This is a genomic window from Pseudomonas sp. LAMO17WK12:I5 (genome assembly GCF_900215165.1).
GTDB classification, from domain to species: domain Bacteria; phylum Pseudomonadota; class Gammaproteobacteria; order Pseudomonadales; family Pseudomonadaceae; genus Aquipseudomonas; species Aquipseudomonas putida_A.
In genome coordinates this window covers 57672-115342 of record NZ_OBDS01000005.1, presented here as the reverse complement: position 1 = coordinate 115342, position 57671 = coordinate 57672, and the positions used below count along the sequence as shown (strand labels likewise).

Here is a 57671-nt window from a genome sequence, read left to right as displayed (position 1 = left end):
CTGCACCTGATCGAGCAATGGATCGAGGGTGTAGAGCAGGCCATTCGACGCCGCGACGAAGGTCGGGTCATAACTGCCGACGATCAATTGCGCCCGCCGGGCCAGCGCGGTCTGGCTCTGCTCATAGCCATCGAGCACCGGTTTCGGCGCCTGATTCTGCCGTTCGCCCTCATACACCTCGCCGATCATTTGCCCGTCGAGCACGGCGTTGGCCGTGGCGATCACCAGTTGTCCGGCATCGCGGCCCACGGTGTAACCCGACTCGAAACGCGAGCGCGGGGCAATCAGCGGGCTGTAGTAATAACTGGTCTGGCCCCAGCGTTGGCTGCTGTCTTCATAGCCTTTGTACAGGCCGCTGTAGAGCAGGTCCCCCGGCGCGCGCGACACTTCATACAACTTGCCGTCGGCGCCACGCAGCCAGCTCTGGCGGATCTCGCCGCTCTGCACATCCAGAGTGCCGCCGGACAGGTTGATCAACGAACCTTTTTCCGTGACCACGTCGTTGCCGGCAAAACTCACCGTGCCGCCCTGAGCCATCCATTCGCCGACGCTGTGGCCCTGAGTGCCGAGATAACCACCGACTTCCAACAGGCCACCGGCGGTGTACCAGCGATCCGTGGCGTAGCCGTTGGTGCCGGCCGGTACATACACCAGATCGCGCACATCGACCCAGATGTCATTGCTGTTGAGCGCGCCCTTCTCGCGGTTGACCGAGGCATCGCGCTGCTCGTTGCCTTGCACGTTGATCTTGATGCTGTTGTTTTCCATTGCCACTTTGACGCCGAGGGCACCGGATACATCGATCATCGCGCCGTCGCGCACCAGGCTGCGGCGTTGTGCGCTGACCGCGACCTGGCCGCCGGTGGCCAGGGTGATCGAGCCGTTCTGGAACTCGACACTGCCGCCGCTCTGAATCTCGACGCGTGACTGATCGCCACGGATCCGGTTGTTGGCCGTGACGCCCGTCAGCGCGGCCTGATGCTGGCTGTCGAGGGCGGTCAGGTCACTGCTGTCGAGCATGATGGCCGTGGCACTGCCCTGTCCCAGCGTCACGCTGTCGTTAGCATCGGTGCTCGGGTTGGAGAGGTGAATCGTGCCCCGCGTCGCCACTGACGTGCTGGCGAGCAATACGCCGTTTTGCACTACTTCGTGACCAGTCAGAGTGATGTCGCCGGTGGCAGACTGGATCAGTCCGTTGTTAGTGACTTTGCCCGCAACGGCACCGGCCTTGAAGCCCGGAATGACTTCGCTGCCGAATGTGGTGGACAGCGCATTGCCTTCGGTGCCCGAGCCTTTGCGGATGTAGAAACGGTCGCCGGCGGCCAATACGGTCTGGCCCTTGGCGGAGTTGATGCTGCCGTCGTTCTGCACTTCGCTGCCGAGCAGCAAGGCATAACCACCGGCAGCGGTAGACGATGCCGGCTTGTGGGTGTCGATGGAGGCACCGCGTTCCACCAACACCTTGCCGGCGGCATCGGTGAAGGTCGGCTGGGTGCCGGTGCTGTCGAAATACAGACCCCGATCACGGAACTGGATATCGGTGATGTTGGCGGCAGCGGCCACCAGGTTGCGCACGTTGACCTGACTGCTGCCGCTGAACACGATGCCGTTGCGGTTGATCAGCATCACCGTGCCGTCGGCCTTGACCTGGCCCTGGATCTGGCTGGCCCGGGCATTCGGGTCGTTGACCCGGTTGAGCACTGCCCAGTTCGACTGCTGGGCGAATTCAACGGTGGTGTTGCGGCCGACGTTGAAGGTTTCCCAGTTGAGGATCGCCTTGTCGGCGGTCTGCTCGATCTTCACCGTGGTCTTGCCGTCGACTTGAGTCTGTTGCGGGCCCTTGGCGTTCTGCCAACCCTGGGTCAGGCTGTTATCGACTTTCAAAGCGCCCTCGCCCAGACCGTCCGGCACAACCTGCACCGTGCCCAACGCGGCAGCGCGTCCGGCCGCCTGCGCCGCTTGTTGTGCGGCAATCGCGGCAACCGTGTTGTTCAGGGTCTGAATCGAGCGCTGCAACTGCGCATTGGCTTTTTGCTGCTGGGCCAGCGGTGGTGTCATCCCCGGCAAGCCACCCACGCTCGGACGCGCCGCCGCGGCCTGTTGGGCTGCGCCCTTTGCCGCAAACCATCCCGAACTGAACGCCGTCTGCGCCTGCGCACTGCCCGCCACCAGACACAACGCCACCGCGTGCGCCAATGGCTTGAGCAGCCACAGCGCCGGCTCCACGGCATCACGCTGGAAGGACTGAACGTGGGTACGACGACGGGATGGGCGAGCGAGCATCACTACGAGATCCTTTTTTGATTGCCACACTTTGGTAGCCAAAGATGCCGCAGGCCTGCAAAAACCTGCTGTTACGACATAGGCCGTTGGCGAGAGGCGCGACCGAACGGATGTCACACAAACTTCATGTTCGGCGTGTATCCGAGCCAAAAAAAATGACGGCAACCCGAAGGTTGCCGTCATCGGCGTTACGACCGCGCGAGCTTACAAAGGACGACCGATAGCGTTGCAGACGCTGGCGTTGTTGATGTCCAGGTTGTTGCCCGAGGTGTTGGTGATGAAGTTGGCGGTCACAGCGGTTTTCCAGGCATTAGGCACGGCGACGAACTTGTGGGCCTGGGTCGCAGTGTTGTTGCCCGGGTTGCTGTAGTGCTGGGTCAGGAAGGCTTTGACGTCCGCGGCCACGGCTGCATCCTTGTAGCACTGACCGAAGATGAAGTTGGTGTAGGCAGCCAGTTTGTAACCCGAAGCCGGATTAGCAACCACTGGCGACCACTTGGACGGATCGGCAGCATCGATAGCATTCGCCGGAGGATTGACCGACGATAGCGCCAGCGTCACGTTGAGCGCAGTCGGCTGAACACCGTTGACGCGAGCAACAACAGCGTTGCTGGTGGCATCGACGCCGTCCGGACCTACATAACCGATGGAACCGTCAACCGCGTTCACGGCAGTGGCAACTTCGGAAGTGTTGGCGACGCCAACCCAGTTCGAAGGCAGAGCGATGCCGCCGATACGAGCGCTGGTGAAGGTGGAGTTGGTCGCAAACTGAGTCGGGCAGACCGAGTTCAGGTGACGAGTCAGGATTTCCGAAGTGCCGCTGGAAACGTTGCGATAAACAACGCGGATCGTGGTCGCGTCGGAAGTACCCAGCAGAGCACCCCAGGTGGTTTTCTGGCCCGAGAACACTTCGCACAGCTGAGCGCTGGTCAGGTTCAGCGCGGTCTGGCCGGCTTTTTTGTACGGGATGGCAACCGAAGTGGCCACCGACGGCAGTTGAATCAACGGGCCGTACGAAGCGTTGTAAGTGTTCTTGTAGGTGCTGAGTTCCGAAGCGCTGAGGATCGAGTCGCTACCGGCGAAATGCACGGTGCCGGTGGTGCTGAAACCGGCCGGATTGTTGGTCAGGAAAGCGGTCTTGCCGGCCCCGCTACCCACGGCGGCGTAGCTGAAGCTGGCAGGCAGGATGCTGTCGGCAGAACCTTTGTACAGAGCGGCTGGCAGAGTGGCGCCACCACCGGTAACGGCCATGGCTTGAGCGGAAGCCAGAGCGGCGACGGTCAGGGAAGCGGCGATCAGAGTGCGCTTGAACATGAAGAATCTCCTTTTCAACGATGGTTGTGAACACAGGTTTTCAGGGGTCTTGCATGACACTGGGAAGACTCACCGCTGACCTTCGCAAGCGGGGTCCGTGGTTAAGTCGCACTGAGAAATTCGCAGTTTCCGGTGACAGATAAAGGAAAAAACCTCGGGAGCTGCGCGCTGATTTTCCGACGGTTTTCTCGGGTGTTTGCGGGGGATTGCGAGGTGTCTGGATCGTGGGTTTGGCTGAAACTGGCTGCAGCCGTTGCGGGGTGGTTGCAGATGACAGAAAGGAGAACCCGAGGATGGGGGGAATCAGGGTCGGGTGAGTATCAGGCTGAAGGGAAAATATTTGAATTTTTTGCTGTTTCGGCCGGCGTCATCGCGAGCAGGCTCACTCCTACAAATTGAAATGCATTACACCTGTAGGAGTGAGCCTGCTCGCGATGACGCCAGACCAGACACCCGAAAAATCAGCTACTGCACCAACTGATTGATCTCAATGATCGGCAACAACACCGCCATCACGATCACCAGCACCACCCCTCCCATCACCACGATCATCAGCGGTTCGAGCAACGCGGTCATGCCCATCGCCCGCCGTTCGATATCGCGGGACAGGGTCTGCGCCGCCCGCTCAAGCATCGGCGGCAGTGCGCCGGTTTTCTCGCCGCTGGCGATCAGGTGAATCAGCACCGGCGGAAACACGTTTTCCACCCGCAGCGCCGCCGCGAGGTTGACCCCTTCGCGAACCTTGGCCGTGGCGTCGCTGACACTCAGGCTGAGCCGATCATTGGATAGCGTCTGCCGCGCCGCCTCCAGCGCCCGTAGCAACGGCACCCCGGCACCGCCGAGAATCGCCAGGGTCGAGGCGAAACGTGCGGTGTTCAGGCCCAAGACGAACCGCCCGATCAGCGGCAACTTCAGCACCCGATGATGCCAACTCAAACGTGCCGCCGGATTGCGCAGATACAGGCGCCAGCTCCAGAAAACACCGGCGATCAGCGCCGCACACAACCAGCCCCACGCCCGAATGAAATCACTGGCGGTGAGCATCGCCAAGGTCAGCCCCGGCAGATCCTGCCGCGCCTGGGAAAACGCACTGACCACCTGCGGCACCACGTAACTCAGCAGAAAAATCACAATGCCGATCGACACCAGCCCGACCACACCCGGATAGATAAACGCGGTAAGGATCTTGCCGCGCAGGTTATTGCGCTCCTCGATGTAATCCGCCAGCCGCTCCATCACCTGCGCCAGATCGCCGGACTCCTCGCCCGCAGCGATCAACGCGCGGTAGATCTCCGGAAAATCCCGTGGTCGCGCGGCCAATGACTCGGCCAGACGCATACCACTACGCACATCGGCGCGCACCGCACTGAGGGTGTGGGCGATGTGTTTTTTCTCGGCCTGCTCCACCGTCGCGCTGAGCGCCGCTTCCAACGGCAGGCTGGCACCGAGCAGGCTCGCCAGTTGCCGGGTGGCCCAAGCCAGATCGTTATCCGACATACGCGCACTGAACAGACCGCCGCCGCCATGCTGGGCGACGTTGCTCTCCTTGTGCACCGACAACGCGGTCAACCCACGGCTGCGCAACACGCCGAACGCCGCGCCCTGACTGTCTGCTTCCAGATGCCCGGACTCGATCTTGCCGGTAGCGTCGGCGGCTTCAAAACGATAGCGATTCATCAGGCGTCCCGGGTCACACGGAGGATTTCTTCAGGCGCGGTGGCGCCGCTGCGAATCCAGCGCTCGCCGTCCTCGCGCAGGCTGAACATACCGGCCTTGGCCGCCGCCGCACGCAAGGCCTGCTCCCCTGCCCCCTGGTGAATCAGGGTGCGGATGTCGTCGTCGATGCAGAACAATTCGTGGATGCCGGTGCGACCGCTGTAGCCGGTGTGGTTGCATGCGGCGCAGCCCACTGGTCGCCAGGTGCCCGGCGCTGCCGGGTCTTGCTGTTTGCACTGATTGCACAGGCGTCGCACCAAGCGTTGCGCCAGAACGCCGAGCATCGACGACGCGAGCAAGAACGGCTCGACGCCCATGTCGATCAAGCGGTTGACCGCCGACACCGCGTCGTTGGTGTGCAGCGTCGCCAGCACCAGGTGCCCGGTGAGCGAAGCCTGCACGGCGATTTGGGCGGTTTCCAGGTCGCGGATTTCGCCGATCATGATGATGTCCGGGTCTTGCCGCAGGATCGCCCGCAATGCCAGGGCGAAGGTCATGTCGATCTTGGCGTTGACCTGAATCTGGCTGATCCCCGGCAGGTCGTATTCCACCGGGTCTTCGACGGTGAGGATGTTGCTGGTGCTGGCATCGAGGCGTGCCAGCGCGGCGTAGAGGCTGGTGGTCTTGCCGCTGCCGGTCGGGCCGGTGACCAACACGATGCCGTGGGGCTGGCGGATCAGGTGATCGAGTTTGGCCAGCACCTGCGCGTCCATGCCCAAGGTTTCCAGATGCAGGCGCCCGGCCTGTTTGTCGAGCAAGCGCATCACCACGCGCTCGCCATGCCCGGTGGGCACGGTCGACACGCGAATATCGATCGGCCGCCCGGCTACACGCAAGGCGATGCGGCCGTCCTGCGGCAGGCGTTTTTCGGCGATATCGAGCTGTGCCATGATCTTGATCCGCGACACCAGCGCACCGTGCAGCGCCTTGCGCGGCGAAACCACGTCGCGCAGGGTGCCGTCGACCCGGTAGCGCACCACCGAATGGGTTTCGAACGGTTCGATGTGAATGTCGCTGGCCTCATCGCGTGCGGCCTGGGTGAGCAAGGCGTTGATCATGCGGATTACCGGCGCACCGTCCTGGGTGTCGAGCAGGTCGGTGATTTCCGGCATGTCCTGCATCAGCCGGTCGAGGTCGACTTCGTTTTCTGCCGCACCGACCACAGCGGCGGCGCTGCCGGTGTCGGCGTAGGCCGTGGCGAGCAGGCCGTCGAGTTCATCGTCGCGCACGCGCTTGAGCGACGTCTCACCGAACTGCCGCCGCACCTCGCTGATCGACCAGCCGGGAGTCGATGGGCACACGGTCAGCACGCCGTCGCACAGCAGAATGCGCTGGGCCTTGGCCCAGGCGTAGGGAAGTGAACTCATCTCAAAACCTTCCCAACTCTCGGGTCTGAACATGTTTTTGTGGTGAGGGGATTTATCCCCGATGGGCTGCGCAGCAGCCCCGAAACCTGATAACCGAATACATCTGACTGACCGCGTGCATAGGTTTTGGGGCCGCTTCGCTGCTCATCGGGGATAAATCCCCTCACCACAGGTTTACTTCTCAGATTGAGGGTCGGATTCAAAAGCGTGTACTCCTTTCGATCGGCACCGCTTTTATAGTCGCGCGGGGGCCCGAAGCAGGAACTGGGCTCGGCACACCCTGCGCCGCCGTCGGCAACTGCGGCGCCTGCATGTCCGGCATTGCCCAGCTGCGTTCCGGTTGCAGGCCGCCCTGGGCGCGGCGCATGAAGTCGTAGCGGTTGAGGGTGATGCTCCGCCCCGCTTCGCTGTCACGGATGATGTACGGGCGCAGGAACACCATCAGGTTGGTCTTGGTGATCGCCCGGCGTTCGTTGCGAAACAGCGCGCCGATCCCCGGCAAGGTGCCCAACCATGGCACCGCTTCGTTGCTCTGGCTGTAGCCGTCCTGCAGCAAGCCGCCGAGGACCATGATCTGGCCATCGTCGAGCAGGATGCTGGTGTCGATCGCGCGTTTGTTGGTGACGATCCCCGCCGACGTCGCGCTGGCCGACGCGCGTTCGTCGATGCTGCTGACTTCCTGATAGATATCGAGCTTGACCGTGCCACCCTCGGAAATCTGCGGCCGCACGTTGAGCTTCAAGCCCACCTCTTCCCGGGTCACGGTCTGGAACGGGTTGTTGCTGGTCCCACCGCCGCCAGTCACGTAGCTACCGCTGACAAACGGAATGGTCTGGCCGACAAAAATACTCGCCGCTTCGTTGTCGAGGGTCAGCAGGTTCGGCGTCGACAGCACGTTGGTGCCGCCCTTGCTCTTCAGCGCCCGGGCCAGCACTTTCAGGTCGAGGATCTTGCCGATGCCGGGGATGTCCACCGTGCCGTTGACGTAACCGAGGTTCAAGCCCTGCGGCAGCACATCGAGACTGGTCTTGCCGTTGAGATTGATCCCCGAACCGCCAAGATTCGCCCCGCCGATCACACCTTTACCGCCGAGATTGCCGGTCTGCCACTGCACACCGAATTCGCTGGCATCGTCCTCGCCGACCTCAACAATCAGGCTCTCGATCACCACTTGCGCGCGGCGCTGGTCGAGCAGGTCGATCACCTCGCGCAGGTTGCGATACAACGGCTCCGGCGCGGAAATCAGCAAGGTGTTGGTGGTGGCGTCAGCCTGAATCGTCACCCCGCCCGCGCTGAACGCGACGTTCTGCTCACTGGCCTGACTGCCGCCGCTGCCGGTCGAACTGCTGCCCTGCGCGTAACTGCCGCCGGTGCTGCCGGTGCTCGACGTGGTCGAGGTGTTGCCGCTGGTTTGCGTGCCGCTCTGCGCGCTCGAACCGCCATTGTTGTTGCCATTGCTGCCCATGGCACTGAGCACCGAGCGCGCACTGTCGCTGGTGCCACTGTCGCTCTCGCCAGTCAGCAGCCCCCGCAGGGCCTGCGCCAGTTTCGCCGCTTGCGCGTTACGCAGATAAACCACGTGCAGGTTGCTTGGATTGCTCTGCGCGTTGTCGAGTTTGTAGATCAGGTTGCGCGCCAGCTCGGTGCGCTCGGGGCTGCCGGCGCGGATGATGATGGTGTTGGAGCGCGGGTCGCCGATCACCGCGATTTTCTGCGTCGGATCGTTGCCCGGCGCGTCGAGCAGATCGGCGACCATCGGCGCGATGTCGGCGGCGATGCCGTTCTGAATCTGCACCACGTCGGTGTCGATCGCGCTCGGGGTGTCGATGGTCTGGATCAACTGGGCGACGCGGGTCAGGTTCTCGGCGTAATCGGTGACGACGATGGTGTTGTTGCCGGGGTAGGCATTGATCGGGTTGTTCGGCGAGACGATCGGGCGCAACACCGGAATCAGGTTCACCGCGTTCTCGTATTGCAGGCGAAAGGTGCGGGTGAGCATGCCATTGCCGGCCGGTTTGTCCGGGCTGTAGATCGGCCCGCCGAGCAGTTTCGCATCGGCTTCCGGCACCACCTGCGCGACGCCGCCGACATCGACCACGCTGAAACCCTGCATGCGCAACGCCGCGAGCAACATGTCATAAGCCTGGCGTGCCGGCACCTGACCTTCCGAGACCAGCGTCAGGCTGCCCTTGACCCGAGGATCGACCAGAAACTGCTGGCCGGTGGAACGCGACAACGCGCGCACCACCGCTTGAATATCGGCATCGACAAAATTCAGCGTCACCGGCTGATCGCCCAGCGGATTGCTCGGCAGTGTGCTGCCGCGCGGGGCGCCGCCACTGCGCGCGCGTTCGGTGATGTTGTGCATCTGCCGTGGTTGCGGTGCGGTTTGTGCCTGGGCGCGTTGCCGATCGAGCAGCGCATCACCGCTGCGCTGGGTGTTGGCCAATGGGCGACCGAGTTCGCTGTCCACCAGCAACGGCGGCTGATTCGGCGGCGTGGTGGTGTTGCTGCACGCGCTCAATGCCATCAGCAGCATCGGCAACGCCATGCGCGCCGGTTTGGATCCTGACCCCTTCATGAAGCTTCCTTAGCGCCCAGCGCCTGATCCATGCGAACGGTGCCTGACAATGTGCCGGCAGTGACTTCGGTCGAAGCGTTGTCGGCGCGTTGCAGACGGGCCTCGACCACTTGCAGAGAAAGTTGTGCCGGGGTGCTCAGCAGCCAGTCGAGCACTGCATCGGCCGGCGCCGCGTCGAACGTCAACTGCCACGCGCCGGCCTCTCCGGCCTGAAATTGATAGTGTCCGGCCAGACCGGCAGCCAGTAGCGTCTGCTCAAGCGACTGCTCGATGCTTTGCCCCGGCGGACGTACGCTGACCTCGCGCAACAGCACTTCAAGCGCTTCGGTCTGCGCGCGCAGCTTCGGCGTTTCGCTTTGCCAGTAAGTGATTTTTTTCAGCGGCGGCTGAATCAATGCGACCCACACCAACAGCGACAGCAACACCACCGCCATGCCGCCGACCATACGTTTTTCGCGCAGGGCCAGCGCTTGCCAGCGCGCCTGAAGTTGCGCGCTGAAACGCTGCCAACGGGCGCGGTACACCGCGAGCGATGCCTTATTCATCTTCTGCTCCGCTGTCGTCAGCGCTTTCGTCGGGAGTGGTGACTTCGTCGCTCGGTCGCAGCAGCCAACCTTCATCGTCAGCCGTCGCACTGATCCCGACCTGAGCCAATGCGGCTTGCCAATCCTTGTCCTTGTCATTGGCGCTGCGCCGGGCATCGGCCAGCAGACTTAACTGCAACGTGCCGTCGACAAACGTCAGGCGCTCGACCGTGCCGGCCATGAACGGCATGCCACTGCCGGCCTGCAACACCAGCCGATTAAACGGCTGCGCCGGATCCTCCGCCGCGCCCCTCTGCCGCGCCGCCAGTTGCTGACGCGCCTGCTGCAGCGGATTGAGGATCACCGGCAACTCGGGAAAGGCCTGCTTCACCCGCTGCGCCATCTGCGCCTTGAGCTGCTGACCCTGACTGGCTTCGCGGGCGGCATACAGGTTCAAGCCGATGACCCACACCGCCACCGCCAATGCGCAAAGCCCCAGCGCCCGGCCCCAACCGCGATGCTCGCTGCGCTGCTGTTGCACCGCACTCTGCAGGCCCCAACTGGGCAACGGCCCGGTCCAGCGTTGCGCCTCGGCCATCGGCAATTGCGCTTCCGTGGGCGCTGCCGAACCGATCCAGTGCAGCGGCGTGCCGCAGCTCAGCAGCCAATCGCCAATCTCCTCGTCGAACAGCGGCTGCACCCGCGCCACCTGCACGCTTTCGCGCAGCAACAAATGGCCGTCCTGCCGACAAGCCACCGTGCCCGGCAGCACCGGCAAGCTGTACGCCGCCGGGTACAAGCCGCGCAGATTCAGCCCGGCCTGCTTCAGCAATTGCCCCAGATGCTGCAAACGCTGACGCGGCGCCCAGGCGATCTGCACCTGCCCCGCTTCATCCCGCGAACTGTGAGCGATGTGCATGTCGTTGCTGTCGCCGAGCATCAAGGCCTGCGCCGCGCATTGCACCGCCGCTGCAGTCTTGTTCGCCGGCAATGGCGGCAGGTCGATGCTCGCCAGCAGGCTGTCCGCCGGGTGCAGAAAAACGCTGAGCGCTGGCTGCTTCGCTAACTGCCCCAGTTGGCTAAAGGTCTGGCGCTGCTCACGAATGACCTGCCCCTGCCGGTCCAGCCACGCGCAGTCCATTTCACTGTCGAGACTCAACCCCGCCAGTGGCGGCAAACTCACACGCAACTGACTCATACGCCCACCCGCGACCAGATCACCTGCGGCAGACGATCCTCGCTGCGGTGCAACAACGCATCGAGGCTGACTCGGCGCTGATCACGCCGCGCCTCGCCACGCAGACGAAACCAGTCGCTGGTGATGCCGACCTTGACGCTGGTCAGCTCCAGATTGGGCATACGCAAGCGGTTAACAAAATCGCCACGGTTGATGAACCAGCGTCCGGCGTCGCGCTCATTGATCAGCGCCTGCGCCCGCTCCAGCGACAACCCCGGCACATACGCGGCCAGCACCGGCGCGGTGGCGGTATTGCCATTGAGCCAAGTGGTCGCCGGAATCACCGTCAGGTACGGCGCCAGTTTGCCGATGACCACCTCATTCACACCCTCGACGCTGCGCAGATCATCGACACTGCGCAGCATCGGCAACTTCGGATTCTGTGGCTTGCGCGATGCATTCGGTGACGTGGCGCGGCCACTGTCAAAGGCGCTTTTGCTCGCGGTGTTTTCGGCAATCTGCGGGTTCAACAGATACGGATAAGAGCCGATCACCCGCTGACTGATGCGCTGACTCAACCCGGCGCTGATGCCGATCAACGCGCACAGCCGCTGAAACGCCTGCACCTGCGCCTCGTCGATACGTTCGTTGGCCACCAGATTGCGCAGGTTGAACTTGCCCTGCTCATCTTCCAGCCGCCCCTCGAAACCCTGCGCATTCAAGCGCTGCGCCCACGGCTGATCGAGCCGGGTCAACGGATCACGCTGCCGCGCATCCCAGAGCAATTGCCGGCTGATCTCCAGCCCACCGTGCAACACCCAGCGCCCCTGCACCCGCTGCTGATCCGCCTCCAGCGCGCGGGTCGAAACGCTCTGCCGGGTCAACATCCCCGCCGCAATCACCGCGACCACCGCAGCAATCAGCAGCGCACTGATGATCGCCATCCCCTGCTGGTTCGATTGGCTGTTCATCGCCGGCCTTACAGCTGCCAGGAACCGATATCGGCATTCACGCCGTCGCCGTCAGGCTGACCGTCGGCACCGAGAGAAAAGATATCGATCTCGCCATTCGCGCCGGGGTTGAGGTACTGATAAGGACGACCCCACGGGTCATTCGGCAAACGCTCCAGGTACGAACGCCAGTTACTGTTCTTCGCATCCGCCGGCCGCTCCACCAGCACTTTCAAACCCTGACTCTGGCTCGGATAAGTACCGTGATCGAGGCGATACAACTTCAGCGCCTGCATCAAACCGCCAATATCCTGCTTCGCCGCCGTGGCCCGCGCCTGATCCGGCCGATCGAGCACCTTGGGCACCACCATCGCCGCCAGAATCCCGAGAATCACCACCACCACCATAATCTCGATCAGGGTAAAACCCTGCTGCCCACGGGGCATCCGGCTCGGTCGGCTGGGCTGTTTGAACTGCGCGATATCCATCTCGACATTCCCTTGGCTTGATTCGATTCGACGCGCAGTGTTGCAAGAAGATATGTCAGGGATGTTGAAAATCCTCGGGAGTTTTCGTCGTCAAGCCGTCAAGGACGGGGGTTAGGGTCGAGGGCTGTGTTTGGGTTTTGGGCCATTTATGCGCGCGTGTTCCCGAGAAACGGGTTTCACCCTGATTGAAGTGCTGGTGGCGCTGGCGATCATTGCCGTGGCGATGTCGGCGGCCGTGCGCGTGGCGGGGTTGATGACCCAAAGCAGCGGAGTTCTGCGGGATCGCTCGGTGGCGATGATTGCGGCGCAGACACGCATGGCGGAGTTGCGGCTGGAAGGTCGATTGCCGACCGGTGTGAAAGCTGTTGATTGTGATCAAGGGCGGTTGTTGTTGCGGTGTGAGCAGGTAATCGCCACAGCCGAAAACGGCCGATTGCTCAAGGTCGGCATCCAGGTCTTCAACCGCAACCAGGACGCCCCACCCCTGGCCCGCCTGGAAACCCTACTGAACCGCCCCCTGTAGGAGCTGCCGAAGGCTGCGATCTTTTGACTTTGATCTTTTAAAACCAAAATCAAAAGATCGTCCGATCGCGGCCCGAGCCTCCGGCAGCTCCTACACAAACATCTCAGGCAACAAAACAACGCATGCCCCCACACGGTATCCGCAATCAGCATAAAACCCTGTGGGAGCGAGCCTGCTCGCGAAGGCGTCAGAATGAACACCCGATCAATCACCAAGTGTCCCCGACACCTACATCACCCCGGCAACTGCAAATTATCCAAAGCCCGATTCACCGCCAACTCCCCGAGCATGATCAACTGCGCAATCCCCGCCAGCGCGTGCCGCTGCGACACCGGCAACAAACTGGCAATGTTCTGCGCGAGAGTTTTGGCCGAAGCAAGCGTTTCACTGGCATCCACCAGCAGCTCTTCGGTTTTGTTGTCCGCCGTCACGGCATACATCCCACGGTGTTTACGTGGCGGCGGCGTGGAACCGGGCGGACAGAGGTAATGGTCGAGCGCGCGGTCGGCGGCTTCGTGGAGTTTTTTGGAATCGATGGATTCGTAGGGGGAAACCGACGCGGTTTCGGGTGGGTTGGGTGTTGGTTTGATCATGGTGAAGCTCCTTGATTAATGGAGCCGCCACGGTTCGCTGCGAAACGAAGGGAGGTGGCAGCTGTACGCAGGTTCGCAGACCGGGAATCAAGGAACCCGGCATACCCGAAGGTATCCCGCGCACAGCCGCCATGAAGCACCATCGCCAGAAATGGCAACGATTGGGAGCGCTGTGCGCCTTGATTAATCCGGGCTGCGAAACCCGGTCGCTGATTCGTCAGCGACCGAACCACAATAGATTCCGACCCAAAAGCGCACAAGCCGGCGGATTCTGGCGTAGCTGTAGGCAAAGGCGCAAGGATGTGTAGCCTGAGTGAGTATCTGGAGATGTCTTTTTAAACGCCGGTGTTTACTTAGACTTTACTGCGGAAAATCTCCTCTAAATAGATCCATCCACTCATCGGGCCAGCTGACTTGCGTTTTTGGACTACATTTCACACCCGATGGCTGCTTTCGGCCAAAAGCAGACGTTCGTGAGCAGCCAAATGATCGAAGATGAGAGTTTCGAACAGACAGTTTTCCATCGAATCACTTCGGATGGCTTAAAAAGGGACGATGATTGGTAGATGCTGGTCTATGCTTGCTTTCGGTGCGGTCATAGGTAGTTACTTCAGCAAACCCTGAAGCCAGAAATGCAGAATGTAAAGTACATACCGAATTTTTACTATGTGAAAAAATAAATATATTGAAGATTTAACGCTAGGAGAAGTTGCTATGCTGACAGGAAGCATCGTCGCAACCGCGTCTAGTTATTCAGCTGCTAGCGCGCAAAAAATAAAAAAAGAACGAAAAGAAAAACTATCCATATACTTAGCAAAAAATCCAAAAAACGCAGACTCCGATCTATTGAAATTGGAAAATACCAATTCGCCAATAGAGCTTGACGTTTCGGGGCTAGAAGGGGCAAGGTTATATATAAAAAAAGAACCTCCAAAGCACTCGCCACCATGGACTCAACTGTTCACATCCAGACCCGAAGTTCCCTTTGATGCCTTTGGAAACAGCAGTAGTGTCGGAGCCGTGCTATGCGTTACAGTGCATCAGAATATATTCTTACTAACATTTGGCACAGGCTTTCACCTTTTACAAGAGGAGGCAATTGAACGCGACTTTGGATTGCGCGTTACCTTGAACTCGGTTAATCCAGACAAACTTAGAAGCTTAGACAAGTCAAGTTATGACCATAATCCTCTAAACTCACGAACTCAGAGCACTAAGGAGGTTGATATATTTGACCTGCATATAGATTCTGAGTTGGAAATGCTATACGCCGTCACTGGCATATCAACCGTTGAGTTATTCGGATCTCACGTTACTGGAAGAGATGCATTAACAGTAATCACGAATACAGACCTGAATGAGCTAGAAAAAATTCTTGGGGAAGCGCTTAAGAGGTATAAGCAGAAACTTCCAGACAGCTTCGAATGGGTGGATAATGTAAATAAAGTTAGAGATCACGATGACATTGATATTCTCGATCTCGAACTGGAAAAAATACTATGCGGTCCAGATTTGTCCTGCTTATGGCTTGGAGAACCAGAAATTGTAGACTGGGAAGAACAGATCGGTTATTCGTTTGATTTATACGCACGCAGCGAACGGCACGTAGTACTTGAGCTGCCACAACTACTATCATACCTAAAAAGTAAATCGCTACCAATTTCCGTTGAAAGTCTTAAGCACACATCAATCCACGTGAATGACTCAGAATATCATCCTATAAAAAGCTGGAGTGCGTACAAGTGTCTATATGCCGAGCTTAAGTACGGGACGGATCAATATATCCTGCGAAGTTCGACCTGGTATAAAGTTAATAGTGAGTTCTTAACAACTGTCGATGCAAGCTTGTCAAGCCTGGAGACTTACAAGCATTGCTTCCCAATTTACAATGAGGATCGAGAGGAGGATTATAATCAAGCTTTAACGAGTGATCCTTCATTTGAGTTGCTTGACAAGAAAAACATCAAGGTAGGGGGTGCATATGACAAGCTAGAGTTTTGTGATTTAGTTCGAAATGGAAACGATTTAATCCACGTTAAATACTACAGGAGCTCAAGCACGTTAAGTCATCTATTCTCACAGGGTTGCGTGTCGGCCGAAACATTCATCAGGGATGCCGAGTTTAGGAAAAAGCTAAACTCCAAACTTCCGAAATCTTTACGGCTGGCAGACCCCATGCCGCGCCCAGATCCGGCAAGCTATAAAATTGTTTATGCTATCGCGACAACAAAAAAACTGCCTCTAGAGCTGCCTTTTTTTTCAAAGGTCACGTTGAAAAATGCCCTCAAAGTTCTTAAAGGGTTGAACTTCTCGGTTGAAATTGTTGCGATTGACATTGATCCAGTTCTTAAAGTCAGAAAAAAATGCAAACCAAAAAAACAACTCTAATAATTGAATGTGTGCGGGGGCGTTCACCCTCAATTTTTAAGTGTGGTGTCCGAATAGTAATGCGAGATTTGCTGGGGGCTTATCATTCAAGGCTACCGTTATTTCCTTGTGTCAGATTCTGGTCGGTTGCGGACACTCTAAGCAGACAGCTTTCGGCCATAAGCAGAAGTTTAACGAGCAGCCCGACTAAGATCTGCGCCTTATTCTCACTAGCCACCGAGATACTACCCAGTGTTTAAGCGCTATGCCGCCTCCCGCGAGAGGATGAAGCAAGGCAGAGACAAGGCGCGTTTGCTGCTGGGTAAGCGACTTTCCGCGCTATTGCATGAGTAAGGCCTAGGCCTCAATGTTCCTCTTCAACAGTTCTCCAAGAACCAATTATTCACCGATTGCAGCAGAGACCGAACGGTTGTTATTCATAAGAGTTGCCTATGCCTGTAGCTGTGAGGCCGGATGCCATACCAACGACCGAAGAAAGCGATTTTGATTCCTCAACTCTACTCGCCACCTAATACTAATTTAAAGCTCCTGAGTTGCTCTGCGCTAGCTTTTTCTTCAAACGCACTCTGACCAACAATGCGAATCATACGCGAACAAATTGCTGAGTACTTTTCAATCCAGTAACTCTTTTCTAGCTCACCCAGCCATTGACTATCTTGTTCTTCGGAAGGAAGCCCACCTAAAAGGCCAGTATAATATCTTATAGAGTTAGCCAATATTGCTGTGTTGTGGAGCAGCGACAATATCACCTTACTTGATGCTTCTGTTGTTGCAATTTCATTATTGGAAAGAGAGTTAATGATGCTTCTGAGCGGGCGACCATAGTACTCTGCGCCTAAACAAATATTATTAAAAGGCATCTCAAGCTTTTTCTCAAGCTCAATATCTAATCTTGAAAGTGCTTCGCGCGCCAATAACAACTTATGCTGATATGCATTGGAAGCAAAGCCTTTATATACCATATACCCTGCTAAGAGTGAGGCTGCTGGAGCCAAAACCCCACCAATATACGAACCAAAACCACCCCAATCTTGAGTGTTCGAACTAATATGGGCGCTTCCTCCTGAATGCATTGACCAAAAATACAATATTCCTGTTATTACAAATATAGTAATAAAGACCAGAACGGCTAATTTGAGTTCTCTCAATATCACTCCTTTGGAGGGGCTTTCACCTCCCTCTCCATATTAATGTTTAACTGTTAGCTATAACGCGGTCTACCAAGAAGACTCGAAACCCGAACCCGATCACCAAGTCCGCGGTGTGCTGCTGCGGCGCGTACTGCCTCAATATCGGACTCGACTAGAGAAGGACCTAAATAAATTCTATCAACTAGTACATCAAGATCGAATTCGATAAACACCCCAAGCTCAGGCACTGCGACACCGAACTCTTCTGTCATTCTAACGGACACCGCTAAACGAAATTCACGCTCCCACGAGAACGCCATGTGTTTGTACCAAAACCGTTCCATCATGCTTAGCTTAAGTCGCCGCTTGAGAAGGTCAACATACGTAACATTTCCACCCCAAAGCTCCTCCTGTGCGTATTCAGGCTTTAGGCGGAAGGGTTTCACTGCCGCTATAATCCGGTCAAGAGTTGTTCTAATTGCCACACCCTTCCAATCTTCTGCGTAAAGCTGCCACATCGCATCACTTTCGTACGAGGCGCGATGCCAACAACTTATTTTAGTTAGCCGGCGCAACTGCTCGAATGCTCTATCGTCACCATTTAGTTCGGCATATCGGGGGTCAACTGGAAATCCCGGCGGAAGAACAGCCACAGCCCCTTCAAACGGATCCTGAAACTGCCTGGCTGACGAGAAATATAAATTTCCTGTTTCCAGAAAATTGACAATACGCTCCGTCTTAAAATATCGCCACAGTGGCTCAGTCATATCGATGCTTTGATTAGCTATTAAACGCAAGGCCTGTCCTCCATGAAAAACTCAAATACAAAAAAATGAAGTGCGTCAGTTATAAACTTCTGATTACAAGTGAATGCTTTTTTCCTATCGAAGGACAATAGGAAGATCGCGGCGTAGCTGTTCGGTCAGCTCGTGATCTGGAAACTTGTCTATTGCGGCCTTCCACACACTGATCGCATCCTCCACCTCTCCGGCGTTCCAATGCACCCCCCCCATATTGAACCACGCAAGCTCATAGTCGGAATTAAGCGCAATGGCACTCTTATAAGCGCTGATAGACTCGCGAACCTGTCCCAGTTTCTCGTAGGCCACTGCGACTTGAAACCAGCTCATATCATCCACCTGAATCTCTTGAGATTGTAATAGCAAAATCGGCAAACTCTCCTCAGGTCGATTGAGGAAGTTCAGTGCGGTACCGAGGCAATAACCATAGTGCCCGCCAGCAAGATCATACGCAGCCCGAAAGTAGAGCTCCGCTTCCTCCCATTTGTCTTCATCCTGCGCCCAGTGCCCCAAGCGATCCCAGAGATCAGCGGCTGCTTCGTCACTCAAAAACTGGATATTCGCCTCGAGTTCACTTTTCAATGCGGGATAAGTCATATCCACGAACAAGCCTTCTGAGCGCAAGTAAAGCCTATTCAGCAGACGTTCTCTCACTCCACTGGGGCAGTTCGGATGTGCCTTCAGATACCGATCCCAGAAAGGGATGCTAAGCCTCGCATTTTCTGGTGAGGTGCGTCCGAAGCAAGCGACTTGCTGACCACACCAGGGCCAGATCCAGGGATAGTTCGCAGCATCACTTAGCAGCGTATTTATCTCGCGAAACGCAGCTTTCCCGTCGCCGAGACTGAAGAGAACGTTTATTCGCCACCCCGAAACCGAAGATTGCTTTCCCAATTCACGTTCGGCGAAAACCACTTGGTCAAAATGTTCGAGTGCCTCTTTGTATTCTCCTCTACGGTGACAATAGAGTCCTACGGCATAGTGCGCTTCGGGAAGATGAGGATTATGACGCAACGCTTCACGATAAAATTCAACAGCCTTATTCGTGTTGCCTAACTTGTCGTAGCTGGAACCAAGGTTCTTATTGCACTCCGCAAGCAGCATAAAACCGTGGGTGTCACCAGTCAGGTGGCGAAGAGCCGTCTCATATGCCCTTGAGGTCTCATCTTCGTATCCTAGTGCTGAAAACCCGTTGCCAATTGAGTAGTGGAGGCTTCCCACGTCAATACGCCCGTTGTCGAGTCTAGACGCGAGATAGACAATTCCATCCATGATGCGAGCAGCATTGTCGCCACACCCACCCATGCCGAGATTGATCTCCGCCATATAGCAGAAAATCATCGCATCATGATCTAAGGATAAGACTGATGCGAACTTCTCAAACGCGGCGCTGATTACGTCATCCGCGCCTCTGTCATAGAGGTTTGCAAGTATCGCTGCAGCCTGCCCTTCATCTACTGGAACATGCAGATCTGAGCAGACCGTTTTTATGGTTTTGAACAGATTTTCGGTACGAACGGTTGTTTGCGCGACCCGTGCATTTCGTAACGACCAGGCGCCGAACTTCGCCAACGCTGCCAAGGATTTTAGGCGGGCATCGGTAAGAATTTCCGAGAAGTTAACGGTGAGTGTTCGCTGCTGCGCCCAATTCTGCCCGCTATGTTCGTACCGCCGCACTACTGCGTCGGCGGAGCAAAATCGCAGCGTATCGGTAGGAACGTGGTAGCAGACGAAAATTGAATGAGGCTGTACCAGTAAGTAATTTAAATTGGATCGCCGTATATCGATACTGACCGACCCGTCTGCATTTTCATTACCTTCTGTGCCTTTTAATTGAACATGGATTCTGACGTTCGTAGCTCTTTCGCCATCAATAACTTCAATCTGGCTGTCGGTTCCATAATCCTTTCGGTCGGAGGCCTGCAGCACAAAGACTCCGGAGGCCGTTATCAAACTTCGAAAAGCCGCTTCCGCTCTGTCTTCCGTTACATGATTACTGTGGCGTGTCGGTAGATCGTTGAAGTGATCCATCTTCTCTATCCCCAGGCTCCAAGCACCTACGCATCGTGCTTTTGCGGGAATAGTAGCAGGCTTAGTGATGGCAATTGCTACGCCACACTCGGGATAATGCGCGACAAAAGCTAAGTGTTGCTGTCCAGAAGGTCCGACACACGCCGTTGTGTAGCTCAACTGCCTTTGAGAGCAGGACGTACTCCCTGCTTTCACCCGGAACCACCAAACATTTCTCTATGGCTGGCGGTTAAAAAACAACGCCAATCCGAACGTCAGCTTCTGGCCAATAGCAGACATTCTCGACTGCTTGCATCAGGCCCGAAGCGACAAGAAGCACGGTTTCCTGCTTTTACGGGCCCTTGAACCGGCATTCAACTGAACGGCAAAAATAACGACTTCAACCCTACAGATCAGGGCCTCATAAGGCTCGGCAAAACCACCCCCTCCCCCAACCTCTCCACCCCTAACCGCACCCTCTCCCCACCCTGCTCAATCACCACCCCATCCCCCTCCACCGCCACCAACTTCACCCCAGGCCCCACCCTCTCTCCCTGTAAAAAACTCCTCGGCGGCCCATCATTCAAACTCAAAATCGCCACCGCCCCGCGACTCCCCGCCATCACCCCGCTCACCTTGATGTCCACCGGCGCCGTCTGGTTGGAAAACCACTGCAACGCCGGGCTGTCACTGCGCGCCGCGAGCATTTGCGGTGGCGCCGGAGGGGTGTGGGATTCGGCGGAGGTCAGGAGTAGCGACGACCAGGTCGCGACGCCGACCAGGGCGGCGAGCAGTGCGAGGGCCTGGACGGTTTGCGGGGGGGATATGCGGGTGGTGAGCATCATGGGCTGAATCTCCTTTTAGTCCCTGCTGACAGGCTACGCGGCAATTCTCACGGTTTTATTTCACACGCCTTACATGTTGGCCGTGCAGGATGTTTTTTTGGGACGGGGCAGGACGCAACGGAGCGCGCAACCGATGAATGTGGGCAAGCAACAGGGCTTTACGCTGATCGAGTTGATGGTGGTGCTGGTGATCATCGGCATCGCCAGTGCGGCGATCAGTCTGAGTATCAAGCCGGATCCGCTGCAGTTGCTGCGCAAGGACGCCGAGCGTGTCGCGCAGTTGCTGCAGGTGGCGCAGGCGGAGGCGCGCGCCGATGGCCGGCCGATTGTGTGGGTGAGTGATAGCAAGGGCTTTCGCTTCAGTCGGCGCAGTGACAGTGGTCGGGGGTTTGAGCATTTCAAGGATGACCCGCAGTTGCGGCCGCGCACCTGGCAGAGTCCGAAGCTGGAGGTGCGGGTGGAGCCGAAGCAGAAGGTTGTGCTTAACGCCGAGTGGATCAATCCGCCACTGCAATTGACCTTGTCTGATGGGCTGAATCGGCTGAGTGTGTTGCGTGATGGCAGTGGCAGGATCAGTGTGCAATGAACGATCAACGGGGCTTTACCCTGATCGAGGTGATGGTCGCTATTTTGCTGATGGCGGTGGTCAGTTTGATTGCGTGGCGCGGGCTGGACAGTGTGACGCGGGCGGACAGTCATTTGCAGGCGAGCAGTGAGCAGAGCGACAGTTTGTTGCGGGCGTTGAATCAGTTGCAGCGTGATGTGGAGATGCGCGCAGGTGTGGAGTTGACTGAGCCGAAGAAGGTTGGCGTGGATGATGAGCCGCCGACGGCGCCGCCTGCGCTGACGGTGCGGAGCAGTGATAGCAAGGGGTTTCGGCTGGATATCATTCGCAGTGCGGCGGATCAGCCTGGGGCTTTGCAGCGGGTGCGTTGGTGGGTCAAGGGGGATACGTTGTATCGGGCGGTGGCTGAGGCGCGCAGTCGGTATCCGTTGCCGGCGCCGGGGGCTGGGGTGGCGGTGTTGCAGGGGGTGAGTGATGTGCAGGTGCGGGTTTGGGAGGTGGATAAGGGGTGGCGGCAGTTGAGTGGGAATCGGCGGGAGGATCCGTTGGGGTTGGAGGTTCGGTTGACGCGGGAGACGGCGCAGGGGGTGGAGCGGTATCGGAAGGTGATGGGGCCGCTGCAGTAGCTAGCATCACTGCATAAACTTGTGGGAGCGGGCTTGCTCGCGAATGCGGTGGGTCAGTTGATGATGAGTTGGCTGAGTGGACGCCTTCGCGAGCAAGCCAGCTCCCACATAGACTGAGTGCAGCTGGTAGATATTGGTCGGCTGTCGGGCCGTCATCGCGAGCAGGCTCACTCCTACAATTGGATCGTATGCGGTCTGGGAGAGATTGGTTGGCTGGTTGGCCGTCATCGCTGGCAAGCCAGCTCCCACAGGGGGTGGTGGGGTTGGTGGGGTTGGGTTAGCTGAGGACGACGACTCCGCCGGGGAGTTCGGTGCATTTGACGCCGTAGGCGTCGCGGATCAGCAGGGCGACGCCGGCGAGTTGGTCGAGGCTGAAGCGGGCCTGGACGCGGCGTTGGCCGAGTTCGCGGTTGAGCAGCAGCAACATGCCAGGGCGGTAGCGGTTGATCTCGTCGATCATCTGGCTGAGGGTTGCGCCGTTGAACACCAGCACTTGTTGGCGCCAGTTCATCACTGCGGCGGTGTCGACGCTTTGCACTGCGCCCACTTGCTGCGCGTCGTAGGTCAGTTGTTCACCCGGCTGCAGGCGCAGGCTGCGGCCATCGACATTGACGTCCACCGAACCATCGAGGCACGTCACGCACACTCGCTGATCGGTGTTGCGCAAATTGAACCGCGCCTGACTGGCCCGCAACCACCCTCCTCCGGCCTGCATCGCCAATGGCAACCGTGCGGTTTGCACTTCGACTTCGCCGCTGACCAGTTCGAACCCCTGCACGCCATCATCGCCAGCGCGCTGGTTGATACGGGTCTGGGTGTTGAGCTCCAGGCTTACGCCATCGGCCGGTTCGAAACGTTTCTGCTGGCCGACTTCGGTGATGTAGTCGGCACCCAGCCCTTCAAAGCCACCGGGGATTGTCCCGCGCACCAGCAAAAACGCCGCCGATGCCGCGATGGCGCCACCGAGAAACGCGCGCCGGCCAAACCGCCGAGGCGACTGCAGCATTTCAGCGGCAGGCTGCAGGTTGTGCCACAACACCTTGGCCTCTTCGAAAGCGCGGGCATGTTCGGCGCTTTGCGCGCACCAGTCGCGCAACGCCCGGGCGTCAGCCACGGTGGCGCGGCCGGAGGTCAGCAGGACCAACCAGTCGTGGGCTTCACTGTGCAGATTGTCGGCCGCCGATGGCTTGGCAGGTGTCAGTCGAAAGATGTTCAAACGCGCAGATTCTCAACGAATTGATCGGGCACTATTCAGAAGACGGTTTTCCGGCCCCGCGACCGAACCGTTGAAACACTTTTCTTTCCAGTTTCGCGGCGCAGAAGCCCAATGCAGCTTTGATTTCCTTTTCGACCATGCGCGTGGAGATGCCGAAGCGCTGGGAGATTTCCAGGTGCGGCGCCTCTTCCAGCCGCGCTGCGATGAAGATTCGGCGACGCCGCGCTGGCAGTTCGTAGAGGGCGCTGAGAAGCGACTGGATTTCCTTCTGCCCACCCACCACTCGCGCCGGGTCCAGCGCCTCGTCGCCGATCTGTAGCAGCTCTTCGACTTCCTCGCCGGTGAGCAGGCGCGCATCGGCCTGACGACGGTCGGCGGCGATGTTCAGGGCCATGCGATACAGGTAGGCATTGGGCCGCAGCAGGTTCGGCGGCGTTTCCATGCGGTCGACCCGCAGGTAGGTTTCGTGCAGCACGTCGTTGGCCAGGTCTTCCGAGCCGAGACGGCGTCGCAAGCGCACCCGAAAGTCCTCGTAGGACGTCAGGAACAGCTGGACCATCGAACCTTGTCCGGTGTCTTTCATCCCCCGGAAACTCCTTCCCATTTGGTGCATTCCATGCGTTTCCCTGACGACTCCGGTAACAACAGCAACGTGACCGGCTGACGCAACGCGCTGGGCGTCGGCCGGTCGATCCTGAGATTGCGAAAGCTCTCCACCAGCGCGGTATCGCGCCGTACATCACCGGTGGTGGTGACCAACCGGTTGTGCTGCACCACGCCGTCGCGCCCGACCCAGACCTGCAACACCGCGCGATAACTGCCCGGACGAGTCAGTGGCGAACGGCACAGGTTGCGCTCGATCGCCGCTTGCACCGCGGTGGCGTAGCTGCGACTCACGGCGGCGCTGGCCGGGGTGGTTTTGTCCGGGGCCGACGGCACGTCCTCGACCTGCGCCACTTGCAAGGTGAACGCGTCGTCGCGGGCATAACGCGCCATCAGGCCACTGCCGCCGAGCAAACGGCGCAAGGCGTCGGCAGCGGTGTATTCGCCATCGACTGCCAACGAGCGCCGGCCACGACTCAACTGACTGTCGACCAGCACCGCCACCCCGGTGGCATGGCTGTACTGATCCAGCGCCCGGGCCAGATCCTGCGCCGGGATGTGCAACGTCATGCGCATATCGGCCGGCACCGGTTCGGCTGTCGCAGCTCCGCTGAACCAGCCAAGCAGCAGCCCCAGACTCACCCGGCGCACGAGAGTCGCTGAACGCTGAAGACCGTCCCTGGAACTGCCTCGCTGCACGGCTGACGTACCCCTGAAAACCGTCATCCTGATGGCTGTTTATGAATCTGGTGTGACGGGCGGTGCAAAAAAACCATCACGGGATTCGCGCAAGGCTTGCACTAGACTGCATTCAGAGAGCGGCCGCTTCGGGCCGGCCAGGAGGCTTGCATGAAAACACTGTGGAAATTCGCCCTCGGCGGGCTGCTGCTGAGCGCCTTCGCCAGCGCCCAGGCCGAGCAGCCGCTGGGCTGTGTGGAGGTGACGGTGGGTGGCTACAAGGCGCCGAATTATGATTGTCTGAGTCAGCAGATGGGCAACAATCCCGAGGGCGCTGCCGCTGCGCAGAAGAATCAGGAAGCACTGAATGTGCCGGTGAACAAGCGGCCACCGAATCAGGTTGGCCTCGCAACCCCGGCCGCAACTGGAACACGCATGGGCAATACCTTCGGCACTTCAGTCAAACCACAACGCCCACCCGCCAATAACGGAACCTCCCCATTAACCAATAAATGAGTCGAAACACCTGAGGCTAAGAAACTCACACACCTAAAGGAAGGGGAAACACACCTGTGGCGAGGGGATTTATCCCCGATCGGCTGCGCAGCAGTCGTCAATCCCGCTGACTCGGTTTATCTGAAGGACCCGCGTCGGATTGTTATAGGCCTGCTGCGCAGGCCATCGGGGATGAATCCCCTCACCACAAGGAATACCTCAATCACTAGAAATACCCCAATTACAGGGTATGCACGTCAATCGCTCGGGGTTTGGCGAAAGCTTACCGCCAGGCGATTCCAGCTGTTAATGGTGGTGACGGCCATGGTCAGATCCACCAGTTCCGCCTCACTGAATTGCGCTTTGGCCAGCTGATAAACATCGTCCGGCACATGACTTTCCGCCAACAGCGTCACCGCCTCGGCCCAGCCCAGTGCGGCGCGTTCACGCGGATTGAAAAAGCCGCTGTCGCGCCACACCGCGATCGCATACAAACGCCGCTCACTCTCCCCGGCCCGCCGCGCGTCCACCGAGTGCATGTCGGTGCAGAACGCGCAGCCGTTGAGCTGCGAAGCGCGGATCCTGATCAGTTGTAACAGCGGCGCCTCGATGCTCAGGTCGCTGGTCAGCGCCTCCATGGCGATCATCGCTTTCATCGCCTTGGGCGATGCGTTGTAGTAGTCCAGACGCGGGGACATGGGCAGGTCTCGGGAAGCGGAATGATGAGTTCACGGTAAGCGCAGAGCTGCCGGCGTTACAGCCCCAATTCCACGGAATATCGCTACACCACTGCCCTCTTCCTCTACATAGATCCCCTGTGGGAGCGAGCCTGCTCGCGAAGGCGTCAGGTCAGTCAGCCCATTTTTGAATGACACACCGCATTCGCGAGCAGGCTCGCTCCCACATGGGTTAGTGACCAATTTGGAGTTTTTCGGGTAGGCAACTACTGCCAATCACCCAACAGCGGTAATCTGGCCGACACTTCAATCGCCCCCCGGAGCCGCGTCGGTATGGAACTTCACGTCGTGATCAATGGCCGCAAGGACCTCGCCGGCCAGCTATACAACCAGCTGCGCGGCGCCATCGAGTCCGGGCGGTTGGCGGCGGGTACGCAGTTGCCGCCCAGCCGTCTGCTGGCCGAGCAACTGGGGATCTCGCGCAAGACCATTTCCGACACCTACGCGCAGCTGACTTACGAAAATTTCCTCACCGGGGTGATCGGCAAAGGCACGTACGTCAACGCCCGCCCGGCGCAGATTCAGCGCAAGCAGAGCCACACCGAACTGGCCAGCGCCGAGGTGATCGAGCGTTGGCGCAACCTGCCGGTGTTCTTGCGCCACCCGTCGCTGGAAGGTTCGTTGCGCTATGACTTCATCGGCGGCGCCACCAGCAAGGGCCAGTTCCCGCATGACGACTGGCGCCGTTGCGTGTCGCACGCGATGCGCCAGATGGCCGGCTCCAAAGGCTTCTACAGCGTGCCCGAAGGCCTGCCGGCGCTGCGTAATGCGATTGCCCGGCACATCGCGTTTTCGCGCGGGATCAACTGCCAGGACGAAGACATCGTGGTGTGCAACGGCGCGCAACAGGCGCTGGACCTGATCACCCGCGTGCTGATCAGCCCCGGCAGCCGGGTGGCGATGGAAGATCCGGGGTATCCGCCCGCGCGGTTGCTGTTCGGCACCCACGGTGCCGAAGTGGTCGGAATCCCGGTGGATGCCGAAGGGATTGTGGTCGAGCAGATTCCCGAGGGCACGCGGATGATTTATGTCACGCCGTCGCACCAGTTCCCGCTGGGCATGCCGATGAGCCAGGCGCGCCGCGAAGCTTTGCTGGCCCGGGCGTATGAGCTGGGCGCGATCATCATCGAGGATGACTATGACAGCGAATTCCGCTACGAAGGGCGGCCGACGGACTCACTGTTCAGCCTTGATCAGCGCGGCATCGTGGCCTACGTCGGCACCTTCTCCAAGACCCTGCTGCCGGAGCTGCGCCTGGGTTACGCGATCCTGCCGCCGGCGATTCTCGAAGCGGTGATCCGCGCCAAACAACTCACCGACCTGCACGCCTCGACCCTGCCGCAATGGGCGCTGGCCAAGTTCATTGCCGAAGGCTGCCTGCTCAAGCACATCCGCCGTTGCCATACGATTTACGCCCAGCGCCGCGAACGGATTCTGGCGCGCATGGCCGGTGATCTTTCGCCGTGGCTGGAGGCGATTCCGCCCAGTGCCGGGTTCCACATGGCGGTGTTGTGCAAAGTGCCGATCGACCTGCCGCTGGTGATCGAACTGGCGAAAAAAGTCGAGGTCGGGCTGTATTCCATCGACGGATTCCATTACCGGCAACCGGTGAAGAGCGGTCTGTACTTCGGCTTCGGCGCCATTGAAACCCTCGACATCGACACCGCTCTGGATCGCCTGCGCGACATTCTGCAACAAGTGGCGTGAATGATTGGTCTGGGCGATTAACCGCCGATTGGTTATTGGTGATCAGCAGGTGCAGGCCTATTCTGCACTGGCGTTATCCCTCAATGAGCAGGATTCGTCCGGCCTGCTTCAGGAGTGTGAGCAATGTCCAACGAAGTGATCAACACCGTCCAGGTGCGCGCCGCCGCCGGGCGTTCGGAAGAACTCGGCCGGCAGTTGCAGAAGATCGTCGACACCTTGCGCCAGACACCGGGCTGCGACGCCTACATGGTCGACCGCTGCCCCGAGGACAGCCAGCGCTGGACGGTGAGTGCACGCTGGCAGTCGGAAGCGGCAATGCAGGCGCACTTCAACCGGCCCGAGGCGCAGGGGTTTATTGACCTGATTGATAGCCGTCTGGCCAATAGTGTGGATTTCAACTCCTTTCCGATCATTTGACTTACTGACGCCATCGCTGGCAAGCCAGACTCCCACAGGGTTTCGTGTTGTTAACAATCATATGAACGACAGCAGAACCTGTGGGAGCCTGGCTTGCCAGCGATGGCGTATTCGAAAGCGCTGATATCCCCCAGATTGGTCACCCGATCTTCCCGAATATTGGCCGTTTGAATACCCCACCCCGCAGACTACTGTGGTCACCACCCCTCCCCAACTGGTGATCGAACATGAAAGCCCTGCACCTCTTCACCGCCATTCTCGCCCTGTCCATGTCTGCCGCCGCCCTGGCTCACGACCCATCCGAGAAAGTCACCGTCCTGCAAGACCAGATGCTGAAGAACGCCCCCGGCAAGAAAGCCATGATGATCGAAGTCGACTACAAACCCGGCCAATCCTCGATCGCCCACAAACACGACGGCACCGCCATGGCCTACGTGCTCGAAGGCGAAGTGATTTCCCAGGTCAAGGGCGAACAGCCGATCACCTACAAGAAAGGCCAGTTCTGGTACGAACCGGCCGGCTCCGAACATCTGGTGTCGAAAAATGCCAGCAACAGCAAACCGGCGAAGTTGCTGGTGTTCATGGTGTTGGCCCCGGACGAGCAAGTATTGATCCCCTTGAAAAACTGATGGTTGTTGGCACAGCCATAAATAAAAAGGCGCAAAACACTGTTTTGCGCCTTTTTATTTCCCGAGGCAATTAACCGATTCGCCTTAAAGCCAATAAAACTAATGCATCGCCACAACTCGAAAAATTGTCAGCTTATTTACAGGTTGGCGGGTTTAGTCTGAATCAACTGTCGTGCGCCCGTCACAAACAGCCGCGACAACGCTGACTTTCCGACTGAAGTTGCTTCACGGGAGATTCACCATGAAACTTGCCTTTGCCAGTACCCTGGCGATATCGGTTTTAGCCTTGTCCGCCTGTTCAGTACCCACCGCGCCGAAAGCGGTGTCGTCCCTCGATACCCTGTTCACCCAACCGGTCGGCCGCAGCAGCGCCGCCCAGGTGCAAAGCGGTCCCGGCGTGTCACTGGGCGTGGTCTACAGCCCCAGCACCCTGACCAACCGCGAATATCTACGTGACTATCAGGCCAACGCCGGCACCGGTTTCGGCCAGAGCCTGCTGGTGCAGCCGATCCACGACGCCTACGTCAACACCTCGAAACCGGACATGGCCGTGGACTGGGTCAAGGCCTCGCTGCAACGGCAGTTCGGCTCGGTCACGGTGTACCCGGACATGCAGAGCCTGCGCGCGGCGCACCCCGATGTGGTGGCGATCGTCGACGCCCACAGCCAGTTGATTACCTCGCGCAGCTCCGACATCAAGGCTGATGTGAGTGCGGATTTTTATGATGCGAAGTTGAACTACATCGGTACAGCAAAAGGTTCTGAAGCGAAAGAACTGACACCGGTTTGGGCGGACTTCAAACGTTCGGAAGAGATCGTCGCGGATATTAATCAACAGCAGGATGTGCAAGTTCGGGCGCTACAGAAGTTTGATCAATCGCTGAGTAATTTATTGACCAGGCCGACAGATAAAGTGTCGATGCTTGATAGTAAACAAGCACATAAGTTGTATTGATAGTCAGGCCCTCATCGCGAGCAGGCTCACTCCTACAGGGGGAAAACGCATTCCAACTGTAGGAGTGAGCCTGCTCGCGATAAGGCCGGAACAAACACCATAAAATCCAGACACAAAAAAGCCCCGGCATCTCACGACACCGGGGCTTCTTCATTCAACCACTACTCAGGCCAGTTCAAGCTCGGCATTCGCAGCAGCCGCAGGCACCACCGCCTGCCCGCTCAACGCGAGGTCCAGCAGCTCACGGTTGGCAACGGCGTACATGGCGTAGTCAGTGCCGCTCGCAGCACGGATTTCCACCAGCATGGCGCGCCAGCGCTCGATCATGCTTTCGTGCTGTGCCATCCACAGCGCCAGGCGTGCTTCCACGTCCTGAGTGCCGTCGCCCTGTTGCAGGACAGAGATGGTGATCGCACGTTGCTGCCAGTCCACATCGTCACGGAACGCTTCACGGGCCAGGGCCTGCCAGTTGTTTTCAACCGGCAGCGCGCTGATCTGTTGCAGGTACCAGGTGATGTCCAGCGCACTGCCCACGGCGAAGTAGGCCTTGGCCACTTCAGCCGGATCCTGACCAGTGACGTCGGACGCTTCGATGATCGGCAGCAGGGTGTACAGGTGCGAGGTACCCGCCACCATACGCGCCAGCAACTCCGGAACACCGGCCGCGACGTAAGCCTGATAACGCGCCTGCCAGTTTTCACGGATTTCGCCGCTCAGCAGTTCGTCGAGCTTCAGACCCAGCTCCTTGAGGTGCGGACCGAAGTGCGCGACGTCACGGGCAGCGTTCTGCTCGTTGCGACGGGCACGCAGGAACCAGCGCGTAGCGCGACGGCCCAGACGCATCAGCTCGTCCATCAGCTCCAGTTGCACGTCAGCGGAGACCTGGTAGTCCAGCGCTTCGATCTGACGGAACCAGTGCGGGAGGTGGAAGATGTCACGCACGATCACGTAAGCACCGGCCACGTTCGCCGGGCTCATGCCGGTCGACTCTTTGAGTCGCTGAACGAAGGTGATGCCCATGTGGTTGACCAGATCGTTGGCGATCTGGGTGCTGACGATCTCGCGCTTCAGACGGTGACGACGCATGGCTTCGGAGAACTTGCTGACCAGGGTCGGCGGGAACGCCGTTTCCATGTCGCGGGTCAGGTAGTCGTCGTCCGGCACCAGCGAGTTCAGCAGCTGTTCCTTGAGGTCGATCTTGCTGTACGAGATCAGCACCGACAGCTCGGGACGGGTCAGGCCATGACCTGCCGCAACGCGCTCGTTGATCTGCTCTTCGGTCGGCAGGAACTCGATGGCACGGTCCAGCTTGCCACGGCCTTCCAGATCGCTCATCAGACGCTTGTACTCGGCAATGCGCTCGTAGGCACGACGCGCCGCCAGGGACAGAGCCTGGGTCTGCTTGTAGTTGTTGCCGAGCACCAGACCACCGACTTCGTCGGTCATGCTCGCCAGCAACTGGTTGCGTTGCTTGTCGGTCATGTCGCCGGCCTGAACCACTTCGTTCAGCAGGATCTTGATGTTCACTTCGTGGTCGGAGCAGTCCACGCCACCGGCGTTGTCGATGAAGTCGGTGTTGGAGCCGCCGCCATTCAGACCGAATTCCACACGACCCAGTTGGGTCATGCCGAGGTTACCGCCCTCGCCCACTACCTTGCAGCGCAGCTCGTTGCCGTTGACGCGCAGTGCGTCGTTGGCCTTGTCGCCCACGTCGGCATGGCTTTCGCTGCTGGCCTTGACGTAAGTACCGATACCGCCGTTCCACAGCAGATCCACCGGCGCCTTGAGCAAGGCGTTCAGCAGTTCGGTCGGGGTCAGCTTGTCGGCCTTGATGTCGAAGCGTTCTTTCATCTGCGGCGAGATGGCGATGCTCTTCGCGCTGCGCGAGAAGATGCCGCCGCCTTCGGACATGATGCTGGTGTCGTAGTCGGTCCAGGCCGAACGCGGCAGGTCGAACATGCGCTGACGCTCGACGAAGCTGGTCGCCGGGTTCGGGTTCGGATCGATGAAGATGTGCATGTGGTTGAACGCAGCGACCAGTTGCAGCTTGTCGGACATCAACAGGCCGTTACCAAATACGTCACCGGCCATGTCACCCACGCCGACCACAGTGATGCTGTCTTCCTGAACATTGATGCCGCGCTCGCGGAAGTGGCGCTGTACGCCGACCCACGCGCCCTTGGCGGTGATGCCCATTTTCTTGTGGTCGTAACCGGCGGAACCACCGGAGGCGAACGCGTCACCCAGCCAGAAGCCGTAGTCGATGGCGATGCCGTTGGCGATGTCGGAGAAGGTCGCAGTGCCCTTGTCCGCTGCCACCACCAGGTACGGGTCATCGTCGTCATGACGCACGACGTTGGCCGGCGGCACCAGCGCGCCGTCTTTCAGGTTGTCGGTGATGTCCAGCAGACCGGAGATGAAGATGCGGTAGCAGGCGATGCCCTCGGCCGCGATCTCGTCACGGCTGCCGCCCAGTGGCAGACGACGCGGCAGGAAGCCGCCCTTCGCACCCACCGGCACGATGACCGAGTTCTTCACTTGCTGGGCTTTTACCAGGCCAAGCACTTCGGTACGGAAGTCTTCTTCACGATCGGACCAGCGCAGACCACCGCGCGCCACGTTGCCGAAGCGCAGGTGCACGCCTTCGACGCGTGGTGAGTAAACGAAGATTTCGAACTTCGGTACTGGCTTGGGCAGTTCTGGGATCGCGTGCGGGTTGAACTTGAAGCTGAAGTACGACTTGTTCTGGCCGTTGGCATCAGTCTGATAGAAGTTGGTACGCAGGGTGGCTTTGATCAGGTCCAGGTAACGACGCAGGATGCGGTCTTCGTTGAGCACCTGAACGTCGTCCAGCGCGGTCAGAATCGCCTGTTCCAGACGCTGTTGCTTGTCTTCCAGATCATCGCTGCCCAGCTTGCGCGCCAGGTAGAAACGGGTTTTGAACAACCGGGTCAGCTCGCGAGCGATGTCGGTGTGGTTGTTCAGGGTGCTGGCGATGTAGCCCAAGTCGAAGCCCAGACGAATCTGCTTCAGGTAACGGGCGTAGGCACGCAGCAGCGCCACGTCGCGCCATGGCAGACCGGCGGTCAGCACCAGACGGTTGAACGCATCGTTCTCGGCATCGCCACGGACGATGTGGACGAACGCGTCCTGCAGGGTGTCGTTGAGTTGCTGGATATCCAGCTCCAGACCTTCCGCCGCGGTGAACGCGAAGTCGTGGATCCAGAACTCGCGGCCATTGGTGTGACGCAGACGGTACGGGAACTCGCCCAGCACGCGCAGGCCGAGGTTTTCCAGAATCGGCAAGACGTCGGACAGCGCCAGCGGGGTGTCGGCGTGGTACAGCTTGCAATGCAGCTCGCGCTGACCGGACACCTGGCCCAGCGGCTGATAGAAGCTCATCACCAGCGGATTTTTTTCGTTCAGGCTCAGCAGGTGCTGCATGTCGACCACCGCCGAATGCGCCGCGAAACGCTCGCGGTAACCTGCCGGGAAGCCTTTCGGGAAATCCGCCAGCACGTTGGTGCCGTGGGCTTCGCCGAAGCTTTCGACGGTCAGGGCGGCATAGTCGTCCTGCCAGCTGCGGCAGGCCTGTACCACTTCTTTTTCCAGCAGCAGCGGATCGATGTCGATGCGGTTCTTCGGATCAACACGCAGGATCAACTGCACGCGGGCCAGCACGGACTCGGAGAAGAAGGTCCAGAACTCGCAGTCGGTAGCCTTCAGGCGCTCCATCAGCACCTGCTGGATCTTCTGGCGCACTTCGGTGGAATAGATGTCGCGCGGCACGTAGGCCAGGCAGTAGCAGAAGCGACCGTACGGGTCTTTGCGCAGGAACACGCGGATCTTGTTGCGTTCCTGGATCTGCACGATCGACATCACGGTGCTGAACAGTTCGTCGACCGGGGTCTGGAACAGGTCGTCACGCGGCAGCACTTCGAGTACCTGCGCCAGTTCCTTGCCCAGGTGAGCCTTGGACTGGAAGCCGGAGCGGCGTTCGATTTCTTCGACCTTGCGACGGATGAACGGAATGACCCGCACGCTCTCGCCATACACCGAGGAGGTGTACAGGCCCATGAAGCGGTGTTCCTTGATGACTTTACCGTCGGCGTCGATTTCACGGATCGACACGTAGTCCGGGTAGGCCGGACGGTGTACGCGGCTCGGGTGCGCAGCCTTGGCGAACGACAGCAGGGTCGGTTCGCGCAGGTAGTTCACCGCGTAGTCTTCGATGTGCCGGTCTTCGTTGGTCAGACCGGTGCGCAGCAGTTTGGTCAGACCGAGGAAGGAATTCTGGTCGTATTCGATATGGCCGCCATCGGCCTGATCGACAACGGTGAACTCTTCGTAGCCGAGGAAGGTGAAGTGGTTGCCCACCAGCCATTCCAGGAAGCTCTTGATTTCGGTCTTTTCGTCGGCATCGACGGCGAATGCGCTGTGATCGAGCTTGGTGAGGATCTCCTGCACCTTGGCCTTCATCGGCTCGAAATCAGCGACCGCGACGCGCACTTCACCGAGCACCTGCTCCAGTTCTTTGCTCAGCACATTCAGTTCGGCCGCGTTGGCGCAGCGGTCGATTTCCAGGTACATCAGCGACTCGTGCAGCACGCCTTCGCCGGTGCTGCCCTTGGGCAGGATTTCCAGCAGCTCGCCCTTGCTGCCACGACGCACGCTGAGCACGGTGGTCTGCAGGGTGTGGATGCTGTAGCCGCGGCGGTTCAGCTCGGTGCGCACCGAGTCGACCAGAAACGGCAGGTCGTGGTGCAGCACTTCGACCGCGGTGTGGGTCGACTGCCAGCCATGACGCTCGTAATCGGGGTTGTAGACGCGCACTTGCGGTTGCGCGTGATCGAAGCGCTCAAGCAGGCGCCACGCGGAAAGAGTACAGCCAGCGAGGTCGGAGAGGCGACGTTGAGTCAGCTCGTCCAGGGAAATGATGCCGAAGAATTGTTCAGCGAACAGCGCCACTTGTGGCAGTGCCTGTTCACTGATGTGCTGCGCCAGTGCCGCTTGCAGTTGGTGCTGGAAGTCGGCTTTGCTGGCTGCGGTGAAGAACGCCATCTGTGGTACTCCGCTTAAGCTTGTTATTGATGGAAAGCGTCGCGTGCAACACCCCTTTCGGGGCTTGTGTCGCCCTGTTCCTGATTCTCGGGCAGAGGAAACAGGGGGACAGGTGGGTGAAGCTGGACGAGACACTCAGGTCACATTCACCTTCCATTGAATGGGCATCTGCAAAAACGACTGTCGAGGCCGCCGACAATGTCTTTACGGGTGCTCATCCGTTGCGCAGCTTAATGGGTGCGACAATGTGTCTGCTTGCGGTGCTGCGACATATTCGGTCATTGGCACGTAAACGCGGCCCCGCGCACCGGTAAACATTAGCAGCCAAAGAGAATTCTCGCGCTTCAGGTGGCCGTTCAACAGGCAAGCGCACCTGAAATGACCGATTACCTGAAATTCGTTCCTGCCACACCTTTCCTCCTTGGAAAATCACCCAGCCAAAGCTTACACAGCCTTCGATTATTCGCACCAAAAAACCAATAAAAACAACAAGTAGAAACACACTAAAGAATCCTTACAAACTGACAAGAAATGTCTCACATAATTTGAAGACCGAATTCCTACAGCACGATTTGAACGCAAAAATCGGCAGTGCTATCTATATAAGCGCACCTCATAAAAAACCAGACATCAGTTATCAAACCGACCCACGGAACGGGTCTCTATCAAAGAAAGGAATCAACACATGCGACAACTTGAACTTCCGACAACAATAATCTACGGCGATGGCTCCTGGGAAATCATCAATTTGAACCCTGGCACCATTCGCGGAGATATTCTCAAGAACTATCCGCTGGGCAACCCGATGCATGGGCTCACACTGGCGATAGAAAGTGACTATCTGGAAAAAAAGCGCAATTTAGAGCAAGGCTTGCAAACAGAGCTGAACATTATAGACAGCAGACACCCACCGCTGCCCCACCCCACTCCCGATACATGGCTAAACAAAGCCACCAACATTGTCAATGAATTGCTTTTTCAAAAAAATACCGAACTGCAGCAAAAATTAAGAGATATTAAAACGTCGCAACAATATGCGAAGTTACAAGCCACTTACGACGCCATGCTTCTGAACGAACAAATCGCAAATCTTCAAGACCGCCAGACCAGACTGTATGCCGAAATAGCTCGGCGACAGGCCGAGGCCCTCGCCCAACAGCAGGCCGCCGAAGCTGCGCGACAAGCTGAAGAGGCGCAAAGACAAGAGCAGGCGCGTCAGGCTGCTCTGCGACTGGAGGAAGTAAAACAACGGATCGCTGCTGAAGCGGAGGCCAAACGTATTGATGACTACAAACGCGCGGTGGCTTACGTCGCCGACGCGAACAAATTCATCCTCGAGAAATACGGCGCCAACCTGCATCAAGTGGTGATGGATCTTCAAAAGGATGTATCAGGGAAAAAGATCAGGAGCTACAACAAAGCGCTGCGAACGTTCGAGCAGGTGCGAACCAACCCGAATGCAAAGCTCAGCCCGCAGGATACCCGTGCGGTTGTCGACGCACTGAACGCACTGGACAAGGCGTCCTACATGGACAGTGTCAATCGGCTCGCCAAAGGATTTGGCGTAACCGGAAAAATCGTGCAGGCGCATTCTGTTGTGGAAAAGGCAATCATCGGTTTTCAGGATGGAAACTGGAAACCCCTGTTACTCGAATTCGAAAGCATTGCCGCAGGAGCCGGAGCAGGGATGCTGGTCGCTCTCATAGCACCACCAGTGCTAGCTGCTTTTTCGTTTCCACCCGTAATTGCTGTAGTCGCTACCGGTCTCCTCGTGGCTGGCGTTGCCGCTTTACTCGATGCCAAAACCGTAGAAAAGATAAATGACACAGTATTCACGCTAGTTGAAACGACGCCAGCGCATTAATACTCTGCCTGCCGGTTCAATTAATTGAGCCGGCCACCAAACAAGGATTACACGGTGCAAAACACTCCTGAGCCATCCATATCAACCGCATGTTTTATATCCATGCTGGCGCCGATCCTCCTCATCAACCTGATAGTTCCAATCATTAACGAGCACCATCCTATGCTGCTCGATTCTGCTCTACAAAACTATCTGATCGAAAACATCGGCTTCTGGTCATCCAAACTCCCTCTAAGCTCCAGGATAACCACGAATTACATTGCGGTATTTGCGCCAGTATTCAGCTTAATATTCCTGTACCGATGCTTAAAAATATCCGACCAGATATTTGAAAGAGCAAACAAACTTTCACTCATAAAATATTCCTTATCGCTCATTGCCCTGCTTTTATTTTGCTCTATCTTCACCTATGAAGCTTATTTAAACTCCACCGACCTCATGAGCCGCGACTCAAAACTGAGGATCATGGGTCAGAATTTTCTATTCTATTCAACGTACTCTTCAGGAGTTTTTCTTTTCGTATTCTTACTCCCCCCGATTCTCTTTCAGCTCCTGTTTTACGTTCCTTACCGCACAATCATGCACTTTAGAAAACAGCCCTCAGAACTCAAAAAAGATTCAAGGCAACATCCTCAGGAACCACCTCGAAGAAAAAAAGGAAAGCAGCCACATTGAGCTTATGCCTTCCCTTTTTCCTGGGCCGCTTAGCCCCCATAAACATCAGTCAGGCAGCTCCTCGAAAGCCCTGAATTTGCTCACGGTGGCACAGTCGTAACACATGGTTTTCAGGATCAATTTATCCATGCTGGCGTCGATATTGCTGGAGTCACACTCTCGGCAAAACAGCCTCAAATGACCGAGCAGATCGCTGTCAAAAGCTGCACGGGAGAAGAACTGCGGCACCAGTTCATCGCGCCAATACATTCCCGGCGACTTGGAAAACCCGGCACCGCTGTCCTTGAGCACTACGTCGTACAACAGCCGATGCAACGCCGATTGCGGTACCCGCGAATCACGGTGTGCGTTTTTGCGCCAGTTCCGAGTCAGGGCATCCTGAGCGGTCCCGAGCATGTTGCGCGGGATGGTGTTGGACGCATGATTGCGACCTTTGGAGTTGCCGGTGGCGTAGAAGTGCGCAGCGTTTTTTACTGCCAGGCGGGCGAAGTAGTAGAGCTGGCTTACGGAAAAATCCTGCAGGAGTTGCCCCACAACCGTTTCGGCACGCGCCTCGGCCGTGAACGAAAAACTGACTTCGTTGGCCAGCACACGGATGTATTGAAGCGATTCTTCTCGGGCCAGATCGAAAATCAGCCCGTAGAGTTCACTCTTCCAGGCGACCTGAATCTCGCCGGATAACTCCTGATAGAGCGTCAGGTACAGGCTTTCCCGATTACAGCGCGCAACTCCGCCGAGTGCCACATTAGGCTGCCAGCGCACTGCAGAATAGTCACTGATACTGCAACCCTCAGTGCGATCGAAGGCCCTGATATCAGAGCTCGTCGCGACCGTTAACACGCCCGCCTCGTGCAGACTCTTCAATCTTTCCTCGCTGGCCTCGACGCTCGGTGCCAGATGTTCGCTTCGGGATGTCGCGCTCAACGGCGCGATCCATTCGGGATGACTGCCATTGCCATCGTCAAGCAAGGCCAGCAACGTCAGCTTCTGCACAAACCCAAGGGCTGAATACGGTACCGCAGGACTCGGTATACCGAAGCGCGATTCAAGTTCGCGTCGATCACGCTCTGCCTGCGCCGCCAATTGTTGCTGATGAACCTGGCAACACGCCTGGCAAGTACACGCCATGCGTCGGCCATGGCGGGCGGATGCTGAGTATCGATGCTCGCACCTTATGCACTTGTAAGGATGACGCTGCGAGATCGGAGTGCCCCGGGCGTGCCGACGTACCCACATCGGCACATCGCAATAAGGGCACTTCAGATCCTGACTGACAATCGGCGGCAAAACCTTGAGCAAGCTGCGGACAGTGGCAGGGATCTGATACTCGGCCAGAAGCGCAGCGCTTTTTTCCCCGTCCAGATATCGCTGATAAATCTGCTCGATCTGATCGTCGGTCAGGTGTGCAACTTCCTCAGCGCGTTCGAAATACGGATGCATTGAAAGACGTCCTTTTTCAGTGTGTATTGACGCACTCCTTTGCGCTTGAACGGCAAAAGTAATGACAAACGTGTCGATAAAACAAGCGAAAAAGCAGAAAATGGCTGCCAAGTTCAAACATGTATTTTTTCCTGCGGCGTCCTCGGAAATTTCAGCGCTCAACCTAGGATTCAACTGTCGGAATTCTCCTTCTTCATTGATTCAGCCAAATTTCACGCGCCCTTTTATCGCAGGCATCCATAAAGCAACCCACGCAAGAGAGCAGCGCAAATGCGCCAAGGCTGGCAAAATCGCGCTTTCGATTGCACTTAGCGCCCGTCGGCCAGGAATTCCCCCATGCAAATGACCACCGCCCTACTGATCGTCAACCCGTGCGACGACGAAGAAGACAACATGGCCATGCTCTGCTGCCATAGCGACAAGGGCGACATGTTTCTGATGAGCCGCTATCCGGACGAGGACGAGCTGGAGATCACCCTGGATGGCGAGCCTTCGACGCTCGACGGCGTGAAAGTCACCCTGACCAAAACTCTGCTGAAGATTGAAATCGCGGCGGCGGATGCCGATGCGCTGAATGGCGATGATGTGCTGGAAATTACCTTCAATCCGGACATGGTTGATCTGGATGAGGTTGAGGAAACCCTGAAGAACATCCTTGATGGCACCGGGACCTATATCAGCCAGATTTGATATCGGCTGGACTGGCCTCATCGCGAGCAGGCTCACTCCTACAGGTATGGTGTACGACGTTCCATTGTAGGAGTGAGCCTGCTCGCGATAGGGCCGGTACGGGCAACCAATCACTCCCCTGCTACAAAATCCCAACAAATCCCCCAGTCATTTCCCGCACTTTGCGCAAAATGCCGTTAGTCGCCACCCCCCTCGATGGATTAAAGTAACGCCCCCAGCCCCGGCGTTATCCGAACGCCTGTGGCCACCCCTTTCCAGGAACAGTCACCGATGGAACATCGTGAAGCGCTACTGGCGCTGCGAACCTTTCTTTCAACGCAGATTCTCGGCCAGGAAAAACTCATCGAGCGTTTGCTCATCGCCCTGCTCGCCGACGGCCACATGCTGGTCGAGGGCGCTCCGGGTCTGGCCAAGACCAAAGCGATCAAAGAACTCGCCGAGGGCATCGAAGCCCAGTTCCATCGCATCCAGTTCACCCCGGACCTGCTGCCGGCCGACATTACCGGCACCGAGATCTATCGCCCGGAAACCGGCAGTTTCGTGTTCCAGCAAGGGCCGATCTTCCACAACCTGGTGCTGGCGGACGAAATCAACCGGGCCCCGGCCAAGGTGCAATCGGCGCTGCTCGAGGCCATGGCCGAGCGTCAGGTCAGCGTCGGGCGCAGCACTTACGAGCTGTCGCCGCTGTTTCTGGTGATGGCGACGCAGAACCCGATCGAGCAGGAAGGCACCTACCCGTTGCCCGAAGCGCAGCTCGACCGCTTCCTGATGCACGTGAAGATCGGCTTCCCGGATGCCGCCGTCGAACGCCGGATCCTGCAGCAGGCCCGTGGCGAAGCGCTGAATGGCGAAACCAAGCCTGAACGCCGGGTCAGCCAGCAGGCGATCTTCGCTGCGCGCAAGGAAATCCTCGGTCTGTACATGGCCGACGCCGTGGAGGAATACCTGGTGCAACTGGTCATGGCCACGCGCACCCCGGCCAAGTTCGACCCGGAAATGGCCGAGTGGATCGCCTATGGCGCCAGCCCACGCGGCTCGATCGCCCTTGACCGCTGCGCCCGGGCCCACGCCTGGCTGGCCGGGCGCGACTTCGTCAGCCCGGAAGACATTCAGGCGGTGCTGTTCGACGTGTTGCGTCACCGCATCATTCTGTCGTTTGAAGCCGAAGCCGCCGGCATCGATCAGGATCGGGTGGTGCAGCGGATTCTCGACGTCGTAGCCGTCGCTTGACCCCCATGAACGCCCCCCTGCCGTCCGAACCGGGCATCCGCATCAGCCTCACCGATCTGATCGAGATGCGCCACCGTGTGCGCGAAGTGCAGCTGTTTTCCACGCCGAGTCAGCGCAGCCCGCTGATCGGCCTGCATCACTCGAAATTCCGTGGTCGCGGGGTCGACTTCGATCAGGTGCGGGTCTATCAGGCCGGCGACGACGTGCGCACCATCGACTGGCGCGTGACCGCGCGTACCCAGGAGCCGCACACCAAGCTGTTCCATGAAGAACGCGAGCGACCGATTTTCATCATGGTCGAGCAAAGCACGCGGCTGTTTTTCGGCTCCGGGCTGATGTTCAAGTCGGTGCTCGCGGCGCAAGCGGCGGCGTTGATCGGCTGGGCCGCGCTGGGGCACAACGACCGGGTCGGCGGACTGGTGTTCGGCGACAACGAGCACTACGAAATCAAACCGCGTCGCAGCAAGCAGAGCCTGCTGCAATTGCTCAACCGCCTGGTGAAAGTCAATCAGTCGCTGCACAGCGAACGCGAACCGGACCGCGACGCCCTCGGCGTGGCGCTGCGCCGGGCGCGTGAAGTGTTGCGCCCGGGCAGCCTGGTGATCGTGATCTGCGACGAGCGCGCGCTGTCCGACAGCGCCGAGCAGCAACTGAGTCTGCTATCGCGTCATTGCGATCTGTTGTTGTTGCCGCTGTCCGATCCGCTGGACCACGCGCTGCCTGCCGCCGGGCTGCTGAGATTCGCGGAAAGAGGCGCACAGCTGGAACTCGACACGCTGAATTTCGAGCTGCGCCAGACCTATCGCGCTCAGGCCGAAGCACGCATCGCCCGCTGGGAATTGCTCGCGCAAAAACTGCGGGTGTTGTTGATGCCGTTGAGCACGCAAAGCGAAATGGTCGAGCAGATGCGCGAGTTCCTCAATCCGCAGCGCCCGGGGAGCAGTCGATGAACGGCCTCGAACAACTGCAACCGCTGATTTCCCCGCCGCCGATCGACTTCTGGCCACCGGCGCCGGGCTGGTGGCTGCTGCTGTTATTGCTGCCGCTGCTGGGCTTCGCCGTGTGGCGTTTGCGCCGGTTCATTCCGACCAGGAAACGCCTGATCGTGCGCGCCGAACAACCGCTCGACCCCGTGCGCATCGCCGCGCTGGCCGAACTGGCACAGATGCCCAAACCCTACGACGGCGCACCGGCCGGGGCCTGGCTGCAGCAGCTCAACGGTCTGCTCAAACGCCTGTGCCGCAACCACTACCCCTACAGCCAGAGCCACACGCTCAACGGCCGCAAATGGCTGGCGTTTCTCGACAACCGCTGCCCGGCCGCCGGCCTGACGCGCTGGATGGTGCTGGTCGAAGGTGCTTACAAACCCGAATGCAAGCTTGACGACAAAGCCATCGCCGGCCTGACCCAAGCCGTCGACACCTGGATTCGCAAGCATGTTTGAGTTCGCCTGGCCGTGGATCTTCGTGCTGCTGCCGCTGCCGTGGCTGATGCGTCTGGTGCTGCCGGTGGCCGACAGCGGCGAGCCGGCGCTGCGCGTGAGCTTCCTCTCCGACCTCGAAGGTCTGGCACGGCGCCGGGCCCGCGCCAACCTGCCGGCGTGGCGCCAGCAAGCGCCGTTCCTGCTGCTGTGGCTGTTGCTGCTGAGCGCCGCCGCCCGCCCGCAATGGCTCGGCGAACCGTTGCCGATTGCCGCCAGCGGCCGCGATCTGCTGGTGGCGGTGGACGTGTCCGGCTCGATGGACTTTCCCGACATGCAGTGGCAGGACGAAGACGTCAGTCGCTTGTCGCTGGTTCAGCATCTGCTCGGGGATTTCCTTGAAAGCCGTGATGGCGACCGCGTTGGTCTGATCCTGTTCGGCAGTCAGGCCTATCTGCAGGCACCGCTGACGTTTGACCGCCATACCGTGCGCGTCTGGCTCGATGAAGCGCGCATCGGCATCGCCGGCAAGAACACCGCCATCGGCGATGCGATCGGTCTGGCGCTGAAGCGCCTGCGCATGCGTCCCGCACAAAGCCGGGTATTGATTCTGGTCACCGACGGCGCCAACAACGGCGGCGAAATCGATCCGTTGACTGCGGCGAAACTGGCCGCCAGCGAAGGGGTGAAAATCTACCCGATCGGCATCGGTGCCGACCCGCAAGACAGTGGCAGTAACGGCCTGCTCGGGGTCAATCCGAGCCTGGACCTCGACGAGCCGGCCCTCAAGGCCATCGCCAACGCTACCGGTGGCCAATACTTCCGCGCCCGCGACGGCAAAGAGCTGCAAGCGATCCGCGACACCCTCGATCAGCTCGAACCGGTGACCCAGCAACCGACGCAGGCGCGCCCGGCGCAAGCCTTGTATCAGTGGCCACTGGCATTGGCCCTGCTGCTTAGCCTGTTGCTGGTCGCCCGCGAATTGTGGCCGGACAACCCGCTGCAACGCCTGTTTACCAAGGAGCTGTATCTGCAAAGTCCGTTGCCTGACTGGCGCGAGCGTCTCAAGCGCCTGCGTCTGCGGAGGCGCCGATGATCGCGCTCTGGCCGCACTGGTTCCGCCCCTGGTGGCTGCTGCTCCTGCCACTGCTCGGCTGGCTGATCTGGCAACTCTGGCACCGGCAGAAACGCGCCGGACGCTGGCAAATGATTCTGCCGCCGGCGTTCCACGCGACGCTGCTCAGCGGTGGCAATGGGCGCGCCAGCAAGCTGCCGTGGGTCGCCCTTGGCGTGGCGTGGCTGCTGACCATCGTCGCCCTGCTCGGGCCCAGTTGGGAGCGCGTCGAACAGACCAGCCAGAAACCTGCCGACCCGTTGGTGGTGGTGCTGGAGCTGACCCCGGAAATGCTCGCCACCGACTCACCGCCAACGCGACTGGAACAGGCCCGGCGCAAGCTGTTCGACCTGTTGCAGGTACGCAGCGACGCGCAGACCGCGATCGTCGTCTACGCCGGCAGCGCGCACACGCTGGTGCCGCTGTCGGATGACCTGGCGACCAGTCGCAATCTGCTCGACGCCCTCAAGCCGTCGCTGATGCCGGAAAGCGGTCATCGCGCCGATCTCGGTGTGAGCAAGGCGCTGGCGTTGCTCAAGCAAGGCGCGCTCGGCCAAGGACGGATTCTGCTGATCGGCTCCTCGCTGACCGAAGAAGAACGCCAAGGCATTCGCCGCGCCCTCGGCGAGCAATCGGCGCAACTGCTGATGCTCGGCATCGGCACCGCTGAAGGCGCGCCGATTGCCCAGGAGGACGGCAGTTTTCTCAAGGACGAACAAGGCGCGATCCGCGTGCCGCAACTCGACAGTCCGAGCCTTGGCGCATTCCTCGCCAGCGTCGGCGGCGAGTACCACAGCGCGCGGCTGGACGAATCCGATTTGCGCGCCCTCGGCCTGCTCGATGGCCCGCGCAGCCTGCGCGACGATGGCCAGACCGTGCGCCTCGACACCTGGGCCGATCAGGGTTACTGGCTGTTGTTGCCGCTATTGCTGCTGGCCGCCTGCGCTGGACGGCGTGGCTGGTTGTTCTGCCTGCCCTTGCTGCTGTGCCTGCCGCAGCCGAGTTACGCTTTTGACTTCGAAGACCTGTGGCTGCGCCCCGACCAACAGGGCCTGCACTTGCTCAAGCAGAAACGCCCGGCCGAGGCTGCCGAACACTTCGAAGATCATCAGTGGCAAGGGGTGGCGTTGTACGAGGCCGGCGATTACAGTGGCGCCGCTCAGCGTTTCGCCGAAGGCAGCGATGCCCGCGCCCACTACAATCGTGGCAACGCGCTGGCAAAAAGTGGTGAGCTGGAAGCGGCGATCGATGCCTATGAACAGGCGCTGGAACTGCAACCGGATTTGCGCCCGGCGCTGACCAACAAGGCCCTGGTGGAAAATCTGCTCAAGCAGAAGAACACCCCGCCACCGGCCGAACCACAGCCACAACCGGCGCAGCCGAATGTGCCCGGCGATGAATCGCCACCAGCGACCGCGCCACCACCCGCGGTGAAAAGTGACACCCCGAGCGAGGCCCAGCCCGGCGAGTCGGCCAGCGAACCGCCACCGACCACCCCGCCGCAGCCAGGCCCCAACGAAGTGCCGGGCAGCGATGAAGCGGAAGAAACCGACACCGTGCCAACGCTGCGCCCGAGCGAAGACAACCTCGAAGGCGAGCAGCGTCAGGCACTGGAACAATGGCTGGGCAAGATTCCCGACGACCCGGGCGAACTGCTGCGACGCAAATTCTGGTACGAACAGCAACAACATCAGGATCAGGAAAAAACTCGATGACCCGTTTCACCGCTCTCTTGCTGCCCCTGCTGCTCTGCACGGCCACCGCCCAGGCGGCCGAGCTGACGGCCAGCGTGGATCGCAGTCGCCTGAACTCCGGCGAGACGGTCGAGCTCACCCTCGAAACGGATGATGTCACGCAGTTCGGCAAACCCGACCTGGCGCCGCTGGAACCGCTGTTCGAGGTGCGCGGGACACGTCAGGTCAACCAGTTGAACACCCTCAATGGCGACAACCGCGCCACCACGCGCTGGATCATCACCCTGCTGCCGAAAGAGAACGGCAGTGTGGTCATTCCGCCGCTGCAACTGGGTGAGGTGCAGAGCCAGCCGATTACCGTGCAAGTGATCGAGAGCGACACCCGCGAAGAGAAAAACAACCTGGACCCGGTATTCATCGAGGCCAGTCTCGACCAGTCCAGCGTTTACGTGCAGGCCCAGGCGATCCTGACCCTGCGCATCTACCACTCGGTGTCGCTGTATGACGACAGCAGCCTGACCCCGCTGCAGATCGCCGACGCGCGCATCGAGCAACTGGGCGACACCCGCACTTACGAGAAAGACATCAACGGCGTGCGCCATGGCGTGATCGAGATGCGCTATGCGATCTACCCGCAGCACAGTGGCTTGCTGACCATCGCCCCGCAGACTTTCAGCGCCACACTGGTCGACACCCAACCCGCTCTGGACGCGACCGCGCAAGGCCCGAAACCGGGCAAGCTGCTGCACGTCAGCTCCTCGGAGATTCCGCTGACGGTCAAACCGAAACCGCTGACCTACCCGGCCGATGCGCCGTGGCTGCCCGCGCGCAGCCTGAGCCTGAGCGAAAGCTGGAACCCGGAGCCGGATCACCTTCAGGTCGGCGACTCCCTGACCCGCAGCCTGACTTTAAAAGCCGAAGGCCTGGCCAGTTCGCAGTTGCCGGCCCTGCCCGGTACCGAAGCCAATGGCCTGCGCCGCTACCCGGATCAACCGGTGCTGAGCAACCAGAGCGGCGAGCGCGGCCTGATCGGCAGCCGTGAAGAACGCGAAGCGCTGGTGCCCAGCCGCAGCGGCCCGATCGAGTTGCCGACCGTCGACGTGATCTGGTGGAACACCTTCGAAGATCATCTGGAACACACCAGCCTGCCGGCGCGCACCCTGCAAGTAGCGAACAACCCGAGCCTGCAGGTCGACACCCCGGCCGGCACATTACAAGTGAACGCCGCCGATAGTGATGTGTTGTGGTGGTGGAAACTCAGCACGCTGATCCTCGCCTGCACCACCCTGCTCGGCTTCGGCCTGTGGTGGCGTGCGCGCTGGCAACCGGCGGTGCACCGCGCCGCCCAAACCGGGCCGAGCCCGCGCACTTTGCTGGACGACATCAAACGGGCGTGCCAGGCGAATGATCCGCAAGCGACGCGCCAGGCGCTGGATGCATGGGCGCGGCAGCAGCCGGAGACTTTGGCAGATATGGCGGCGCGGTTTGTGCCGTTGTCGGATGCGTTGGATGGGCTCAATGGCGCGCTGTACAGCGAGACCGGCCAGCATTGGCAAGGCGAAGATCTGTGGCGGGCGATCCGTACCATTCCGGCGGCGGAACGGGTGCAGGATCCGGTGGGTGACAGCGGGTTGCCGCCGCTTTATCCGAAGTAAACAGCAAAAGATCGCAGCCTGCGGCAGCTCCTACAGGGATCACGTGTAGGAGCCGCCGCAGGCTGCGATCTTTCAGGCGTTGGCGGTGTTATGAGGTTTGTTCACTTTCCGCCGCTTCAAGCAGTCGTGTCTCACGCATTCCCAGACCACGGGACAACGCTGTAGCTTCGTAGAAGATTTTGCCGTTGAGCTGATCGGCGACGGCATCGCTGTTACCGCCGGCCGGGCCACGGCCCCAGGTCACGACTTCGCCGCTGGAGGTCAGCGCGGCGAAGGCATGGGTGTTGCCATAAATGGCGCGGACGTTGACCAGTCTTGCGGCAATGTAATCCGGGATCTCACCACCTCGATCAGCGGTCCCCCAGGCTACAACGGTGCCGTTGGCTCGCAGCGCAGCAAAAGCAACTCCCCCGCATACCACCTGTACGACGTCAGTCAGTAATGCAATCGGTGTTGGGATTGCCTGACGTCCCCATCCCACGACACGCCCGCTGCCGAGCAGTGCAACGAATGATCCATTGTTACCCGTTACCGTGCGGATGTCTGTCAATAAGGCGATCGGCGCAGGAACGCTTGCGCCAGCTGAAGGGTACCCCCAAGCAACAACGCTTCCATTGCTGCGTCGTGCGGCAAAGGCTGCTTCGGCCCCACTCAGTTCCACAATGTCTGTAAGCAGTTTGATCCTGCCAGGCACGGATCCCCCGTAACCGTAGTCTCCCCATGCAACTACAGCACCATTGGCACGCAGGGCTGCAAAGGCGTAGTCGGTAGCGACTACATCAACAACGTCAATCAACGCCGCGATGGCCGCAGGCACATTACCTCCATGGGTTTGGTGCCCCCAAGCCACCACCGAACCATTAGCCCGAAGCGCAGCAAAGGCGTGGAGGTTGCCAATCACTCTGACGACATCCCTCAGTGCAGCTACCGGCTCTGGAAGTGCTGCACCCCAAGTAGGGCTTCCCCACGCCACCAGACTCCCATCACGACGTAGCGCGACAAACGCATAACCGTTGCCGCTTACCGCTACGATATCCCGCAAAGGACTGATGGGTTCCGACACCTCTCCTCCGTTTCCACTCAGCCCCCAAGCCACTACCGCACCCGAGGCCTGTCGTGCCGCAAAGGCATAACCGCAAGCACTCAGCGATATGGCATCAGAAATGGCCGGTAACGAATCCCCCAGATCCCCACCACGGGCAGGCTTACCCCATGCCACCAGGGCTCCACGTTCGGTGCGCGCCGCAAAGGCGGCGCTATTTTCTTCTTGGCTGGCTATAAAATTACCGTTCCCGCACAGGTTCTGCGGATTGATCGTCACCTGATCATCACTGATCCGCACATGCAGCAGCCGATCCGGCCGAGTGTCACGGAACGTCGTGCCACTGACCTCGCCCTCCTCGCCGTTATAACGCCACCAGGCCCTGACCGGATGGCGGGTGGTTGCATCCAGCGCGGTCAACCACGCAGTCCCGCCGCCATAATTCTGGTAATTACCCCGCGAGCGCGCGCCCATCACCAGCAAGCGTCCTGTCCCCAGCGTTGCACGCACGTCATAAACCGCCACCCGCGAATACTGGCGACCACCGGCCTGACGCACTACGGTGCAGTCCAGCGAGATCTCCCGCCCGACGTTGGCCAACACCACCGACTGCGGCACGCTGATCAGTTTGTCGCGCCCCGCTTCTCCGCTCTCCACGCGAAACGGCACGATCGCCGTGCCGCCTCCGGCAACGCCGATCCAGCGGATCTCACCGCTGTCGCCCACCCTCAAGCCATACGCCGCAGCCAGACGCACGGTTGCACCTACCGCTGGCACCGCGCTCGCATCAATCTGGTCGCCGCGCGCGTCGTCAATTGAGGGCGGATCGAAATCCAGCAGGGCATTGCCGACCCGCAAGGTCAGTGGAAAGGAGTAACCCAGAGTCTTGCCGTCACGCACGATGAAATAGTCGATGACAATCCGGCGATTGAGGTTGTTGGTCACAAACTGTTTAGGCACCGTGAACGGCACTTCCTTACCCGCAGTTTGCGCTGTAAGACGCAGTGAGCCACTGGTGCTGCCGTTACCGCCCGTACCGCGCCAGCGATAATTCACCAGGTCTTCGGGCAGTGTCTGCAGATACGGCACAATCAATTTACAGCCCAGCGGCGGGACGGCTTCCGGATCGATCAACGACGTGCCAGGCACCGCCTCCTCCACGCGCGGCGTCACGAACAGCGGTTGCACTTCGCCCACCTGCATCTCGAACCGCAACGACTCGCGCACATTGAGTGTCGCCTCATCATCATTGGCAACGGTGTAAAACACCGAGACCTGCAAGCCGTCGAAACGCTGGATCTCCGCGTTCGAGACATTGCGCAACACCGGCTCGTCATCCGGCACATCGCCAACCGGGCGCGGGTCTTCGTAATAGACGATGCCGCCGCCGGGACGCGTGGCCTCCCAGATCAGCGTCAACAGGTCACTGGCGGCGCGTCCCGCAAACCATGGAATGCGCACGGTGGCCCAATGCTCGTTCGGGTCCAGCGTACCGGCGGGGGCTTCATCCACCGTAGGAGCCGGCAGACGGATGGCCTCCCCCTCTACCGAGATACCGACACTCTTCGACGGCCGATCAGCCTCGCCTGTTCGCTTGAGTACGTAAGAGACACTGGCCCGGCCTTTGGCGATGGCCCACACCTTGTCGTTCGGGACAGTGAACGTCAGCGCAACGCCGACTCGCGTCACCGGCAACTCCAGCGGGCCATGATTGATCGGCGCGCCCTCGGCGTTAGTGCCTTGCCAGATCAATGCGACAATGTCCTGCAACTTGAAGACGCTAGCGGGGGTATTGACCAGAACGTTCACATCGTCATCTTGCAACTTGTCGAGATCGATGACATTGCTGACAGGATCGGCCTCCAGCACGATAGGCGCATCCAGACGACTTCCTTTCAGATCCACCAAGATGCGGGTTTCCGCCGACCACGGTGACCGTGGATCCGGATAATTGCCACACTCATCGATCACCTGGTACACCACGATCACCCCGGCGCTGTCGCCCGCCTCCTCGATCAGTGCTTGATCGATGGTCACGACCAGCGGGCTGTAGTCAGGGTCGTCAGGGTCGCCAATATGTTTTTGCTCGACAAGGACGTTTTTCTCTACGCTGCCCCACGCCACCTTTACACGGTCGTTGATACGCATGAAGGGGTACGGCAGGATCGTGATCGGCACACCCGCCGCGGCCTCCCCGGGGCCGACGCCGTTGTCGATGATGCTTTGGAGAATGTGGTAGCGCAGGTTCTGGTTGCCGGGCGTTGACTGGTCGTCATCGAAGCCGCCGGGGCGATCCAGTTTGACGAAGAACCTTTGCAGCGGTGTTGACTCAGGTTCCTGAAACGGCCGGGTCACTCGATAAAAAACCGGATAGGCCTCCCCTCTGCGGATATGCCCCTCATCGATAACCCCTTTGATGAGTTCGTTTTCATCTTCCGGCTCGATGTCTTTACTCCAGACCGGCGCCTGCAGGTCGCCCCAGAACACCTCAAGCAGATCACCCGCCTCCATGACCAGCCAGGGAGGAACCAGAAATTCGACGCCTCCCTCCACGGCGGCCACCGGCAAACCACCGTCATAGCCCTGCACGGGAGTCTTGAGTTTGGTGATCCTTATGGGCTTGAGCGCGCTCACGCCTGGATCAGAAGACGTAGAGGCTGATGGTGATTGCGTTTTCATACAAGCAACTCCTCAAGTGACAGAAAGCCCCGGCCTGACGCCTTGGCGACTGCGGTATCCCATCACCCGAAGCTGCCGGCCAGCTACTGTCAGATCTGACAGTAGCGACAGACGGCATCCGCCACGACCTCCTGATCTCTCAAGCCTTTGGGCAAGTCCGCCCGTTTGCCAGTAAACTCCCCCCTCTTTAGCCGCCCATCATTTCCCCCGCGGCCATCACCTGTTTATGTAGCGGAGTCCACCTTGCGTCTGTTCCACACCTCCGACTGGCACCTTGGGCAAAACCTGCACGGCCAGGAGCGCGATTTCGAGCATGCGTGCTTTCTCGAATGGCTGCTGCGCCAACTGCAACTGGCGCAGCCGGATGTGCTGCTGATTGCCGGGGACATCTTTGACACGGTCAATCCGCCGGTCAAAGCCCAGGAGCGCCTCTACGACTTCATCGTCAGCGCTCACGAGCAACAGCCGTTGCTGACCATCGTGATGATTGCCGGCAACCACGATTCCGGCTCGCGCATCGAACTGCCGGCGCCGTTGATGCGCCGCTTGCGCACCCATGCACTGGGGCGGGTGTTGTGGCTGGATGACGGCCAGCTCGACGCCGAACGGCTGCTGCTGCCACTGCCGAATGCCCAAGGCGAAATCGCCGCTTGGTGCCTGGCGCTGCCATTCCTGCGTCCAGCCGAGGTGACCGGTGCGCATCTGGGCGACAACTATCTGCGCGGTATCGGTCAGGTGCATGAATGGCTGATCGAAGCGGCGAATGCCAAGCGCCAGCCGGGTCAGGCGCTGGTCGCCATCAGCCACGCGCACATGGCGGGCGGCTCGGTCTCGGAAGACTCCGAGCGCAGCCTGATCATCGGTAACGCCGAAGCGCTGCCCGCCAGCCTGTTCGGGCCGAGCATCAGCTACGTCGCCCTCGGCCATTTGCACAAGCCGCAGAAGGTCAACGGTGAAGAACGCATTCGCTACAGCGGCTCGCCGATTCCGCTGTCGTTTTCGGAGATCGGTTATCAGCACCAGATTCTCGACGTCACCCTCGATGGCGAAACCCTGGTCAGCGTCGAACCGAAACTTATCCCGCGCTCGGTCAACCTGCAACGCATCGGCCCGGCGCCGCTGGCGGAGATCCTGCTGCAACTGGCCGACCTGCCGAACATCGATCTGCTCGCCGAAACCCAGCGCCAGCCATGGCTGGAAGTGCGGGTGACCCTCGATGAGCCGCAGCCGGATCTGCGCCATCAGGTGGAAAACGCCCTGCAAGGCAAAGCCGTGCGACTGGTACGGATTGCCGCCGAGTACGCCGGCAACCGTGGCGCCGATGGCAGCGACGACGGCAGCGCGCTGGTCGAACTGGATCAACTCACTCCGCAGGAGCTGTTCAGCCGCGCCTGGCTCGACAACTACGGCAATGAGGTCGATGAGCAGACGCTCAAGGACTTCGCCGAACTGCTGCAGGACGTACAACTGGAGGGCGAGCAGCCATGAAGATTCTCGCCATTCGCTTGAAGAACCTCGCCTCGCTGGCCGGGCCGTTCGAGATTGATTTCACTGCCGAGCCGTTGGCCAGTGCCGGTTTGTTCGCGATCACCGGACCGACCGGCGCCGGTAAAAGTACCTTGCTCGATGCCCTGTGCCTGGCGTTGTTTGGCGCCGTGCCGCGCCTGAACAACACTGGCCGTGACGCCAAGGTTCCGGATGCCGACGGCGAAATCGCCACCGGCGACCCGCGCACCTTGCTGCGCCGTGGTACCGGTGAAGGTTATGCGGAAGTGGATTTCGTCGGCGTCGATGGCCGCCGTTACCGTGCGCGCTGGGAAGCCAACCGTGCCCGGGAGAAGGCCGGCGGCAAGTTGCAGGCCAGCCGGCAGAGCCTGCGCGACATCGATCAGGATCAACTGCTCGCCAGCCAGAAAGGCGAATACAAGACCCAGCTCGAAGCCGCGCTCGGTCTGAACTTCGAACAGTTCACCCGTGCCGTGCTGCTGGCCCAGAGTGAGTTCAGCGCATTTCTCAAGGCCGACGACAATGACCGCAGCGAACTGCTGGAAAAACTCACCGACACCGCGCTCTACACTCGTCTTGGCCGCCGCGCCTTCGACAAGACCAAAGAGGCCCGCGAAGCGCACAAGTTGTTGCAGGATCAGGCCACCGGCGTCACCCCGCTGACGCCAGAAGCGCGGGCCGAGCTGGACGAACGCTTCAACTCTGCCCAGCAGCAATTGAAGTTGCAACAAGCGCAGCTCAAGCAACTGGAACAACAGCACAGTTGGCTCAAGGATTTGCGCCAGTTGCAGGACGCGCAACAAGCCGCAGCCGAACAATTGCACAGTGCACAGCAACAGTGGGAAGGTCTGGCGGGTGAACGCCTGAAACTGACGCGCCTGGAGCAACTCGCGCCGCAACGCCACCAGTTCGCGCGCAAGACTGAACTGGATGCGCAACTGACGCCGCTGGCGGCACAGATTGCCGCGCATACCCAGCAACACGGCGAGCTCAACGAGCGCCAGACGCAACTGGAACAGGCGCTGGATGCGGCGAAAATCGCCCTGAGCGAAGCGCAGCAGCGGCACAGCGAAAGTGCCCCGCTGCTGCGTCAGGCCTTCGATGAGCAAAGCACCCTCGCCCGCCTCGCCAAGGACACCGCACTCAGCGCCGAGGCCCGGCAGTCCGCCGAGCAAGCCTGCACCGAAGGCCAGAGCGCGATTCAGGCCTTGCAGACGAAACAGGCCGAAGTCGCTGAGCGCTTGCAGAAAATCGCCGCCGAGCTGGAACAAAGTGCCGATCTGGCACCGCTCAGCGATGCGTGGAATGCCTATCGCGATCGCCTGCAACAGCTGATGCTGATCGGCAATCGCCTGAACCAGGGCCAGGCCGAACTGGCGACCCTCGAACAGAACGCCGCGCACAGCGCCGACGCGTTGGCCACGCAGAAACAGCAACTGGAAGTGCTGTTCAAAGAGGCCGGCGCCGAGCCGGATGCCGTCGCCGAGCAGATCGGCATCCTTGGCAACCTGTTGCAGGACAACCGCAAACAACTGCGCGCCATCGAAGATCTGACGCGGTTGTGGGCCAGCCAGCAGGAGCTGGAAAAACGCGGCGCCGAGCTGCAACAGCGCCTGCTCGATGCACAGCAGGAACGTGAACGTCTGACCCAGGACGGGGTGAAAACCAAGGCCGAGCTGACCGTCGCCGAACAAACCCTTAACGTCACCCGAGAACTGCTCGAACGCCAGCGTCTGGCGCGCAGTGCCAGTGTCGAAGAGCTGCGCGCGCAGTTGCAGGACGACCAGCCCTGCCCGGTCTGTGGCAGCAACGAGCATCCGTATCATCAGCCGGAAGCGCTGCTGCAAAGCCTCGGCCGTCATGATGAAAGCGAACAGGCCAACGCCCAGCAAGTGGTCGATCAGCTCAAGGAAAAGCTCATCGAACTGCGCGCCGAAGTCGGTGGCGTGATCGCTCAACAAAAGGAGCTGCTGCAACAACAGGAACAACTGGTCGCGCAGCAACAGGCACTAGCGCCGAGCCTCGACGCCCATCCGCTGTCCGCTCAGTTACTGAACCAGGACGCCGACAAACGCGACGCCTGGCTGACCCGGCAGAACGATCAGTTGAACCAGAGCATCGCTCAGGACGAACAACGCCAGAGCGCCCTGCTCACCCTGCAACAGGACGCGGCGCGTCTGACCCAGCAACTGCGCAATGCCGAAACCGCGCATCAGCAAGCGGCGCAGCACCTGAGCAACCAACAACGCGAACTGAGCAGCGACCGTCAGCGTCTCGACGAGGAACTCACCGCGTTCGCCAGTTTGCTGCCGGCCGACACCCTCGAAGCCTTACGTATCGAGCCGGCGGCAACCTTCATGCAACTGGATCGGCAGATTGCCGAGCGCCTGGCGCAGGTCGAGCAGCAAAAGGAAGAGTTGGCCGAGCAGCAGCAGCGCCAGCAAACGCTGGAGAAGGAACAGGATCGCCAGCTCAGCCGCGTACAGCAGTTGCAAAGCGCCGAGCAGCAATTCAGTGCACTGGCCGAGCAGCAACAAGCCAGTCAGGAAAAACTCGCGCAACTGCTGGGCGAACACAGCAGCGCCGAGCACTGGCAGCAGCAACTGGAACAGGCTGTGGATCAGGCGCGCAACGCCGAGACCAGCACCGCTGCGGAACTGCAGAACGTGCGCACGCAACGGGTGCAGATTGGCGCCGAACTCAAGGCTCAGCAAGAACGCTTGCAGGCACTGCAAAGCGAAGACGAAGAACTGACGCAGAAGATTGCCGACTGGCGCGCACGCCATCCCGAACTGGATGACGGCGGTCTCGAAGACTTGCTGCGCGTCGATGACACGCAGCTCAGCGAATTGCGCCAGCGCTTGCAGCACAACGAAAAAGCCATCGAACAGGCCAAGGTGCTGCTGCAGGAACGTGATCAGCGTCTGGCCGATCATCAGGCGCAGCACAACGGCAATCTCGATGCCGAACAACTCGCCAGCGCCCTCGCTGATCTGCAAAACCAGTTCAACCTCAGCGAGCAACAGTGCGCCGAACTGCGCGCCGAACAGGCTGAAGATCAGCGCCGGCAGAATGCCAATCAGGCACTCGCGCAGCAGATCGCCGACGCCTATGCCGAGTACCAGCGCTGGGCGCGTTTGAATGCGTTGATCGGCTCGGCCACCGGCGACACCTTCCGCAAGATCGCCCAGGCCTACAACCTCGACCTGCTGGTGCATCACGCCAACGTGCAGTTGCGCCAACTGGTTAAACGCTATCGCTTGAAACGCGGTGGCAGCATGCTCGGCCTGCTGGTGATGGATACCGAGATGGGCGACGAATTGCGCTCGGTGCATTCGCTGTCCGGCGGCGAAACCTTCCTGGTGTCGCTGGCCCTTGCATTGGGGCTGGCATCGATGGCCTCGAGCACGCTGAAAATCGAATCGCTGTTCATCGACGAAGGCTTCGGCAGCCTCGATCCGGAATCGCTGCAACTGGCGATGGACGCCCTCGACGGTTTGCAGGCGCAGGGACGCAAGGTCGCAGTGATTTCCCACGTGCAGGAAATGCACGAACGGATTCCGGTGCAGATTCAGGTGCAACGCCAGGGCAACGGCTTGAGTACGCTGGAGGTGAAATGAACACGCTGTATTCGTTCCGCCGCTGCCCGTATGCGATGCGGGCGCGGATGGCCCTGCGCTATTCGGGGGTGCCGGTGGAGATTGTCGAAGTCAGCCTCAAGGCCAAACCGGCCGCGATGCTGGCGATCTCGCCCAAAGGCACGGTGCCGGTGCTGGATGCCGATGGGCAGGTGATTGATGAAAGTCTGGAGATCATGCGCTGGGCGTTGGCGCAGCATGATCCGGACGATTGGCTGCTCGGTGGTGATTCACGGATTGCCGGGGTGATCGAGGCTAATGATCAAGGGTTCAAGGTGCATTTGAACCGCTATAAATATGCCGAGCGCTACCCCGAGCAGCCGATGGAGGTTTATCGGGCTGAGGGGGCGTTGTTTTTGCAGAGGCTGGATGGGTTGCTTGAAGGTCGGGATTACTTGCTGAGCGATCACTTGAGTCTGGCGGACGTGGCGTTGCTGCCGTTCGTTCGGCAGTTTGCGCATGTGGATCGCGAGTGGTTTGCGCAGACGCCTTATGTGCGGTTGCAGGCGTGGTTGCAAGGTTTTCTTGAGTCCGAGCTGTTCACGGCGATCATGAAGAAGTAACCCGAACTCCTGGTACCGAACTCCTTGTGGCGAGGGGATTCATCCCCGATGGGCGGCGAAGCTGCCCTGAAATCAGACACCTCGGTGTATCAGAATAATCCGGTTCGCCGGGTCTGGGGCCGCTTCGCGGCCCATCGGGGATGAATCCCCTCACCACAATGATCGGGTTGTCTAAGCCAAGGCGTTGCACATGCCTAGTGCCATGCAATCCACTTCAAACGGCCCGAGAAAATCGACCTCAGCCTTGATTGGCGGATTGCCGGCCAGCAACCCTTGGGAGTTGGCCCGTTCGATGTTGTGCGCAATGCTGTGATTGACCTCTATGGCCCGCGCCAGCGCACCCACCGAGCCTTGGCCAAAGCCGAGTAACGCCGCGCCATTGGTCATCAGTGCCAGGCTGGCGATGACCCAGAGTCTGTAGCCTTTCATGCGCCGCCCACTCCTGCGAGTTCAGCGCGATCAACCAGCACGTCTGCGCGGTGTTCGAACTGGATGCCGGGGTGTGCGACCTGGATCGGTGCGTCGAAGCTGTGTTGGGTTTGCGCGGCGATGCTGACGAACAGCACCAATGCCAGGTAAAGACCGATGGCCAGGTAGGCGCCGCGCTTGGCTGAAGTAATGATTGAACTGGCCATGATGTTCTCCGTGGGCATGTTTCAGTGCCGTCAGGATCGATCAAAAAAGCCGCGGTAACCACTCAGGGTTTGCCATAGTAAACATCAGCTTGGTTGATTATTTAGGCCTTCTATCTCAGCGTTGGGGAAAACCTATCGAGCGCAGATTTTTCGATCACGCATACGTGTAGGAGCTGCCGAAGGCTGCGATCTTTTGACGTTGAAGATCAAAAGATCGCAGCCTTCGGCAGCTCTTACAGGGAGTTGTTCGAAGCGGGCATTTCAGTGTTGGGCTTTGTGATCCAGTGCGGCGTAGAAGTTGGCGCTCTGTTGCAGATATTTCTGGGTGTAGCTCTGGGTGTGGGATTTTTTGCTGCTGATTTCAGCGTTGGCACTGGCTGGCAATGCAACGGTGGCGGAGATGGCGGAAGCGGCGATGATCGAGAAGAGATTGAAGTTCATGGCGGTAACCCTCGTGTTCGGTTGGCTTGCTTTGCCCGGTTGGGCCGTGAAGCAAACTTAACGCTCGAGGGTTGATCGCTTGAAATGCTTTGTAGCATTACCGGATATCAGCGCGATTAATACAACGAGACAGGCCCCGCAAACCGGGGCCTGTGGCTTATTGTCGCACTAGAAACTTGAGGTCGCTGGGGGCGTCCATCGGCAGTTTTTGCACGGTTTTGCCGAGCAGACCGGTCTTGGCATCGCGCTCGACGACGACAATTTCGTTGCTCTTCTGGTTGGCGATCAGCAGAAACTTGCCACTCGGATCAAGGCTGAACTCACGCGGGTGATCGCCTTCTACCGAACGCTTTTGCAGCTCTTTGAGCTGACCGGTCACCGGATCGATGCTGAACACCAGCAGTTGATTGGCGGTGCCACGGTTGCTGACGTAGAGGAACTTGCCATCGGCCGACGCATGCAGAGCGGCGGCGGCTTTGTCCGAGGTCGGCTGACCGGCGGCCAGATCGACCAGTTGCGTCTGGGTCAGCACGCCGTCGTGGTAGTCGAACACCGCGACCTGCGCGCTCATTTCCATGGTCAGCCAGGCATGCTTGCCGTCGGCACTGAACAGCAGATGACGCGGGCCACTGCCGGCAGGCAGGCTCACCGAAGCGGTTTTCGCCGGGGTCAGTGGCAGGTCCGGGTTGGCCTTCGGGTCGAACTGGTAGATGAAAACCTTGTCCGCCCCGAGGTCGTTGGAGAACACATAGCGACCATCCGGCGAGGACACGGTCGAGTGCACGTGGTTGGATGCCTGACGCTCCGGATTGACCCGGCTCGCCGGGTGCGCGCTCATCTGCACCACCGGTTTGAGTTTGCCATCGGCGCCGACCGGCAACACCGCCAGGGTGCCACCCGGATCTTCGACCACCGAATAGTTGCTGACGAACAGATGGCTGGCATCGCCGCTGAGGCTCGAATGGGTCGGCTCGTTGCCCAGGCTCTGCACTTGATTGATCAGGGTC

The 57671-nt window shown here is 59.5% G+C and carries 46 protein-coding genes (2 of these 46 cut by a window edge); 21 read left to right on the top strand and 25 right to left on the bottom strand.

Going from position 1 to position 57671, the window contains the following annotated elements; translation table 11 throughout:
* The 9 genes from CRO59_RS10190 to gspG all read right to left on the bottom strand — a co-directional run.
* A protein-coding gene (locus CRO59_RS10190; RefSeq protein ID WP_097087210.1) for a filamentous haemagglutinin family protein crosses the window boundary here: on the bottom strand, positions 1-2283 show its 5' end (the start). The gene continues 10215 nt to the left of window position 1, outside the view; only the first 2283 of its 12498 coding nucleotides appear in the window; the start codon lies at positions 2281-2283; its stop codon lies beyond the left edge, outside the window.
* A gap of 204 nt (positions 2284-2487) precedes the next feature.
* Complete coding sequence (locus tag CRO59_RS10185; RefSeq protein ID WP_097087208.1) at positions 2488-3597, bottom strand: substrate-binding domain-containing protein; 1110 nt, start codon at positions 3595-3597, stop codon at positions 2488-2490.
* Between the two features lie 465 nt (positions 3598-4062).
* A complete protein-coding gene (gene gspF, locus CRO59_RS10180; protein ID WP_007961842.1) occupies positions 4063-5274 on the bottom strand; it encodes a type II secretion system inner membrane protein GspF in 1212 nt (403 codons plus the stop codon).
* Complete coding sequence (gene gspE, locus CRO59_RS10175) at positions 5274-6680, bottom strand: type II secretion system ATPase GspE (RefSeq protein ID WP_097087206.1); 1407 nt, start codon at positions 6678-6680, stop codon at positions 5274-5276. The genes gspF and gspE overlap by 1 nt, the downstream gene beginning before the upstream one ends.
* A 199-nt stretch (positions 6681-6879) precedes the next feature.
* Positions 6880-9261 carry a type II secretion system secretin GspD gene (gspD, locus tag CRO59_RS10170; protein WP_097087205.1) on the bottom strand — a complete coding sequence of 794 codons (2382 nt, stop codon included), beginning with the start codon at positions 9259-9261 and terminating at the stop codon, positions 6880-6882.
* Complete coding sequence (gene gspM, locus CRO59_RS10165; RefSeq protein ID WP_097087203.1) at positions 9258-9806, bottom strand: type II secretion system protein GspM; 549 nt, start codon at positions 9804-9806, stop codon at positions 9258-9260. Before gspM ends, gspD begins: the two co-directional genes overlap by 4 nt.
* Positions 9799-10983 (bottom strand): type II secretion system protein GspL, encoded by a 1185-nt coding sequence (gene gspL, locus CRO59_RS10160; RefSeq protein WP_097087201.1) that lies wholly within the window; start codon positions 10981-10983, stop codon positions 9799-9801. The genes gspM and gspL overlap by 8 nt, the downstream gene beginning before the upstream one ends.
* Complete coding sequence (gspK, locus tag CRO59_RS10155) at positions 10980-11933, bottom strand: type II secretion system minor pseudopilin GspK (protein ID WP_097087200.1); 954 nt, start codon at positions 11931-11933, stop codon at positions 10980-10982. The genes gspL and gspK overlap by 4 nt, the downstream gene beginning before the upstream one ends.
* An 8-nt stretch (positions 11934-11941) precedes the next feature.
* Positions 11942-12400, bottom strand: coding sequence for a type II secretion system major pseudopilin GspG (gspG, locus tag CRO59_RS10150; RefSeq protein ID WP_011334561.1), 459 nt, complete (start codon positions 12398-12400; stop codon positions 11942-11944).
* Positions 12401-12548: 148 nt separating this feature from the next.
* Between gspG and gspI the strand changes: the two genes are divergently transcribed.
* Complete coding sequence (gspI, locus tag CRO59_RS10145; RefSeq protein ID WP_159988112.1) at positions 12549-12923, top strand: type II secretion system minor pseudopilin GspI; 375 nt, start codon at positions 12549-12551, stop codon at positions 12921-12923.
* A 233-nt stretch (positions 12924-13156) separates the two neighbouring features.
* On the opposite strand, the gene CRO59_RS10140 is transcribed toward gspI, so the two are convergent.
* Positions 13157-13516, bottom strand: coding sequence for a DUF6124 family protein (locus CRO59_RS10140; protein WP_007968533.1), 360 nt, complete (start codon positions 13514-13516; stop codon positions 13157-13159).
* Positions 13517-14230: 714 nt separating this feature from the next.
* On the opposite strand from CRO59_RS10140, the gene CRO59_RS10135 reads away from it, so the two are divergent.
* Positions 14231-15904: a TIGR04141 family sporadically distributed protein gene (locus CRO59_RS10135; protein WP_097087196.1), complete on the top strand. Its 1674-nt coding sequence runs from the start codon at positions 14231-14233 to the stop codon at positions 15902-15904.
* Positions 15905-16401: 497 nt separating this feature from the next.
* On the opposite strand, the gene CRO59_RS10130 is transcribed toward CRO59_RS10135, so the two are convergent.
* The 4 genes from CRO59_RS10130 to CRO59_RS10115 all read right to left on the bottom strand — a co-directional run bounded on the left by CRO59_RS10130 (position 16402) and on the right by CRO59_RS10115 (position 20689).
* Positions 16402-17052: a hypothetical protein gene (locus tag CRO59_RS10130; protein WP_097087194.1), complete on the bottom strand. Its 651-nt coding sequence runs from the start codon at positions 17050-17052 to the stop codon at positions 16402-16404.
* Between the two features lie 53 nt (positions 17053-17105).
* On the bottom strand, positions 17106-17831 hold the full coding sequence (locus CRO59_RS10125) for a DUF2971 domain-containing protein (RefSeq protein WP_097087192.1): 726 nt from the start codon (positions 17829-17831) through the stop codon (positions 17106-17108).
* An 84-nt stretch (positions 17832-17915) separates the two neighbouring features.
* Positions 17916-19865, bottom strand: coding sequence for a tetratricopeptide repeat protein (locus tag CRO59_RS10120; protein WP_097087191.1), 1950 nt, complete (start codon positions 19863-19865; stop codon positions 17916-17918).
* Between the two features lie 392 nt (positions 19866-20257).
* Entirely contained in the window at positions 20258-20689 is a 432-nt protein-coding gene (locus CRO59_RS10115; RefSeq protein ID WP_097087189.1) for a type II secretion system protein N, read from the bottom strand.
* Positions 20690-20822: 133 nt separating this feature from the next.
* On the opposite strand from CRO59_RS10115, the gene gspH reads away from it, so the two are divergent.
* Both gspH and CRO59_RS10105 read left to right on the top strand, forming a co-directional pair.
* Positions 20823-21275, top strand: a complete 453-nt coding sequence (gspH, locus tag CRO59_RS10110; RefSeq protein WP_097087188.1) for a type II secretion system minor pseudopilin GspH — start codon at positions 20823-20825, stop codon at positions 21273-21275.
* Complete coding sequence (locus CRO59_RS10105; RefSeq protein ID WP_097087186.1) at positions 21272-21880, top strand: prepilin-type N-terminal cleavage/methylation domain-containing protein; 609 nt, start codon at positions 21272-21274, stop codon at positions 21878-21880. Before gspH ends, CRO59_RS10105 begins: the two co-directional genes overlap by 4 nt.
* A 277-nt stretch (positions 21881-22157) precedes the next feature.
* On the opposite strand, the gene CRO59_RS10095 is transcribed toward CRO59_RS10105, so the two are convergent.
* The 3 genes from CRO59_RS10095 to CRO59_RS10085 are packed head-to-tail and all read right to left on the bottom strand — an operon-like array spanning position 22158 to position 24341.
* The gene (locus CRO59_RS10095; RefSeq protein ID WP_097087182.1) at positions 22158-23096 is read right to left on the bottom strand and encodes a DUF4880 domain-containing protein; all 939 of its coding nucleotides are present in this window, start codon (positions 23094-23096) and stop codon (positions 22158-22160) included.
* Positions 23097-23127: 31 nt separating this feature from the next.
* Positions 23128-23679 carry an RNA polymerase sigma factor gene (locus CRO59_RS10090; protein ID WP_027613107.1) on the bottom strand — a complete coding sequence of 184 codons (552 nt, stop codon included), beginning with the start codon at positions 23677-23679 and terminating at the stop codon, positions 23128-23130.
* Entirely contained in the window at positions 23676-24341 is a 666-nt protein-coding gene (locus CRO59_RS10085) for a secretin and TonB N-terminal domain-containing protein (protein ID WP_245223384.1), read from the bottom strand. Before CRO59_RS10085 ends, CRO59_RS10090 begins: the two co-directional genes overlap by 4 nt.
* A gap of 207 nt (positions 24342-24548) precedes the next feature.
* On the opposite strand from CRO59_RS10085, the gene CRO59_RS10080 reads away from it, so the two are divergent.
* The gene (locus CRO59_RS10080; RefSeq protein ID WP_097087178.1) at positions 24549-24893 is read left to right on the top strand and encodes a hypothetical protein; all 345 of its coding nucleotides are present in this window, start codon (positions 24549-24551) and stop codon (positions 24891-24893) included.
* A 236-nt stretch (positions 24894-25129) separates the two neighbouring features.
* Here CRO59_RS10080 and CRO59_RS10075 read toward each other — a convergent pair whose 3' ends face one another.
* Positions 25130-25570 carry a carboxymuconolactone decarboxylase family protein gene (locus CRO59_RS10075; RefSeq protein ID WP_097087176.1) on the bottom strand — a complete coding sequence of 147 codons (441 nt, stop codon included), beginning with the start codon at positions 25568-25570 and terminating at the stop codon, positions 25130-25132.
* 312 nt (positions 25571-25882) lie between these two features.
* Between CRO59_RS10075 and CRO59_RS10070 the strand changes: the two genes are divergently transcribed.
* The 4 genes from CRO59_RS10070 (at position 25883) to CRO59_RS10055 (ending at position 29317) form a co-directional block, all read left to right on the top strand.
* The gene (locus CRO59_RS10070; RefSeq protein ID WP_097087175.1) at positions 25883-27316 is read left to right on the top strand and encodes a PLP-dependent aminotransferase family protein; all 1434 of its coding nucleotides are present in this window, start codon (positions 25883-25885) and stop codon (positions 27314-27316) included.
* A 123-nt stretch (positions 27317-27439) separates the two neighbouring features.
* Positions 27440-27733 (top strand): putative quinol monooxygenase, encoded by a 294-nt coding sequence (locus CRO59_RS10065; RefSeq protein ID WP_096797255.1) that lies wholly within the window; start codon positions 27440-27442, stop codon positions 27731-27733.
* Positions 27734-27960: 227 nt separating this feature from the next.
* Positions 27961-28362, top strand: coding sequence for a cupin domain-containing protein (locus tag CRO59_RS10060; protein ID WP_041062438.1), 402 nt, complete (start codon positions 27961-27963; stop codon positions 28360-28362).
* A gap of 241 nt (positions 28363-28603) precedes the next feature.
* Positions 28604-29317 carry an ATPase gene (locus tag CRO59_RS10055; protein WP_096797257.1) on the top strand — a complete coding sequence of 238 codons (714 nt, stop codon included), beginning with the start codon at positions 28604-28606 and terminating at the stop codon, positions 29315-29317.
* A gap of 165 nt (positions 29318-29482) precedes the next feature.
* Here the strand turns inward: CRO59_RS10055 and CRO59_RS10050 are convergent, their stop codons facing one another.
* The gene (locus tag CRO59_RS10050) at positions 29483-34378 is read right to left on the bottom strand and encodes an NAD-glutamate dehydrogenase (RefSeq protein ID WP_097087173.1); all 4896 of its coding nucleotides are present in this window, start codon (positions 34376-34378) and stop codon (positions 29483-29485) included.
* A gap of 685 nt (positions 34379-35063) precedes the next feature.
* Between CRO59_RS10050 and CRO59_RS10045 the strand changes: the two genes are divergently transcribed.
* Positions 35064-36242 carry a colicin-like pore-forming protein gene (locus tag CRO59_RS10045; protein WP_097087171.1) on the top strand — a complete coding sequence of 393 codons (1179 nt, stop codon included), beginning with the start codon at positions 35064-35066 and terminating at the stop codon, positions 36240-36242.
* A 54-nt stretch (positions 36243-36296) separates the two neighbouring features.
* On the top strand, positions 36297-36917 hold the full coding sequence (locus CRO59_RS10040) for a hypothetical protein (protein ID WP_143503057.1): 621 nt from the start codon (positions 36297-36299) through the stop codon (positions 36915-36917).
* A gap of 45 nt (positions 36918-36962) precedes the next feature.
* Here the strand turns inward: CRO59_RS10040 and CRO59_RS10035 are convergent, their stop codons facing one another.
* Positions 36963-38519: a hypothetical protein gene (locus CRO59_RS10035; protein ID WP_256578381.1), complete on the bottom strand. Its 1557-nt coding sequence runs from the start codon at positions 38517-38519 to the stop codon at positions 36963-36965.
* Positions 38520-38693: 174 nt separating this feature from the next.
* Here CRO59_RS10035 and CRO59_RS10030 point away from each other — a divergent pair, with 174 nt between their 5' ends.
* From CRO59_RS10030 to CRO59_RS10000, 7 genes are all read left to right on the top strand, one after another.
* Complete coding sequence (locus tag CRO59_RS10030) at positions 38694-39047, top strand: hypothetical protein (RefSeq protein ID WP_097087167.1); 354 nt, start codon at positions 38694-38696, stop codon at positions 39045-39047.
* Positions 39048-39317: 270 nt separating this feature from the next.
* The gene (locus tag CRO59_RS10025; protein WP_003218556.1) at positions 39318-40277 is read left to right on the top strand and encodes a MoxR family ATPase; all 960 of its coding nucleotides are present in this window, start codon (positions 39318-39320) and stop codon (positions 40275-40277) included.
* Between the two features lie 5 nt (positions 40278-40282).
* Positions 40283-41227 (top strand): DUF58 domain-containing protein, encoded by a 945-nt coding sequence (locus CRO59_RS10020; protein ID WP_027613096.1) that lies wholly within the window; start codon positions 40283-40285, stop codon positions 41225-41227.
* A complete protein-coding gene (locus CRO59_RS10015) occupies positions 41224-41721 on the top strand; it encodes a DUF4381 domain-containing protein (protein WP_097087165.1) in 498 nt (165 codons plus the stop codon). Before CRO59_RS10020 ends, CRO59_RS10015 begins: the two co-directional genes overlap by 4 nt.
* Positions 41714-42793 carry a VWA domain-containing protein gene (locus CRO59_RS10010; protein ID WP_097087163.1) on the top strand — a complete coding sequence of 360 codons (1080 nt, stop codon included), beginning with the start codon at positions 41714-41716 and terminating at the stop codon, positions 42791-42793. The genes CRO59_RS10015 and CRO59_RS10010 overlap by 8 nt, the downstream gene beginning before the upstream one ends.
* Positions 42790-44526 (top strand): tetratricopeptide repeat protein, encoded by a 1737-nt coding sequence (locus CRO59_RS10005; protein WP_097087161.1) that lies wholly within the window; start codon positions 42790-42792, stop codon positions 44524-44526. Before CRO59_RS10010 ends, CRO59_RS10005 begins: the two co-directional genes overlap by 4 nt.
* On the top strand, positions 44523-46160 hold the full coding sequence (locus tag CRO59_RS10000; protein WP_097087160.1) for a BatD family protein: 1638 nt from the start codon (positions 44523-44525) through the stop codon (positions 46158-46160). The genes CRO59_RS10005 and CRO59_RS10000 overlap by 4 nt, the downstream gene beginning before the upstream one ends.
* 88 nt (positions 46161-46248) lie before the next feature.
* Here CRO59_RS10000 and CRO59_RS09995 read toward each other — a convergent pair whose 3' ends face one another.
* Positions 46249-49881 carry a hypothetical protein gene (locus tag CRO59_RS09995; protein WP_143503055.1) on the bottom strand — a complete coding sequence of 1211 codons (3633 nt, stop codon included), beginning with the start codon at positions 49879-49881 and terminating at the stop codon, positions 46249-46251.
* 243 nt (positions 49882-50124) lie between these two features.
* On the opposite strand from CRO59_RS09995, the gene CRO59_RS09990 reads away from it, so the two are divergent.
* From CRO59_RS09990 to CRO59_RS09980, 3 genes are read left to right on the top strand one after another with little or no spacing between them, the layout of a single operon-like run.
* Entirely contained in the window at positions 50125-51369 is a 1245-nt protein-coding gene (locus CRO59_RS09990) for an exonuclease SbcCD subunit D C-terminal domain-containing protein (RefSeq protein ID WP_097087157.1), read from the top strand.
* On the top strand, positions 51366-55007 hold the full coding sequence (locus CRO59_RS09985; protein WP_097087155.1) for an SbcC/MukB-like Walker B domain-containing protein: 3642 nt from the start codon (positions 51366-51368) through the stop codon (positions 55005-55007). The genes CRO59_RS09990 and CRO59_RS09985 overlap by 4 nt, the downstream gene beginning before the upstream one ends.
* On the top strand, positions 55004-55588 hold the full coding sequence (locus CRO59_RS09980) for a glutathione S-transferase (protein ID WP_097087154.1): 585 nt from the start codon (positions 55004-55006) through the stop codon (positions 55586-55588). Before CRO59_RS09985 ends, CRO59_RS09980 begins: the two co-directional genes overlap by 4 nt.
* 171 nt (positions 55589-55759) lie before the next feature.
* Here CRO59_RS09980 and CRO59_RS09975 read toward each other — a convergent pair whose 3' ends face one another.
* From CRO59_RS09975 to CRO59_RS09960, 4 genes are all read right to left on the bottom strand, one after another.
* Positions 55760-56017: a hypothetical protein gene (locus CRO59_RS09975; RefSeq protein ID WP_097087153.1), complete on the bottom strand. Its 258-nt coding sequence runs from the start codon at positions 56015-56017 to the stop codon at positions 55760-55762.
* Positions 56014-56223 (bottom strand): hypothetical protein, encoded by a 210-nt coding sequence (locus tag CRO59_RS09970; protein ID WP_027613086.1) that lies wholly within the window; start codon positions 56221-56223, stop codon positions 56014-56016. Before CRO59_RS09970 ends, CRO59_RS09975 begins: the two co-directional genes overlap by 4 nt.
* A 261-nt stretch (positions 56224-56484) precedes the next feature.
* Complete coding sequence (locus CRO59_RS09965) at positions 56485-56664, bottom strand: hypothetical protein (protein ID WP_097087152.1); 180 nt, start codon at positions 56662-56664, stop codon at positions 56485-56487.
* A gap of 157 nt (positions 56665-56821) precedes the next feature.
* Positions 56822-57671: the 3' portion of a lactonase family protein gene (locus CRO59_RS09960; RefSeq protein ID WP_097087150.1), read on the bottom strand. It continues 326 nt past the right edge of the window; only the last 850 of its 1176 coding nucleotides appear in the window; the start codon falls outside the window, past its right edge; its stop codon occupies positions 56822-56824.

Bases quoted from the DNA above. Each gene is read 5' to 3' on its own strand.
- CRO59_RS10185 (WP_097087208.1), bottom strand. From the start codon at position 3,597: ATGTTCAAGCGCACTCTGATCGCCGCTTCCCTGACCGTCGCCGCTCTG.
- gspF (WP_007961842.1), bottom strand. From the start codon at position 5,274: ATGAATCGCTATCGTTTTGAAGCCGCCGACGCTACCGGCAAGATCGAG.
- gspE (WP_097087206.1), bottom strand. From the start codon at position 6,680: ATGAGTTCACTTCCCTACGCCTGGGCCAAGGCCCAGCGCATTCTGCTG.
- gspD (WP_097087205.1), bottom strand. From the start codon at position 9,261: ATGAAGGGGTCAGGATCCAAACCGGCGCGCATGGCGTTGCCGATGCTG.
- gspM (WP_097087203.1), bottom strand. From the start codon at position 9,806: ATGAATAAGGCATCGCTCGCGGTGTACCGCGCCCGTTGGCAGCGTTTC.
- gspL (WP_097087201.1), bottom strand. From the start codon at position 10,983: ATGAGTCAGTTGCGTGTGAGTTTGCCGCCACTGGCGGGGTTGAGTCTC.
- gspK (WP_097087200.1), bottom strand. From the start codon at position 11,933: ATGAACAGCCAATCGAACCAGCAGGGGATGGCGATCATCAGTGCGCTG.
- gspG (WP_011334561.1), bottom strand. From the start codon at position 12,400: ATGGATATCGCGCAGTTCAAACAGCCCAGCCGACCGAGCCGGATGCCC.
- gspI (WP_159988112.1), top strand. From the start codon at position 12,549: ATGCGCGCGTGTTCCCGAGAAACGGGTTTCACCCTGATTGAAGTGCTG.
- CRO59_RS10140 (WP_007968533.1), bottom strand. From the start codon at position 13,516: ATGATCAAACCAACACCCAACCCACCCGAAACCGCGTCGGTTTCCCCC.
- CRO59_RS10135 (WP_097087196.1), top strand. From the start codon at position 14,231: ATGCTGACAGGAAGCATCGTCGCAACCGCGTCTAGTTATTCAGCTGCT.
- CRO59_RS10120 (WP_097087191.1), bottom strand. From the start codon at position 19,865: ATGGATCACTTCAACGATCTACCGACACGCCACAGTAATCATGTAACG.
- CRO59_RS10115 (WP_097087189.1), bottom strand. From the start codon at position 20,689: ATGATGCTCACCACCCGCATATCCCCCCCGCAAACCGTCCAGGCCCTC.
- gspH (WP_097087188.1), top strand. From the start codon at position 20,823: ATGAATGTGGGCAAGCAACAGGGCTTTACGCTGATCGAGTTGATGGTG.
- CRO59_RS10105 (WP_097087186.1), top strand. From the start codon at position 21,272: ATGAACGATCAACGGGGCTTTACCCTGATCGAGGTGATGGTCGCTATT.
- CRO59_RS10090 (WP_027613107.1), bottom strand. From the start codon at position 23,679: ATGAAAGACACCGGACAAGGTTCGATGGTCCAGCTGTTCCTGACGTCC.
- CRO59_RS10080 (WP_097087178.1), top strand. From the start codon at position 24,549: ATGAAAACACTGTGGAAATTCGCCCTCGGCGGGCTGCTGCTGAGCGCC.
- CRO59_RS10075 (WP_097087176.1), bottom strand. From the start codon at position 25,570: ATGTCCCCGCGTCTGGACTACTACAACGCATCGCCCAAGGCGATGAAA.
- CRO59_RS10070 (WP_097087175.1), top strand. From the start codon at position 25,883: ATGGAACTTCACGTCGTGATCAATGGCCGCAAGGACCTCGCCGGCCAG.
- CRO59_RS10065 (WP_096797255.1), top strand. From the start codon at position 27,440: ATGTCCAACGAAGTGATCAACACCGTCCAGGTGCGCGCCGCCGCCGGG.
- CRO59_RS10060 (WP_041062438.1), top strand. From the start codon at position 27,961: ATGAAAGCCCTGCACCTCTTCACCGCCATTCTCGCCCTGTCCATGTCT.
- CRO59_RS10055 (WP_096797257.1), top strand. From the start codon at position 28,604: ATGAAACTTGCCTTTGCCAGTACCCTGGCGATATCGGTTTTAGCCTTG.
- CRO59_RS10050 (WP_097087173.1), bottom strand. From the start codon at position 34,378: ATGGCGTTCTTCACCGCAGCCAGCAAAGCCGACTTCCAGCACCAACTG.
- CRO59_RS10045 (WP_097087171.1), top strand. From the start codon at position 35,064: ATGCGACAACTTGAACTTCCGACAACAATAATCTACGGCGATGGCTCC.
- CRO59_RS10030 (WP_097087167.1), top strand. From the start codon at position 38,694: ATGCAAATGACCACCGCCCTACTGATCGTCAACCCGTGCGACGACGAA.
- CRO59_RS10025 (WP_003218556.1), top strand. From the start codon at position 39,318: ATGGAACATCGTGAAGCGCTACTGGCGCTGCGAACCTTTCTTTCAACG.
- CRO59_RS10020 (WP_027613096.1), top strand. From the start codon at position 40,283: ATGAACGCCCCCCTGCCGTCCGAACCGGGCATCCGCATCAGCCTCACC.
- CRO59_RS10015 (WP_097087165.1), top strand. From the start codon at position 41,224: ATGAACGGCCTCGAACAACTGCAACCGCTGATTTCCCCGCCGCCGATC.
- CRO59_RS10010 (WP_097087163.1), top strand. From the start codon at position 41,714: ATGTTTGAGTTCGCCTGGCCGTGGATCTTCGTGCTGCTGCCGCTGCCG.
- CRO59_RS10005 (WP_097087161.1), top strand. From the start codon at position 42,790: ATGATCGCGCTCTGGCCGCACTGGTTCCGCCCCTGGTGGCTGCTGCTC.
- CRO59_RS10000 (WP_097087160.1), top strand. From the start codon at position 44,523: ATGACCCGTTTCACCGCTCTCTTGCTGCCCCTGCTGCTCTGCACGGCC.
- CRO59_RS09995 (WP_143503055.1), bottom strand. From the start codon at position 49,881: ATGAAAACGCAATCACCATCAGCCTCTACGTCTTCTGATCCAGGCGTG.
- CRO59_RS09985 (WP_097087155.1), top strand. From the start codon at position 51,366: ATGAAGATTCTCGCCATTCGCTTGAAGAACCTCGCCTCGCTGGCCGGG.
- CRO59_RS09980 (WP_097087154.1), top strand. From the start codon at position 55,004: ATGAACACGCTGTATTCGTTCCGCCGCTGCCCGTATGCGATGCGGGCG.
- CRO59_RS09975 (WP_097087153.1), bottom strand. From the start codon at position 56,017: ATGAAAGGCTACAGACTCTGGGTCATCGCCAGCCTGGCACTGATGACC.
- CRO59_RS09970 (WP_027613086.1), bottom strand. From the start codon at position 56,223: ATGGCCAGTTCAATCATTACTTCAGCCAAGCGCGGCGCCTACCTGGCC.
- CRO59_RS09965 (WP_097087152.1), bottom strand. From the start codon at position 56,664: ATGAACTTCAATCTCTTCTCGATCATCGCCGCTTCCGCCATCTCCGCC.